Here is a 57,671-nt window from a genome sequence, read left to right as displayed (position 1 = left end):
ACCGGGCTGCCCCGGAACTGCAGGGTCACGGAAGCGGGCCGCAGGACGGTTCCCATGTTCCCGTCGTGCCCGCCGCCGGGCGCATTCGCGTCCGGTGCGGCCTTTCCGTCGAGGACGCGCAGCACGGGCCAGTAGTGCGTCGACTTGTCCCCGTTGGTGCAGGTCGTGCCCGCGGCGGCGAGGCTCGCGTCGGTGGAAAAGGCGTCGGTGGATTTGTTGCCCACGTAATCATGCATGTGGTGCGCGCCGTTGCGCACCCCGGGCGTCACGATGACGTTGTCGGGGTTGAAGTGGCCATTTTCATTGCGCCCGCAAACAGTGGTGAACGTGCCGGTCGAGCCGGCCCGGCCGGTGGCGGGGGTGCGCTTCGCGGCGGGGGCGTTCCGGATGTCGGCGAAGTCGGCACGGGACGGGCCGCCCGGCATGCCGCGGTCGCCGAGCCGGGAGCTGAGCGGCCGGGACGAGTCGTCGGCCGCGGCCGTGCTGACCTTGCTCGTGGTGCACCGGCTCAGTCCGGTGAGCCCGTCCGGGCCGGAGCCGGCCGGGCGGTTCCCCGCGGCGCGCACGGAGTCGGAGATGCGGCCTATGGTCTCGGTGCGCTGCTGCTGGAGGTCGCCGAGCACCGCGCCGGCACCCGTGTCCGCCCCGTCGTGTCCTTCGGCGTCGTGTCCGCCGCTGTCGTCGCTGCCGCTGTCGTGGCCGGCGCCCGTCAGCCGCCCGTACGCCTGGGCGACCTGGGCGTCGAGCTGGGACAGCCCCCGGGAGACGGCCGGCTGCGCGGCGGCGGGCACGTCCCGCAGCCGGTCGCCGACGTCGGGGCAGGAGATGGTCATGGCCGCCGGCTCGGCGTTCTGCCGCGCGCTCGTGCCGGCGTCCCGGGCGGCCCCGGCCGAGGCGTGGTCGGCGATGATCGCCGTACCGCCTCCACCGAGCAGCAGCGCCGCGGCCGCGACCACCGCCCGGGTTTTCAGCTTCGAGCGTTTGTGGGCCTGTCGCATCATGTGGGGTCACTTCTTTTCGTTGTCGCCGGGGTGGGGGAAGTCGACGAGTCCGGTGTTCTCGAGGACGGTGATGTGGTCGAGGACGACGGTGTTGGCGCGCGTCGCCAGGGCCCGTACCAGCGCGTTGGAGGTGCGGTCGCGCACGAGGGCCACCAGGCCGAAGACCTTGCCGTGGGCGGCGCGCACGAGGTTCGCGAAGAGCCGGTCGAAGTCCGCTCCCCGGGAGCCCCGCAACTGGCCGAGCCACCCCTGCTGCTCGGCGCTCGGCCGCTCCGGCAGGCTCACGCCCAGGGAGCGGGCCGTGTCCGCGGACCGCTGGTCGAGCTCGGTGTGCCCGTCCACGAGGTGCTCGCCCGCCATCCGCACGGCGTCCGTGGTGCCGCGCTCCAGGGCGAGCTTGCCCGCGGGCTTCTCCCAGAGCCCGGCGAGGCGGACCCGCCGGACGAAGTCCCGGTCCAGCGCCGTCAGCGGCCCCGACGGCGTCCGCCGGGTGCCCTCGCCGTCGTCGGTCCACGCGGTGGGCGCACTGGCCGCCGCGGTCCCGGCACCGCCGAAGAGGTACACGGGGATCAGCAGCGCCAGCAGGGTCGCGGCGAGCGAGAGGACGACGAGGCCGGTGCCGAGGGTCCGCTGGGACGCGGGCGACAGCGCCCGCAGGGAGGACACGGATCGCAGGGAGGACACGGACCGCAAAGGGCGTGCGGATCGCAGGGGACGTACCGGTCGCATGGCACCTTCTTCGCTCGACTCGGCTGCCGGAACGCCCACGGACGCTAACCGCCGGCCGGACGCGGCGGACGAGGATTCGCGCCCGGTGACAAACCCCCGTCCCCGGCCCCCGCGCGCTGCTACCGTTCCGCGCGCGCAGGGTCCGCCCGCGTGGTCCGTCCGCGTGGCCTGTCCGCCTGCCGCTCCGCGGCCGGGAGCCGGTGCTACGCGGTCACAGCTCGACGAGCGCCTGCACCGGGAGGTGGTCGCTCGGGAAACGCCCGTCGAGGGAGTACGTGTTGACGGCGGCCCGCAGCGTACGGACCGACGGGGTCGCCAGGATCCAGTCGATGCGGTCCCCGTCCGGGACCAGCGGCCGGTAGCCGTGGAACGTCGCGTACTGCGGGCCGCGCTCGGCGGCGGTGTCCCAGGTGTCGGCCAGGGCGCCGCCGCCGAGCAGCGCGTCGTAGACGGGGTTGGCGTGGGCCGGGACGTTGAAGTCGCCCGTGACGATGCGGGGGAGCGCCGGGTCCAGGGCCCGCAGCCGCTCGCCGATCAGCTCCGCGCTGCGCTCCCGCGCGTACTGGTGGGCGTGGTCGAGGTGGGTGTTGAGGAGGTAGAAGTCCGCGCCGGTGTGCCGGTCCGTGAAGCGGATCCAGCTCGCCATGCGGACGATCGTGTTTCCCCAGGTGGCCGAGCCGATGAGGGAGGGGGTGCCGGACAGCCAGAAGTGGTCGAACTCCTCCGGCGCGAGCCGCAGCGTGTCGTAGAAGACGGCCCCGAACTCGTCGTGGCTGCCGCCGTGCCGGCCCAGTCCGAGCCAGGCGTAGCGGGGGCCGAGGTCCTCGGCGATGTCGCGCAGCTGCCGGTGCAGGCCCTCCTGGGTCCCCAGCACGTGGGGCCTCTCGTGGCGCAGCAGCCGCCGCATCACGGGCCGGCGCCGCGACCACGGATGGGGGTCGTTCTCCGAGGCGTACCGCAGGTTGAACGTCATCACGCGCAGTCCCCACCGGCTGGCGTGCGGAACAGGGGCGGGCATGGTGCCTCCTGGTCGGGAGGGTCCGGAACGTCCCGGAGGATCCTCCCGGCGCGCGGCCGAGGGGGCAAGGAGCGCGGCGGGCCCGGCGCCCGGATCCTGCCGCCGCCCGCTCGCCCGGCGCGCTCCCGTGACGCCGGTCACTGCGGGTTCCGGCGCCGGTGGTGCTTACTGTGACCGACCGTCACCAGCACGAAAGCGCCGGAGGGTTGCGCCCATGCCGTACGCCGGGACCGCGGACGGGATCCGCATCGCCTATCAGGCCGACGGGGACGGCTCCCCGCTCGTGCTGCTGGCGGGCCAGGCCAACAACCACCACTGGTGGGACGGCGTCCGCGACGACTTCCGGGCCGCCCACCGCACCGTCACCCTCGACTACCGCGGCACCGGCGCGAGCGACAAGCCCGACGAGCCGTACAGCACCGAGGGGTTCGCGCGGGACGTGATCGCGGTCCTCGACGCCCTCGGCGTCGAGCGTGCCCACGTCTACGGCACCTCCATGGGCGGGCGCGTCGCCCAGCAGCTCGCCGTCCGGCACCCGGAGCGGGTCCGCGCCCTGGTCCTCGGCTGCACGTCGCCGGGCGGCCGGCACGCGGTCGAGCGCAGCGACGACGTCCGCAGGTCGCTGGCCCGGCCCGGGCCCGCGGCGGGGCAGGCGCTGCGGGCCCTGATGTACACCCCGGCCTGGCCCGCCGCACGCGGAGGCCCCTCCGGCGTGCTGGGCGATCCGGCCATGCCGGCGTACGCCCGGCGCCGGCACCTCGCGGCCAGCAACGGGCACGACGCGTGGGACGCGCTGCCCGGCGTCTCGGCGCCCACGCTGGTGGTGCACGGCGACGACGACCTCCTCAACCCCGCCGTGAACGCGCGCCTCCTCGCGGACCGCATCCCGGGTGCCCGGCTGCACCTGATCCCCGGCGCGCGGCACGCCTACTTCGAGGAGTTCCGGGCGGTGGCGAGCCCGCTGGTGCTGGACTTCCTCGCGGAGTGCGAGCGCGGCACGTGAAGCGGAAGACGTTCTGCCGGGGGCGGCGCCCCGCCTAGTCCCGGGGGCGGCGGCCGAAGTGCACCGTCTTCGCAACCAGCAGGAACAGGTCCGGGCGGTGGTCGACCCCCGCGGGATCGGCCGGATCGAGCAGCCGGTCCAGCGTCGCCGTGTCCTCCGCGTCCAGCACGTCGGCGCTGATCCGGCGCTGCCGCTCCAGCGTCTGCCGCACGAACTTCCGCGTCCCCTCGTCCAGGGGCGCCGGCCGGTCCACGAGGAAGGTCCTGCTCCGCACCTCGGTCAGGCCGGCCGCCCGCAGCATCGCGGACCAGTCCTCGGTCACCGCCACGGACCCGGGCAGCTCCTCGCGCATCCGGGTGAAGCGGCCCGCCATCGCCGCGTCCAGCCGGCTGTGCAGGTCCGGCCGCCCGAAGCCCGGGTCACGCGGCAGGCACCGGGCCGGCAGGCCGCCCTCGACGACGGCCAGCACGCCGCCGGGTGCGAGCAGCCCGGCGAGCCGGTCCAGCGCGCCCTGCTGGTCGCCGACGTGGTGCACGACCTGCCCGGACCACACCAGGTCCGCGGTCCCCAGGCCGGCGAGCCCCTCCGGGAACTCCGCCGCCCGCGTCCCCAGCCGGACGCCGAGCCGCGCGGCCCGCTGCTCCGCGAGGGCCAGCAGCTCCGGCGCGCCGTCGACCGCGACGACCTCGGCCCGCGGGAACACCGACGCGAGCCGGCAGGCCGCGACCCCCGGGCCGCTGCCGACGTCCAGGATCCGCCCCGGCGCCGGAACCAGCCGCTCCAGCTCCTCGAACGCCTGCTGCACGTAGGGGCTGTGGGCCTCGCCCTCGAGCTCCAGCATGCCCGCCAGCGCGGCCCAGTCGAAGTCGTGCGTCCCGTCCGCCATCTCATCCGCTCCCTGGTTCGTACTCGTATTCGTACTCGTGCTTCCGGCGCAGACTGTGCGGCCTGACCGGACTCCTTGACAAACCTTGTTGCTGTTTCTGCAATAGAGGGATGGAAGAAGTGCTCGCCGCCGTCGGACCGCGGCTCAAGCGCATCCGCCAGCAGCGCCAGTGCACCCTCGCCGCGCTCTCGGAGGCCACCGGGATCTCCGTCAGCACGCTGTCCCGGCTGGAGACCGGGCAGCGCAAGCCGAGCCTGGAACTGCTGCTGCCGATCGCGCACGCCCACCAGGTGCCCCTCGACGAGCTGGTCGGCGCACCCCCGGTCGGCGACCCGCGGGTGCGCCTGAAACCGGTCCGGCGCGGGGACTCGACCGTGGTGCCGCTGACCCAGCAGCCGGGCGGGCCGCAGGCCTTCAAGATGGTCATCGGCCCCACCCGCAGCACGCCCGAGCCGCGCACCCACGAGGGCTACGAGTGGCTGTACGTGCTCAGCGGCCGGCTGCGGATGGTGCTCGCCGACCACGACCTCGTGCTCCAGGCGGGAGAGGTCGCCGAGTTCGACACCCGGCTGCCGCACTGGTTCGGCTCCACCGGTGACGCCCCGGTGGAGATCATCAGCCTGTTCGGCCCCCAGGGCGAGCGCATGCACGTCCGCGCCCGGCCGACGGAAGGGACCTGACACTCGTTCGAAAATCCTGTTGCCGCAGGCGGATCTCCGTGGCGATGTTGTGGGCTGCCGCTCTTGTGCCCATCCCCGGAGACCTCCCGTGCCCGAAGCTCCTCCCGCCGCCCGGCCCGCGCAGCGCACCCGCTACCTCGCCGACATCACCCCTCTGCGCCGCTCCGCGGACTTCCGCCGCCTGTGGGCCGGGAACACCGTGTCCTGGGTGGGCCAGCAGATGACCGCCCTCGCGGTCTCCCTGCAGGTCTACGCGATCACCGGCTCCACGTTCTCCGTGGGCCTGGTCGGCCTGTGCTCCCTCGTCCCGCTCATAGCCGCCGGCCTGTACGGCGGAGCCGTCGCCGACACCGTCGACCGCCGGACCCTCGGCCTGGCCAGCGCCTCCGGCGCCACGCTGCTGTCCGTCGTGCTGGCCGCCGCCGCGCTGCTCGACCTGCGGCAGGTGTGGCTGCTCTACACGGTCGTCGCCCTGCAGTCGGTCTGCTTCGCCATGAACAGCCCGGCCCGCAGCGCGATGATCCCCAAGCTCCTGCCCCCGGAGCAGCTTCCCGCGGCGAACGCCCTGACCTCCCTGACCACGAACCTCGGGCTCATGGGCGGCCCCATGCTCGGCGGCGCCGTCGTCGGCCTCTGGGGCTTCCAGGCCGCCTACCTCATCGACGTGGTCTCGTTCGCCTTCGCCCTGTACGCGATGTGGCGCCTGCCCTCCATGCGCCCCGAGAAGAGCGGCGGCGGGCCGGGGCAGGGGCGCGCCTCCGTCCGGGGCGGCCTGCGCTTCCTCGTCACCCGTCCCAACCTGCGCATCACCTTCCTCGCCGACCTGGCCGCCATGGTCCTGGCCCAGCCCAGGGCGCTCTTCCCGGCCATAGCCGGGCTCTGGTACGGCGGGGACACCAAGACCGTCGGCCTGCTGGTCGCCGCACCCGCCGTCGGGGCGGTGCTGGGCGGGCTGTTCTCCGGCTGGCTCGGCCGCATCCACCGGCACGGGCTCGCCGTGCTGCTCTCCGTCGGCGGCTGGGGCGCCGCCGTCACCGTCTTCGGGCTGAGCCGCAACCTCTGGCTCGGCCTGCTCTTCCTCGGCCTCGCCGGCTGTGCCGACAGCATCTCGGCGGTCTTCCGCACCACCATGCTCCAGGCGGCCACCCCCGACGACATGCGGGGCCGGCTCCAGGGCGTCTTCATCGTCGTGGTCGCGGGCGGGCCGCGGCTCGGCGACTTCCTCGCGGGATCCGCCGCGGACCTCGCCTCCCCGTCCTGGGCGGTCGTCGGCGGCGGGCTCGCCTGCCTGGCGGCGATCGCGCTCATCGCCGTCCAGTGGCGCGGCTTCGCGCGCTACGACGCGCGCTCGCCGCAGCCGTAGGAGAAGAGGGTCGCCCCGGCGCCCGGCCGGGCGGGGACGGCCGCGCCGTCGCCGGTCACTCGCCCGCCCGGCAGCGGCCGGCGGTGCCCGCCCCGCAGCGCGTACGGCCCGTCCTGGCAAGCGGCTCTTCCGCCGTTCCGCTGCTGACCGTCCGCTCCCGGCGCTCCCGCGCCGGCGTCAGCCGTGTCCTCGCCCCCGCAGGAGCAGGCTTCCCAGGTCCGTTCGCCGGTGCAGCACCGCCCGTCCCGCGCGCGCCGAGGTGACCAGACCCGCGCCGCGCAGCGCGGCGGCGTGGGCGGAGGCGGTGGCGTTGCTGACGCCGAGCCGCCGGGCCAGGCCGCTCGTGGTGTGCTCCTGCCCGAGCACGGTCAGCACGTCGACGCGGGTCCGCCCGAGCACCTCGGCCAGGGCCCCGTCCGCGCCGTCCGCCCCCTCCGGGGAGAGCGGCAGCCCCGGGCCGGCCGCGTAGCTCAGGACGAGGGGCCGGCCGGGCAGGTCGGCGACGAGCGGATGGCCGGTCCACTGGAACGCGGGCAGGAGCAGGACGCCCCGGCCGCCGAGCGCGAGGTCCCGCTCGCCGGGCGCCGGGAGTTCCCAGACGTCCCCGCGCAGCCGGCTGCCCGGCACGAGCGCGGCGAGGGCCGCGCCGACGCCGTGCTCGGCCACGGCCAGGGCGTGGCGGGTGAACTCCGCCCGGTGCAGGTCCTGCACGAGGGGCCACACCGGCCGCACGGCCGTCTCGAAGGCCGCGTGCTGGGCGCGCCGCAGGAGCTGCCAGGCACCGGCGTCGCCCCGGTGCAGGTCGCGGACCCACGGTGGGGGCGGCGCCGGGTGGCCGGCGTACACGCGCTCCAGCTCGGCGCGGACCAGGCCCGGGGGAGCGGCCCGTACGGCGTCCGGGCCGTCCTCCGGCGCGTCGCCGGACCCGTCGCCGAGCTCGTCGAGGAAGAGCGGGGCTCCGGCCGCGGTGACCAGATCCCCCAGGGGCTCCGCGGCGGCCGGCAGGTTGCGCAGCAGCCGCTGCCGCCAGCGCCCGTAGAGCAGGTGGTCGTCGCCGCGGAACAGCATCATGAAGGCCGTGTTGAGCGCCTGCAGCGGCACGGGCCGCGGCGCGAACCGCACGCGCGCGAAGTCGGCGGCCGAGAACTGGATCCGTATCACTGCACTCCCGCCGGCACCGCGCCATCGTTTCGGGCAGGGCCTGAACCTTCGCCCGGGGCCCCCGCCGGGCACCAGCATGCAGGTCGTGCCCACGGCATTCACCCAAACGGCCGCCGGGTGGCACAAGGACCTACATCACCGCAGGTAAGGGGAGCGCCATGCGCCATCATCACATCGGCCGACGGGCCGTCACCACGTCGGCCCTGGCGGCCACCGCGGGGGTGCTGCTCGCGGGCGGCGCCGGCACTCCGGCCGCCGCGCGGGCGCGGGGGACCGCGGACGGCATCACCCTGCGGCTGCCGGCGCCGACGGGCCCGTACCGGACCGGGATCACCACCCTCTACCTCGTCGACCGCTCCCGGCGCGATCCGCTGGAGCCGGAGATCCCCGTCCGCGAGGTGATGGCGTCCGTGTTCTACCCGGCCCGCACCGTGCGCGGCTGCCGTCGTGCCCCGCAGATGACCGCGGCCGCCGCGGCGGACTTCGGCGCGGACGGCCGCAGAAGCCACCCGGAGCTGCCCGCCGCGGGCGTGAACTGGGCGGCGATCACGACCCATTCGTCCACGGGCGCCCCCGCGGAGGCGGCTCGCCCGCGGCCCGTCCTGCTCTACAGCCCGGGAGGCGGTGACGCGCGCACCATGGGCACCGGCCTCGCGGAGGAACTGGCGAGCCACGGCTGGGTCGTGGTGACCGTCGACCACCCGGGCGACGCCTGCGAGGTGGAGTTCCCGGTCGCCATGGCCGGCCGGGAGCTCGTCCGCTCCACCGTGCTGCGCTACGACCCGAGGACGGACCCCGGACTCTTCCGCACCCTCATCGACACACGGATCGCGGACATCAGGTTCGTCCTGGACCAGCTGGAAGTCCTGGCCGCCGGGCGGAACCCGGACGCGGCGGGCCGCCCCCTGCCGGAGCACCTCGGCCGGGCGCTGGACCTGCGGAGGACGGGCGCCTACGGGCACTCGGCGGGCGGGACGGCCGTCACGCAGGCGATGTACGACGACCGGCGCATCGACGCGGCGGCCGACCTGGAGGGCTACCTGGACCGCGCGCCGGAGACGCCCGGCGGGGAAGGCGAGTTGTACCCGGTCGCCCGGTGCGGGACGGACCGGCCGCTGCTCCTGCTGGGATCGGACGGATTCCAGGACCGCAAGGGGCTGGAGCACTCCTGGCCCGCGGTCCTCACCCGCTCGGGGGGACGCGCCTGCCGCCGGCAGCTCGACCACGCCGCGCACTGGGTGTTCACCGACTACGCGGCCCTGGTGCCGCAGTTGCAGACCGCCGGGCTGGTGACGGCCGCCGACCGCGCGAGGATGGTCGGGACGGCGGACCCGTCCGCAGCCGTGCCGGCGGTGCGCCACCACCTGCGCTCGTTCTTCGCCCGGCATCTGCCGGCGCACTGAGCGGGCCCGGACGCTCACGGCTGATGAGCCGTCAGCGCATGGACCAGCTCCACGCGGGAGCGGATCCCGAGCGCGGCGAAGACGTTGCGCAGGTGGTGGTCGACGGTCCGGTGGCTGACGGCGAGGAGGGCGGCGACCTCGCGGTTCGTGCGGCCCTCGGCGACGTGCCGCGCCACCCGCAACTGCTGCGGGGTGAGCGAGGCCGCGGGGCGGGGCCGGCCACCCGGTTCGGCCTGCCCGGCGGCGCGCATCTCCTCGCGGGCCCGCTCCGCCCACACGCCGGCCCCGCACGCCTCGAACAGCAGCATCGCGCCCCGCAGGTGCGCGCGGGCGTCCCCGGGCCGGCGCAGCCGCCGCAGCGCCATGCCGAAGGCCAGCTTCGTACGGGCCTGGGCGAACTCGGAGCCCACGCGCTCCACCAGCGCCAGGGCCCGGCCGAAGCACGGGTCCGCGCAGGCGGGCGCCGCGGTGGCGGCCAGCACGGCCCGGCAGTGCAGGACCGTGGCCCGGGCGCGCTGGTCGCCGGTCACCTCCGCCCACTCCTCCAGGGTCCGCAGGATCAGCCGGGCCTGACGGCAGGCCCGCTTCCGCGCCGGGGCCGGCAGCCCGGCGACGGCGAGGGCGACGGCCTCCACGAAGGAGGGGATCACCCGCACGCGCCACGCGAAGTGGTGGACCCCGGACTCCCCGAGGACCAGGGGGCGCAGCAGCTCGACGGCCGCCCGCGGCCGCTGCTGCGCGAGGTCCAGCAGGCCCAGGCTCCAGGTGGCCAGCAGGGCGGGGACCATCAGCCCGTGGGCCTGCGCCGTGCCGAGCGCCCGCCGGGCGTGGTCGCGGCAGGCGGCGGCGTCCCCCCGTACCGCCGCGGCCATGGCGAGCGTGCCGCGCAGCTGGGCCGCGGTGTTGTGGCGGCCGGCGGCGACGGCGGCCCGGAGGCCCCGCTCGGCGTGGGCTCCGGCGCGCGCGTGGTTGTCGGCGACGAGCTCGACGAGCGCGAGCAGGCCGAGGAGCTCCGGCACCGTCCGCTGTTGTCCGGCCGCGCGGGCCAGGGCCCGGCCGGCGAGGTCCCGCGCCCGCGACACGTCGCCCAGCATCAGGGCGGCGCGGCAGGCCAGGACGGGGACGGCCGGGTGGCCGTCGTCGGTGGCCGCGCCGCGGAGGGTCGCCGCGCGGAGCGCGGGGACGGACCGGGCGTGATCGCAGCGCAGGGCGGCCGCGATGCCCCGGAAGTAGTCGCGCACCGCCTCGGGCGCCGCGCCGTGACCGCCGATGCGCAGGGCCGCCCCCGCGTATCCGGGGCCGTCGCCGGCCGTCCAGCTCGCCTCCGCGGCGTGCAGGAGGGCGGTGAGCTCGTCGTCCGGGCGGTCCGCGTGCCGGTACAGCGCGGCGGCGAGGTGCAGCGCCTCCCGTGCGTTGATCACCTCGCCCGCGCGCAAGGACTGCAGGCCGCGGGTCAGCTCGGTCTGCCCGCGGGCGGCGGAGACGGCCTTCCGGCGGAGGGAGAGGGCGCGCAACGCCGTGGCGCGCCGGGGGAGTCCGGCCCGCCGGGCGTGGTCCGCGGCCGCGGCCAGGCGCCGGGCGCGGGCACCGTCGTCCTCCGTGCGCTCGGCGGCACGGGCGAGCGCGGACGAGCACCGGACGTGCAGGCGCCGGGTGCGCTCCGCCGCGCGGGTGCGGCGGGAGCCGGGCTGGGGGCCTGCGGCCTGAGGATCGCACACGGTGGCTCCTCCTCGTTCCGGGGCCGGGGGAGGGGCGCCGGAGACTGGGCGAAGGATGGGGGGTCCCGGGCAAGTGCGGGATGTTGCCTGCAAGTTACTCGTAAGTAAAACCGTTGGGTAGGCCGCTGGAAGGGCCGGTCGCCGCGAACGCCCCGAGCACCCCGGTGATTTCACCGATTCGCATTCCCGGGCGGCGCTGCATGCTCTCCGCATCCGTTGCGCATCCCACTCACCGGGAGGATCGTATGCGAAGGATCATCAGTGCCCTGGCGCTGGCGGGGGCCGTGGCCGCCACCGTGACGGCGGGTCCGGCCGCCTCCGCCGAAGCCGCCCCCGCACCCGCCGGAGCCGTCCGCGCCTCCGCCGGAGCCGCGTCCGCCCGCACGCCCGTGGTGTTCGTGCACGGCTATCTCAGCGGCGGCGTGACGTGGGACCCGGCGATCGCGGCGTTCCTGGGCGCCGGGTACCGGCCCGGCGACCTCTTCACCTACTCCTACGACTTCTTCGGCTCGAACAAGGCCAGTGCCCAGGGGCTCGCCGCCTTCGTCGCGAAGGTGAAGGCCGACACCGGTGCGGACAAGGTCGACATCGTCAACCACTCCATGGGCGGCCTGGTCTCGCTCTGGTACGCGAAGGAGCTGGGCGGCGCCGCGAACATCAAGCACATGGCCTCGCTGGCGGCACCCCACCACGGCACGTACATCGCCGGGCTCTGCACCGTGCTGTCCGTCTCCTGCCAGGAGATGTCGCCCGGCTCCGACTTCCTGAAGAGACTCGCGTCGGGCGACGAGACGCCCGGCGCCGTCGACTACCGCACCTGGTACTCGCCGTGCGACGGGGTGATCAACCCCTTCACGAGCACGCCGCTGCAGGGGGCGGTCAACACCCTGGTGCCCTGCGAGACGCACCTCGGGTTCCTGACCGACATCGGACTGCTGGCCCGGGTGGCGTCCGCCCTCAAGGCCTGAGCCGCCCCCCCCCGGGGGGGGGGGGGGGGGGGGGGGGGCGCCCCGGCGCGCGGCGCGCCCCCCCGGGGCCCCCCGCCCGGCCCCCCCGCGGGCCGGGGCGCCGCGGACCGGCCAGGAGCAGGACTGCCGGTTACGCCGCGCTCTGCGCCGCGGGCGCACCCTCCGCCGCCTCCGCCGCCCGTGCCGCGGCCTGGGCCGCCGCCGACCGCGCCCGGCCGCGCTTGCCCATCACGGTCGTCCAGGCGACCAGCGCCGCCACCACCGCGAGCGGGAACACGTTGTTCACCAGCACCATGGCCTTCGTCGGCAGCACGTACGTGAGGACCACGCGGATCGCCGCCTCCAGCAGGAAGCCGGCGCCCCACACCGACGTCAGCAGGTACTGCACGCGGCGGAAGCCCGGGAACTCCCACAGGCCGTTCCAGCGGGCGATGCCCTCGGGGGTGCCGTCCGTGCCGAACTTGCGGCCCAGGTAGAACATCGCCGGTCGGCGCATCGCCAGGCTGCCCAGGAACGTCAGCCCCAGCAGGCCCGTGATGGCCGATTCCTTGATGAACATCAGCTCGGTGCTGTTGTACGCCACCGCGCTCAGCGCGCCGAGCAGCATCAGGGCCAGCATCATCATGCCGAACTCGTCGACCCGGCGCCTGATCGCCAGGTGCAGCAGCGTCTCGACGGCGGGCCACAGCGTGATCAGCAGCAGCGCCTTCACCTGGCTCACGCCGTGGTCGGTGAGCATCCCGTACGTGACGAACGGCAGGATCACGCCGAACAGGATCGCCGGCCCCCAGTTCATCAGCGCCTTGCCCCCGCCGCTTCTCTTGCCGTTCTCACCGGCGTCGTGCGCGTTCGTCATCCCCGCCCCGTTCATCTTTCTTGGTACGCACATGCATTTCTGATCTGTATCGCATATGCTCACGATCGTGAGCGATAGTGCAACAGGTCGCCAGAGCCTAACAGGTCGTCAGAGCAGCGCGGGCGTCTCGCGCGGAGCCAACGTCGCCCTGGTGCCGTTCCTCTACGGAGTGGCCGGCCGCGAGGAGCTGCCCGGCGTCGCGCTGGTGCGGCTGCTCACGGACGTGGGCCTCACCCCCGCCGCCGCCCGCTCCCTCATCGCCCGCATGCGCCGGGACGGCCTTATCGCCGCGGTCCCCCGCGGCCGCGGCGCCGACTACCACCTCGCCGGCACCTTCCTGGAGTCCTTCCGCCAGGTCCGCCACGGCCGCCCCGAACCCCCGCCCTGGGACGGCTTCTTCCACGCCGTCTTCTACACCGTCCCCGAAGCGCGGCGCGCCTACCGCGACCGGCTGCGCCGCGCCGCCTCCCTGGCCCGCTACGGCCTCATGCAGCCCGGCGTCCTCATCTCGCCGGCCGACCGCCGCGACCACCTGCTCGCCGAACTCGGCGGCCCCCCCGAGGAGGGGACCGTCTACTTCGGGCGCGTCGAACTCTCCACCGCCGACGCCGCCGAGGTCGCCCACCGCGCCTGGGAGCTCGCCGAGCTGGACGGCCGCTACCGCGAGCACACCGCGCGCCTCCTGGCCGCCGTCGCCGAGCACCCGGTGCCGCCCGGGCCGGGCGCCGCGGCCCTCGCGGCCTACGCGCGGCTCTTCGGCGGCAGCCTGACCGACACCCTCCGGACCCCGCCCGGCCTGCCACCCGAACTCCTCCCGGACGACTGGCCGCTGCCCGCGCTCCTGGCCGCCGTCGGCCGGACGTACGCGCACTTCGGGCCGCCCGTCGTCGCGTACGTGGAAGGGGTGATCTCCGAGAGCGGCGCGTGACGCGGCCCGCGGGCCGGACCCCTCCTTGGCCGGAAAACCCCGGGGCGTGCGGCCGTGGCCGGATCGCTCCCTGCCGTTCCTCCGGACGGGGCTGCAAAGGTATGCCCTTTCGCCGTCGAGCCGAGAGGAACGACCCGACATGCGCGACGAACCCACCCCGCTCCCCCAGGAAGTCCCGAGGGAGCTGCACGTCTGCATGGGCCTCAACTCGTGCGCCGGCCTGGACGCTTCCGGGAAGGCGGAGATGGCCGGGACCGGGACCTGCGCCACCGTCTTCCACGTCTGTCACGGCGAGGGGTCCTGCCGCGGCCAGGGCGGCTGCGGCTACGCGGGCACGGACTACGAGCAGTTCCACCCCGGCGAGCAGGACTGCCGGTACAACGGCAGCTGCGCCAGCCCGATCAACGAGAGCAGGGTCTTCTCGGCCGGGCCCCTCAAGGGCAAGAGCGTCTGGAAGCAGGCCCGCCGCCTCTTCGAGGCCCGCATGTACGCCGCGGGCAAGGCGTTCGGCCCGGCCCCGGGGCAAGGCATCCCGGACGACCGGATGCCGCACTACGACTACATGCAGCAGCCGCAGGAGGGGCAGGAGCACGGCCGGAGCGCCAGGGACGACCGTGAGTGAGCCGCGGCTCGGCACGCCCCGCCTGGGATTCGGTGCCGGCCTGCGGACCCCGCATCTCCCGTACATCCGCGAACACCGGCCGCCCGTCGGCTTCTTCGAGATCATCTCCGAGAACTTCCTCGACTGCCACGGAGGCCGGCGGCAGGCGCTCGAGGAGATCACGGACCACTACCCCGTGGTCCTGCACGGCGTGTCGCTGTCCATCGGCAGCACCGACCCGCTCGACGCCGGCTACCTGCGCCGCCTGAAGCGGCTCGCCGACGACGTGGACGCGCCGTGGGTGTCGGACCACGTCTGCTGGACGGGCGTGCTCGGCATCAACACCCACGACCTGCTGCCACTGCCCTTCACCGAGGAGACGCTCGCCCACGTCACGGGCCGGGCCCGGATCGTCCAGGACGTGCTGGAACGGCCGCTGATCCTGGAGAACCCCAGCAGTTACGTGGAGTTCCGTGCCTCCACCCTCACCGAGTGGGAGTTCCTGGCCCGGCTGGCCGAAGAGGCGGACTGCGGGATCCTCCTCGACGTCAACAACGTCCACGTCTCGGCGTACAACCACGACTTCGACCCCGAGACGTACCTGCGGGCGCTGCCGCACGAGCGCGTCGTCCAGATGCACCTGGCCGGCCACACCGACCACGGCACGCACATCATCGACACGCACGACGCCCCCGTGGCCGAACCCGTGTGGGAGCTGTACCGCACGGCCGTGGAGCTCACCGGGGGAGGAGCCGCCACCCTCCTCGAACGGGACGACAAACTCCCGCCGTTCCCCGAGCTGATGGCCGAGCTGGACCGGGCGCGAGCCGTCGCCGGGCCCGTGGCGGCCGCCACGGCCGGGAGCGCGCATGGCTGACGGCACCCCCGGGCCGGGCCTCGCCGCCACCCAGCGCTGGTTGCAGGCCGCCATCCTCGACCCGGCCGCGACGGGCCGGTACGCGGTCGGCGACGTGGTGACGGCCTCCCGCCGCCTGTCCGCGCGCGAGCGCCTGCGCATCCACCAGCAGGGCTACCGGCTGCGCCTCGCGGAGTGCATGCGCAGCCTGCACCCGGGCTCGGCGCACCTGCTCGGCCGGGAGATCTTCGACGGGTTCGCGCTGGCCTACCTGGAAGCGCACCCGTCCCGCTCGCCGACCCTGGCGGGCCTGAGCGACGGATTCGCCGGCCACCTCGCCCGCACCCGGCCGGACTCCGCGCCCGGCGCGCAGCGGGAGCCGTGGATCGACCTGCTCATCGACCTGGTCCGCTTCGAGCGGGTCTTCACCGAGGTCCTGGACGCGCCCGGCACACGGCCCCTCCGGCTGTTTTGGGCCTGCGCGCCCGTGCACGCCTACCTCACCGAGGTCCGCCGCGGCCGGGACCCCGAGCCGCCCGCCCCGCACCCGGTCCGCCTCGCCGTCACCCGGCGCGACCACACCGTCGTCACCCGGGAGCTGAGCCGGGCGGCGTACGACCGACTGCTGCACGCACACCCGGAGGACGCATCATGATCGACATCCAGGCTCTGGGCGCGGACCCGGAGCAGGACATCGCCACGATCCAGGACCTGGCCGACCACCTGAAGGCCGCGGCCCACGTCGAGCTGTCCACGATCCCGCTCTACCTCTACGCCACGTACTCGATCAAGACGCGCGGCTACTCGCAGTGGGCGGCCGGGGCGTCGGCCCAGCGCCTCATGACCGGCATCGCCATCGAGGAGATGCTCCACCTGACGAACGTGCGGAACCTGCTGGTGGCGATCGGCAAGGGTGAGGAGTTCCGCTGCTACAACGAGCAGTTCGTCCCGAAGTACCCGGAACCGATGCAAGGACGCGTCCCCGAGCTCATGCTCCGCCTGCGCCGCCTGTCCACGGACCAGCTCGACACCTTCCGGGGGATCGAGGAGCCGGAGGGCGTCCGCCCCCCGAAGCCCGAGGCCGTCCGCCCCTACCTGTCCCTCGGCGAGTTCTACCGGCGCATCGAGAAAGGCATCCGGTTCCTCAGCAGCGAGGACGCGAAGGAACAACGCATCGACTGGGACCAGGCCGGGGAGACGCTGTGGCGGTACCAGTACCACCGGGGGTACTGGAACCAGAACGGAGGGTCCGACGGCCCCCGCCTCATCGTCAGCGAGGACACCGCCCTGCAGGCCATGGAGGTCATCGTCGACCAGGGCGAGGGCGCGTGGGACGACCACGGCTACCTGCCCGACCCCATCGTCCGCGACCCGGGGAGCGCGTACCCCCCGCCGGAGATCGGGAAGCAGCAGGCGTCCCACTACACCAAGTTCACCGACATCAAGAGGGGCCTCAACGGCATCGGCGTCGTCGTCGACGACAACGGCGTGCAGAAGTTCACGATCGACAGCAAGGAGGTCATCTGGCCGGTGCTGGACGACCCGGACACCGGCCTGCTCAAGGACACGAGCCCGGTCCGGGACCTGATGGTGCTCTCCAACGCCGTCTACTGCTACGTGCTGGCGCTGCTCGACGCCATCTACGACGCGCCGATGGCGGTCGCCGCGCCCACGGACAAGGAACCGTTCACCAAGGACGCCCGGTACGGGCTGGAACGGGCCTTCATCGCGGTGATGCAGGGGGTGCTGTACCCGGTCGCGGACCTCCTGGTGCGCACACAGCTGACGGCGGACGACCTCAAGGCACCGCCGAAGGAGCTCGTCCATGCCGGTCCGCCGTTCCAGTACCACCACTTCACGAAGGAGCCGAAGGCCGAGCTCGTGGAGCGGTGCAACGCCCTGCTCGCGCACTTCCCGGAACTGGGCGGCGAGGACGGGGTGCAGCGGCAGATCGGCCTGCTGCCCGCGTTGCCGCATCTGCCCCGTTGAACCACCAGGGCAGCGCGTTGCGGCGCCCCTCCCTCACGGGCGGGGCGCCGCTTCACCACGTCACTTCTTCGTGGCGATCCGCCCGTTGACGAAGACGGGGGCGCCGTCGTCGGCGGTCTCGATCGTGTTGTTCGGCACGGTGAAGCCGACCTTGCCCGGCTCGAAGACCAGGGCCATGCTCGATCCGCCGTAGCTGAAGTAGCCGAGCTCGTCGCCGCGGGTGACCCGGTCGCCCACGGCGACGCTGAAGCGGACCGACGAGATCTCGGTGATGCCGACGGGAATCACGCACACCAGGCCGATGTCGGGGACGGTGCTCTCGATGACCACCAGCCCGCGGGTGTTGACGTTCGCCTGGTAGCCCTGCGAGAGCGTGCCGGCGGACGTGTCCACGTCCTTCATCGGCAGCTCGCTGAACGTCAGCCCGGGGATCCTCTCGACGTGCCGCACGATCCCGTCGACCGGGGCGTGCCAGCGGTGGTAGTTCGCCCCGGAGAGGAAGGACTGGAAGACGTCGCCCCCGACGAACTTGTCCGTGTGCTCGTAGCCGCCGAGCATCTGGCGGAGCGAGTACGGCTGGCCCTTGAGCGTGATGTCGGCGTCCTCCGGGACGTCCGGCACGAACCGCACCACCGACCCGTCGTTGGGGGAGACGACGGCCTGCGGGTCGTCCTTGGCGCCGTTGGGGCGGAACTCCGGCTTGATGTGCCGGTTGAAGAAGGCGTTGAAGGACGCGAATCCGCCGTAGAGGGCGCCGGGTTCGGGGATGACGAACTCGTAGAGCTTGTTCTGCTCGGAGGCGGCCTGGCACAGCCACCCGTCCGGGCCCTCGTTGAGGACGTAGCGGCTCTCCGGGCTGTCCAGGAACGAGCACCAGGCGGACAGGATGCCCAGGAGCCTGGCGTTGAACTGTTCGTTGCGGAAGGCGTCCCAGCCCGCCTGCGTCGCCATCATGTAGCAGAACAGGGCGGACATGGGGAAGAAGACCCGCTCGGTCGGGTCCAGGCGGTACTCGGGCGCCGTCACGGTGATCTCGTCGAGACAGTTCAGCATCTCGTCGATGTCCTTGACGTGCTTGGCCTTGTGCTGCGGATCGAGCTGCCGAGCCTGGTCGATCATCTGGGTCACGAGGTCCTTGAGGACCTTGTCGCTGTTGAGGAGTTCTTCCAGCTGCTTGACGGAATCGACGTGGTCCGCCGTCCGCTTCCGCGCCCTGGCGACGAACTCCGTCAGCCACGCGTCGACCGCCTTGCGGCTGCGCGGCAGATAGCCGGCCGCGCGGCCGAACGAGTTCTGGTAGCGGGCTTCGAGCGCTGCGGCCGGGCCGGGCTTGACCATGGTCGTCCCTTCGTCGATCGGACCTGGAACGGCGCCGCACCGGCGTACGGGAACCCCTGTCCCGTACGCCGGTCCTGCGTCGGACGTCCGACCGTAGTGGGCCGTTCCGTAAGGCCGCAGGAGCCCGAATCAGCCGCGGCCGGCCGGCACCGCCGGGGCCGCCTGGGCGGCCTGCTGCGGCCGGGACGCGGCCGGCTTCGCGGGGCGGCGGACGAGGGCCAGCGCAATCAGCCCGCCCAGGATCCCCAGCGAGCCGGAGACGAGGAACGTCTGGCGCAGCCCGGCCGCGAAGGCCTCGTGCACGAACTGCCCGAGCAGCTCCCGCTGTGCGGGGGCGGCGTGGGCGACGACCGCGCCGGCCTGGCCGCCCGCGAGCGCGTCGGCGGTCGCGGAGGGGTCGGCGACGGCACCCGCCCCCTGGTCGCGGAGCGCGCCCGCGAGCCCGGCGTGGAAGACCACGCCCAGGACGGCGATGCCCAGGGCGTTGCCGAGCTGGCGCGCGGTGTTGACGGCGCCGCTGGCCATTCCGCCGCGCTCCGGCGCGACGGAGGCCATCGCCGCGGACGCCAGCATGGGCGTGGCGATGCCGACGCCGATGCCGGTCACCGCGAGGCCGGGCGCGAGGGCGGTCCACGTCGAGCCCGCGTCCACCGTCGCCTGGAGGAAGGCGCCCGCACCGATCAGCAGCAGCCCGGCGCCGATGGTCCAGCGCGGCGAGACGTCGTGCAGGAAGCGCCCGGCCAGCGACGCGACGACGAACGCCGCGGCGCTCATGGGCAGGCACGCGAGGCCCGCCGCGACCGGCCCCATGCCGCGGACGGACTGCAGCCACAGCGAGGTGTAGGCGAGGTAGGAGAACGCGGCGACGGACAGCAGCACCGCGGCCGCCATGAGGCCCGAGAACGACGCCCCGCGGAACAGCGCCAGGTCCAGCAGCGGCTGCTCGCGGCGCGACTCGATCAGCAGGAAGGCGACCAGCGCGACCGCGGCGAGCCCGAAGAGCCCCAGCGTGGCGGCCGACGTCCAGCCGTAGTCGCTGCCCTTGATCAGCGCGTACGTCGCGGCGCCCGCCGCCACGGTGAACGCGGCCATGCCGGGCAGGTCCACGCCGCGGCCCCGGCGGGGCGGCGCCGCGGCGACGAACCGCAGCGTCATCGCGACGGCCAGCACGCTGATGGGCAGGTTCACGAAGAAGATCCAGCGCCAGTCCAGGTGCTCGGTCAGCAGCCCGCCCATGATGGGCCCGGCCGCCGAGGCGGCCCCGCTGACCGCGCCCCACGCGCCGAACGCCACGCCGCGGTCCCTGCCGTGGTAGATGCTGCTGATCAGGGCCGTCGTCGTCGCGAGCATCGCGGCGCCGCCGATGCCCTGGACGCCGCGGAAGACGATCAGCGCCTGCGGGCCGGTCGCCAGCCCGCAGGCCAGCGAGGCGAGGGCGAAGAGCGCCAGGCCCGCCACGTACACCTGGCGGTGGCCGATCCGGTCCGCGAGGGAGCCGACGCCCAGCAGCAGCGCGGCGAGCGCGAGCGCGTAGATGTCCATCACCCACTGCAGGTCCGCGAACGAGGTGCGCAGGCTCTCGGCCATGTCGGGGAGTGCCACGACGACGATCGTCACGTCCACGAGCAGCATGAACGTCCCCAGGCACACCGCGACGAGCGGCAGCCACTTCCGCATTTCCCAACCTCCGGAGGGTCTTGTACGAGGTGGTCGAAGGTCGCATCCGATGGCTTTTTCTCAGAACCCACGGCCCCATGGCTGACGGAATCCCATGCTGTAGTGCTGTGAAATGATGGAAAACATGACTGACCCTGAGCAGGTGTTCGATCTACTCGACCAGCGGCTGGTGCAGGCGCTGATGATCGACGGCCGGGCCGCGTTCAGCCGGATCGCCGCCGTCCTCGGCACCACGGACCAGACGGTGATCCGCCGCTACCGCCGGCTGCGCGGCGCGGGCCTGCTGCGGGTGCTCGGCCTGCCCGAGGGCGAGCGCGTCGGCCTCTACGAGTCCAGGCTGCGCATCCAGTGCGTCCCGGGAGCGGCCGTCGCCATCGCGGAGGCCCTGGCCCGCCGCCCGGACACGGGCTGGGTCAAGATCTTCTCGGGTGGTACGGAGGTGGGCTGCCTCGTCAGCTCGCGCACGCGGGAGGACCACGAGGCGCTCCTGCTCCGCAAGCTGCCGCGCACCCAGCAGGTCACGGGCGTCACGGCGCAGACCATGCTGCACGAGTACACCGGAGGCGCGAACCGCCGGTTCGGGCGGGACCGGCTGACGCCGGAGGAGATCGCCGCGCTGGAGCCGGGGCCGGTGGACGGGGAGGGCGAGGACATCGTCCGGCTCGACGACGCCGACCACGCGATGCTGGCCGTCCTCGCCCGGGACGGCAGGGCGGGCTATCCGGAGCTCGCGAAGGCGGCGGGCCGGTCGGAGTCCACGGTCCGGCGGCGCATCGAGTACCTGCGGGGGACCGGCGCGATCTCCTTCGACGTCGAGGTCCACTCCGTCCACTTCGGCTTCGGGATCGAGGCGGGGATCTCCGCCAGGGTCGCGCCGAGCGAACTGGCGGCGGTGGGGCGGGCGCTCGCAGAGCACCCCCAGGTGCCGTTCGCCGCGGCCGTGACCGGTGCGGCGAACCTCGCCGCCACGGTGCTCTGCCGTGACCAGCGCGACCTGTACCGCTACATGACCGAGGGCATCGGCGCGCTGACGGCCGTGCGCCGGCTGGAGGTCCTTCCGGTGCTGCGGCAGGTGAAGCGGGCGGGGCTGCTGAGCGACGGCAGCAGGCTCTACGACGCCCCGTGACGCCGTATGCCGCACGCCGCACGCCGCGAAGAGTGTTGCCGGCGGTCCCGGCCCAGGGGTAGGCCGGGGCCGCCGGGGGTGTCCGAGGGGAGCGGAGCACCCGAACGGAACGCGCAGGGCCGATGAGGAGGGTCTCGTCCCTGGTGTTCGCCACTGGCGCCCCGGGTGCTCGCCGTCGCGAGCGCTGCAGGCCCGGGTGCCACACGCAGTAAATATATTTACTGCCCAGTAAGCAAGGGAATGAAAATTTTCATTCGCGACGGAGACCGATCCGGAACTGAAAGTCCTGATATCGGATGCGGGGCCGTCCGCCGGCCGGCCGGCGGGATCAGTCGTCGAGGAAGAAGTCGTGCTGCTCCGCCGCCTGCTCGTACTTCTCCAGCCGCAGCTGGGTGCGCTCCGGATCGGCGTCGGCCATGGCCTGGAGGAGCGCCGCCGACAGGATCCCGGGCGCCGCGTACGAGTCGAAGACCAGGCGCGACCCCGTGCCGGCCGTGAGCGTCACGTCGGCCTCCCCGGCCAGGGGGCCCAGGCCCGCGTCCGTGATCAGCGCGACGCGCAGCCCCGTGCGGCGCGCGGCCCGCATCGCCGCCAGCATCTCCTTGGAGTGCCTCGGCATGGCGAACGCGAGCACCCACGTGCCGCCCGCCTCCCGGGACTGCAGCAGGGCGTCGTAGGCGACGCTGCCGCCGCGGGAGACCAGCCGGACGTCGGGGTGGATCCGCTTCGCCGCGTAGGCGAAGTACTCCGCCAGCGATACGGAGATCCGCAGGCCGAGGATCGTCAGCGGGACGGACCGGGCGAGCTCGCGGCCGATCTCCAGCACCTGGTCGGTGTCCGTGAAGGCGCGGCGCAGGCTCTCCAGGTTCTCGATCTCGGCGTCCACGGCCGCCTGCAGTTCGTTGCGGCGGTCCTCCTCGCGCGCGCCGGGCACGCTCGCGACCGCGCTCAGCGCGATGGGCTGCAGGGCTTCCCGCAGGGCGGGATATCCGCTGAAGCCCACGGAGGAGGCGAAGCGGGTGACCGAGGGCTGGCTCACGCCGACCCGCTCCGCGAGGTCCGTGATCGACAGGAACGCGGCCTCGGTGAGGTGGTCGGTGATGTACTGCGCGATGCGCCGCTGCCCGGGGGACAGCCGGTGACCGCCGAACAGGGCCCGGACCTTGTCCGCAGGGGCCGGCTCCGCCGTGGAGGGCCGTCCGCCGCCCGCCTTTCCCGGGCCGCCCGGCGTGATCGCGGACGCCTGCGCGCGTGCCTGCTGGGACGCCTGCGCGCGTGCCTGCTGCCCTGATGGCACCGGTGCGCCTCCTTCTCGTACCGCTTCCGCTCAACATAGCGGATGGGCACGCCGGCCCCCGTTCGTCAGTGCGAACCGAATTTCACGCTCGCGAAGGGGGCGTTCCGGGGCGCGTGGTGCCCCGGCGGGAGGCGGAGCGGCGTGCCCTTGCACTCCTTCTGCGGGTACACGGTCGCCGGAAGTGCCGTTCCGTTGTGCGCCCCCTGGGACTCCTGGCTCATGGTGAGGCACCGGCCGTCCGGCGGGTTCTCGATGAAGAAGGGCGCGCCCTTGGGTCCCACCCAGGCGAACCACCCCTTGGCGGTGCCCGCCTTTGCGGTGCCCGCGGCTCCCGCGGGCACGGCCAGGGCGAGGGTGCATCCGGCGACGGCGACGGCGACGAGTGCGGGACGGAAGAAACGCATCACTGATCCTTCGACTCGGTTGCGGGAGAAATCCCGGGAATGCCCGGAAAGTCTTCACACGGTGAACGACGCCGGGCGGGCATGGTCACCCCGGCCCGCCCCGGTCGCCCTCGCCGGCCGGTCGCGCTTCCGTGCCGCGCCCTTATGGCGTCGAGGAGTCGTCGGGCTTGACCACGCACAGCCCCCAGATGACGAAGGCGCACAGCGCGATGATCACGATCGACCACAGCGGGTAGTAGGGGATGGACAGGAAGTTGGAGAGCAGCACCAGGGCTGCGACGACCACGCCGAGGATTCTGGCCCACAGGCTCACCCGGAACAGGCCGACGCCCACCATGAGCGCCGCGATGCCGAGGAGCAGGTGGACCCAGCCCCAGCCGGCCAGGCTGAACTTGAACACGTAGTTCGGCGTGTTGACGAACACGTCGTCATGGACGATGGCCATGATTCCCCGGAAGAGGTCCACGACCCCCACGACCAGCATCATCACGGCCGCGAAGAGCGTCAGGCCACTGGCGGCGGCCAGGGACTTCTCGGAGCGGGGATTGAGGGTGGATGACATGGGACTACCTCCCTTGCCTGTACGACAGCCCGTACGAAAGGCGGACCCTCACCTCCATCGTTTCCCCTCCCGTCGCCCCTGTCCACGCGAGCCCCGCCCGCCTGAGGCCGGTCAGCACGCCCGCGGAAGTCATGTAATATTCATCTCGCGCGCCGCTAGCTCAGTTGGTTAGAGCAGCTGACTCTTAATCAGCGGGTCCGGGGTTCGAGTCCCTGGCGGCGCACAAGAGGAAGCCCCCGCCGATCCGTCGGCGGGGGCTTTTCTTCGGTTCGACACCGGACGGCGCCCACCGCACGATGGAGGGATGCCGTCACCAGCTGAAGGCGCACCCCTCCGCATCACCCTGCTCGGCGGGTTCCGCCTGACCGGAGCCGACGGCTCCGTGCGGATTCCCGCGGGCTCCGAGCGCCTGCTGGCCTACGTCGCCCTTCGTCCCGGACCGGTCGCGCGAAGTGACGTCGCGGAAAACCTGTGGCCCGGCGCGTCCGAGGCCCGCGCCCACGCGTCCCTGCGCTCGGCCCTCACCCGGCTGCGCGGCGCGGGCTGCTGCCGGGCCCTCGACACCGGCCCCGCCGAGCTCGCCCTCGCGGACGGCGTGGCGGTCGACCTGTGGGCGCTCCGCAGCCTCGCACGGGGTCTGCTGGACGCCACGGAAACGCGAACCCTCGGTACCGGGGAGATCGACGGCCTCTCGCAGGACCTCCTGCCGGGCTGGTGCGACGACTGGGCGCTCCGCGAGGCGGAGGAGTGGCGGCAGCTGCGGCTGCACGCCCTCGAAGCGCTCGCGGGCCACTTCGCCGGAGCGCGGCGCTACGCCCACGCGGTGTCGGCCGCCGGGGCGGCCGTGCGCGCCGAACCGCTGCGGGAGAGCGCCCACGCGGCCCTGATCAGGGCCCACCTCGCCGAAGGCAACCAGTCCGAGGCGCTCCGCGCCTTCCGGAGCTACCGGGCGCTCCTGCGCGAGGAGCTCGGCCTGAGCCCGACGCCGGGCCTGCTCGGCCTGGTGGCCGGCCTCCGCCCGGACGGATCCCGCGTCGACGGGCATCACGCGGCGGTCACGTCGCGGTGACGGTCGGGTGTCCATGATGGGGGAGCGACGGAACGCGTTCACTGAACACGGGTGACGTCCATGGGTTACGTGATCAAGCATCCCCGAGGCAAGGTCGCACCCCGGAAGGCTCCGCTCCTGGTCCGGCCTCGGCGGTTCGTGTCCCACGTCGCCGATGCCGTGGGACGCCGCATCCGTTCGCTGCGGGTGCGGCTGGCGGCCCGGAGCAAGGTCGCGCCGGCCCAGCGGTGGTGGACGAGGGGGTCACCCAAGCGGTACCTCCCCTACCTCGGCACGCTGATCCTCCTGTCCTATGTCGGCTTCGGCGTCTACGCACTCCTCGGAGGCCCGGCCACTCCGGTGGAGAAGTGGTGCAAGGCGACCGGCACCGGTTGCACCGTGGTCTACGGATTCCTCACCCCGTTCCTGAGCCTCGGCCTCGCCACGATCGTCTTCTTCTATGCGACTTACGGCACGGTACGCAGAACCCTCATCAGGGCGGCCAGGAAGGACCCGCGCGGCATGGTGCCGACGGCCGGACCGGCCATCGCGGACGTGGTCGGGCGCAAGGAGATGTGCCTGGTCATCGCCCGGGCGCTGCGGGACAAGCGGACCAGGCGCCCGTACCTGCTCGTGGGCGGTGTGGGAGCCGGGAAGACGTCGGTCCTCGTAGAGCTCACGCGGATGCTTGCCGAGAAGGGTGCCGTCCCCGTCCCGATAAGACTGCGGGACGTCGACATGGACGCGGCGCGGCTCGACTTCCGTGAAGTGGCCATGAAGCGCTTCAGCGAGATGGCGGACCGCAACGTGCTCTCCGACCGGCACAGCGAGAGAGTGTGGCGCCAGCTGAGCATGGATGACAAGGCCGTCGTCCTCGCCGACGGCCTGGAGGAGACCTTCGCCGACGGCAGGAAGCAGAAGGAACGGGACGTGCTCATCCGCCGGGCGATCGAGCGGGCGGAGCAGGAGAAGCTCCCCCTGGTCATCGCCTCCCGTCCCCACGCGCCGCTGGAGCACACCCGGGCCGCGGTCGTCGACCTGGAGCCGCTGAGCGAGGAGGCGGCGCTGGGGTATCTCCAGCTGGACCGCGGGGACCGGGACCGCCCCGGACTGGACCGTATCGTCGAGACGGCGGGGGCGGCCGAGTCCCCGCTGTACCTGCAGATCGCGCGTGAGCTGCGGGAGCACCCTCCGCGAGAGCACCTGGACTGTGCCGATCGATGGGCGGAACCGAACGCGCGCGACGGCGACCGGACGGCGTCGCAGCGGCGGCTGCTCGACGCGTGGCGGGAGGCGCTGGTCACCGGGCGCATCCATGGCGAAGTGGCGCTGACCGCGGGCGACCGTGACAAGGTCGTCGAACTCATCTCGGCACTGGCCGGGATCGGTCTCCTGCGCGATCAGCTGGAGGTCCGGATCGGCGAACTGAGGAGGCAGCCGGACATCCTGGACCGGCTCTTGCAACGGCTCGACGACGGATGCAGCAGCGACGGGATCGACAAGCAGCGGCAGCGCGAGCTCCTGGCGCTGTGCGCGACGCAGGGAGAGCAACTGGGCCTGATCGAGACCCGCGGAGAGAAGATCCGTTTCCAGCACAGCATCCTCCAGGCGTACCTCGGCTCCGCATACCTCGACGTCAGGGAGTGCGCGCTCCTGGCCGAGGCCCTGGGCAAGGAGGCGGGCCCCGGCCGCGAGCTCCTCATAGGGCTGGGCCTGAACTCCCGGTCGCAGCAACCCGGTCCGCAGGAGCCCGTCGTCGAGGAGCTCCTCGAAGCAGCCGGCGCCCGCAAGGACGCCAAGGCCCTTGACATATACGCCGTCGCACTCGACATCGACAGGTCCGCAGGAGCCGCCCACCACCGTCGCATCGCCGAGACGCTCCGCGAGCGGTGGCCGGAGATCACGGCCGGCGACCGCAGGACGATCGAAGAGGCCAAGGAACGCTTGGTGCACCGGTTCGGTGAGGTTCTGCGGGCGGTCGAGTGCCCAGCCTACGAGCAGTTCTTCACCATCGCCACCGTCGAGCCCTCGTACCAGATCAGGCTGGCCGTCGCACAGGAGATCGGCGCCGGCGGGGACCAGGCGTTCGATGTCCTGCGAGCCATGTTCCCCCTGCCCAGGGAGGACGAGCACGGCAGGGACGACCCCTGGCAGCAGTACGAGAAGGAACTCCGCGAACAGTCGAACGCCGAGCGCTGGTCCCGCGAGAATCTCGTCAGACGGGCCGACGTACTGGGCGACGCCTACGAGAAGCAGGCCAAGGAGGCCGCCGCGAGAGGGGAGGAGCAGCGGCTGCGGATCTGGCGGAAGTTCGTCATGCGGGCCTGGCTCGTGCCGATGATGGTCGGATCGGTGGGCAGGAAGCACAGGGAGCAGGCGAAGGAGAGGCTCGCGCTCTGGCTCCGTCATCTGCAGCCGGAGCACGCCCGCCGGCACGGGGCGGACCTGCCGATCTCACTGGAAGTCGCCCTGGCCCAGGGGTTCATCAGCGCGGCCAACCGGAGACGGCAGCACCCGCAGACCAATCAGGAGGCGCGGGAGTTCCTGATCGCCCAGGCGGAGATCATGCTGACCCACGCCCGCTACTGGTACTCGCAGATGACCCTCATTCAGGCCCTGTGCCTGTGGGAGCTCCCGGACCGCGCGGAGGGAGACCCTCACCGCGATTCCGTAACCGCCCGGCCGGTGCGGAAGACCGATCCGACGAAGGCGGTGAAGCGCTGGCTGGCCCTGGCGGGCAGCAAGCAGGACCCGCGTGCCGTGCACCCGGGGGACCGGACCCGTAAGGGCGATCGCGTGCACCCCTTCGTCGCCGAGGCCGCCAGTCTCGCCGTCTTCGCCCTGGAGAGCGGCCACCCCGAGCAGTTCGTCTGGATCGACGAGATCGGCGTCATGAACACGATCGGATCGTCCTCCGCCGATTCCCGGGTCCACCGCCGCCGGCACCGCCTCTGGATTCCGCCGTCGGTGGGCTGGAGCAACCTGCATCCGCGCGCCCAGCAGCTGCTCGCCGACGTCTTCCTGCTGCGCAACCTCACCGAACGGGACTCGCAGCAGCCGGACGAACTGGAGGCGTGCCTGGAGCGCGCGGACCGCACCGATCTGCCGCCGTGCCTCGTCACGTACCGGCGCACGCTCAGGCCCGGGCGCACGGTGGGCATGACCGACGACGCATCACCGGGAAGCGCTTGCCGCGAGGAAAGCGCCTGCCGTGACTGTCCCTTCGAGCTCTGCCCCTACCCGGCCATGGGCACGCAGCCGCGGGCCGAAGTGCGTGAGGTGTTCTGCCGGCAGCAGCAGGCACTCCTGCGCCGCTACCGGTGGAGGAGCTACCTCAACCCGTTGTCCTGGACGCGCAAGAAAGCGCCGTGGCAGGACATGACGGCACGTGACCTCCGCAAGTTCTGGGAGGCCATGGCGGACCGGTCACGGACCCCCTCGGGCTGACGCGGCGCCGGTCGGCGGCTCAACTCCGCTCCGGCGCCCGCAGCACCAGCAGCGCCAGATCGTCGTGCCCGTCGCTCGGCCGGGCCTCGGCGACGGCCCGGCCGAGGACGTCGAGCGGGGCCCCGGCGTGGGCCGCGGCGACCTCGGCGATCGTGCGCAGGCCTTCGTCCAGCCCGTGGCCGGGGTGCTCCACCAGGCCGTCGGTGAACATCAGGACGGTGGCCCCCGCGGGCAGCGTGTAGCGGTGGTCGTGGCGGGTGAACCGGGCGTCGACGCCGATCGGCACGTCGGGCTCCGCGTCGAGGAAGCGCGTCGTGCCGTCCGCGGTCACCACCAGGGGCGGGGGATGCCCCGCGCTGCTCCAGACCAGGGACCACGCGTCCTCCCGGGGCACGAGGCGGACCAGGCACGCGGTCGCCATGGTGGGCTCGGCGACCGCCTCCAGGGTGCGGTCCAGGCGGCTGAGCAGCTCGCTGGGGAGGGCGTCCGAGTCGTAGGCGAGGGCGCGCAGCATGTTGCGGATCTGGGCCATGGTGGCGGCGGCCCGCACGTCGTGGCCGAGGACGTCGCCGACGATCATCACGCGGGTGTCGTCGGGCAGCACCATCGCGTCGTACCAGTCGCCGCCGAGCAGCGCCGGGTCCGCGGCGGGCTGGTACACCGCCCAGGCGTCGAAGGGGGAGAGGTCGGGCAGGCTCGGCAGGAGCAGCCGCTGGAACTGCTCCGCGCCGGAGCGGACGCGGCCGTAGAGGCGGGCGTTCTCGATGGCGACACCGGCCGCGCCGGCCAGCGCGACCACCACGGACTCGTCGTCGGCGTCGAAGGAGGCGCCGTCCTTCCGGTCGGTGAGGTAGAGGTTGCCGTAGATCTTGCCCCGCACGGTGATGGCGACGCCGAGGAGCGAACGCATCGGCGGGTGCCCCGGCGGGAACTGCGCGGCCTGCGGATGGTCGGCGATGCTGTCCACGCGCAGCGGGCGCGGGTCGGTGATGAGCAGTCCGAGGAGGCCCTCGCCGTGGGGGAGCGCCACCCCGGTCAGCCGGTCCTCCTCCTCGCCCCGCAGGCCGACGGGGATGAACTCGGCGAGCTTGGTGCCCTCCTCGTCCAGCACGCCGAGGGCCCCGTAGCGCGCTCCCACGAGGTCCATGGCCGTCGCCACGATGCGGCGGAGCACCACGGGGAGCTCCAGCTCCCCGCTGATCGTGAGTATGGCCTCCAATAAGCCCCGCATCCGCTCCTGGGCGCGGGCGAAGTCGGCCAGCTGCTCCCCGAGCCGGTCGAGGTCCGCGTCCAGGCTCGGCCGCCTGCGGGCAGGGCTGTGCGGAGGACGGCCGTCATGATCTGTCTCGCTTGCTGCCACCGGGCACAGGCTAGTGACTCGGCGTCCGGAGCGTGGCCAATACTCGTATGTCTGTCCCGTGTCGGCCGCACCCGGCCGCCGTCCGGGTCACAGCCCCGCGACGGCCTCCTGGCGGGCGTAGCTGAAGCCCTCGTCGTCGAAGTAGAAGACGGTGACCTTCACCCGGTCGCCCTTCGCGAAGTGCGAGCCAGTGGCGGGGCGCAGGGCGACCCGGGCGGCGTGGCTGTTGTAGTCGCAGACGAGCTTGCCGACCTTGATCGTCCCGGCGGCGACGGCCTCGTCGTGGGCGCTCGTGCCCAGCTTGGCCGCGTTGGCCACCAGCTGGTGGTTCATGCCCGGGTCGCAGGAGTACGTGACGTCCACGTGCAGTCCGGGCTCGTCGAGCGCCACCTTGTCGATCGTCAGGAGGTTGGCCTTCGCGGCAGCGGACGGGGCGGTGGCGAGCGCGCCCGCGCCGATCACGAGTGCGGCGGCCGTGGCGCCGGCGAGGCGGCGTGCGAAGCGGGACGACGTCATCGAGGTTTCCTTCCCCCTGGACCGCCGCGGAGCCCGGCCGCGCCGAGCGCTGCGACAGCTGTTCGTGTGTCGTGCGAGTGTCGCGCGAGGCCACGGATGTTACGTGACGTTCCGCGTGAACAGCGGTGGTTTCAGGCCACGTCCGAGGAGGCCGCGCCCCCGCTCCGGTGCACTCGGCACGGGAGCGGGGGCGCGGCACATCGCTGGTCAGCCGGTCAGCCGCAGGTGCCCGCCGGCCGGGCGCGGGTGACCACGTCGCTGTAGCCGGTCGTCGAGTCGATCCACACGACCTGCCGGGCGCCGGTCGCGGTCGCGGAGAGCTGCTCACCGCGGTTGCACGAGACCCGGCCCTTCTGCTTGCCGTCCGCCGAGAACTGCCAGAGCTTCGTCAGCGTCGCGTTGTCGTACGTCCCGGGCCCGGTCACGGGCGTCGCCACGGCGACGGTCACCGCGTCCTCGGAGGCCGTGAGGTCGGCGGCGTCGATCGCGCCCGGGCCCGTGGCCGGGCTGATCTCCGTCAGCCCCGTACCGTCCAGGTTTGCGCGGCGCATCGCTGTCCGCTCCGCCGACGCGTCGTCCTTGGCCAGCCAGTAGACGCTGTTGCCGCTGATCCCGGTGGGTCCCAGGGCCGGGTACCCGCCGAGCTTCTGGACCACCGTCGTCCGGCCCGTGGCGAGGTCGAACACCTCCACCGTGGAGGTGCGTTCGCCCGTGCCCCACCCGCGGTCGGTCCTGGTGTAGGCGATCCGGCCGTGGCTGATCGACGGGGAGGCCGTCGTCACGCCGGCCTTGTCCACCAGCTGCACGGGGATCCGGTCGCTCAGCCGCACGTACTCCACGTACCGGGAGATCGTGCGCCCCTTGGTCTCCATGACCACCACGTCGCCTTCGACGCCCAGCGGGGCCATGCTGCGCCGCAGGGTCCGCAGGCTCTTGACCGGCCCTCCCGCCACCGGCCGCGCGAGAACCTCCACCGACCGCCTCCCGTACGCCTCCCACACCACGGTCCTGCCGTCGGTGACCGGGTTGACGTGGTAGCGGCCGTCGTTGGGGCTGATCAGCCTGGGCGCGCCGGTGCCGTCCGTGCGCCCGGCCCAGACCGAGTACGGTTCGGCGCCGGTCTCGTTCGACTTGGACGCGGCCCACCAGCCGCCGCCCGCGCCCACCCGCGAACCGTCCGTATTGACCCTGCCGAAGAGCTGGTCGGAGTCCACGCCCAGGGCGAGCTCCCAGCCGGGCACGACGCCATGCGCGGCGAACGACCGCTCGACCGCCCTGAGGTCCCGGTCCGTGACCTTCAGGTCCTTGGCCGCGGCGAGGACCGCGGCCCGGCCCTCGGTGAAGCCGTCCAGCGGGGTCATGTACTCGGTGAGCGCCTTGTGGACGATCCGGTCGGCGAGCGTCCGGTCGATGTCCTCCCGCAGGTCCCACAGCGCGCCGGAGAAGATCGTGGAGTTGAGGTGGACGCCGCCGTTGTCCGTGGCGAAGCCCACGCCCAGGAACGACTTGGAGGTGTTCCTCCCGTCGTTGAGGTCGCGCACGGCGCACTCGCGCGGGCCCTTCGTCCGGCACAGCGCGTCGCCCAGCAGGCCCGCGTCCGGGCTGTCCATGGCGATGCCGAGGACGTCGGTCTTGACGGCGTTGCCGAAGTAGTCGGCGAGGGCCTCGTTCAGGGCGCCGGACTGGCCCGCGTAGACGAGCTCGGCGCTGTTCTCGACGACCCCGTGCGTCATCTCGTGTCCGACGACGTCCAGCGCCGCGGAGAACGGCCGGTACTCGGCGTCGCCGATCCCGTACACCATCTTGGCGCCGTCCCAGAAGGCGTTCGCGTACGTGCCGCCGAACGCGGTGACGCCGACGAGGGAGTTGATGGCCATGCCGCGGCCGTCGAGGCTGTCGCGGCCGTGGACCTTCTTGTAGTAGTCGTAGACCTTGCCCGCGGCCCAGTGGGCGTCGACCGCGCCCGCGTCGGTCGCCTCCTTGCCGAAGGCGGGCGTCGGCGAGGCGAACTCCTTGACGCCCTCCGGCCAGGTGCCGGACGTCTCCCACACGCTCCTGCCGCGCGCGTCCCACGTGGCGAGCACGTTCTTGCTGCCGTCGCGCATGCGGGAGTGGTCGCGCATCACGTACGTGCCGCCCGCCGCGTCGCGGGCGAGCTCCAGGTCGACGGACCGGCCGCCCAGCGTGACGCCGGAACCCTTCACTCCGGGGTCGTCGGCGGCGGCGCGGGCGCCGCGCGCGGCCGCGGTGGGCGCGCCCGCCGTGCCGGTCGCCTGCCCGGCGGTCCGGAACGTCTTGATTCCGCTGTACTGGAGGACCGGGTAACCGGCCTGCGCGTCGACGTACACCTCCTGCAGCACCGGCGCACCGGTGGCCGGGTCCGTGCCCCGCACCGTGACGTGCCGGGTGAGCACGCCGGGGCCCTTCGGCAGCACGACCAGCCCGCGGGACGTGCCCGTCAGCGGCTGCACCGCCGCGCCCTTCCCGTCCTCTTCCGTGCCCTTGCCGGAGCCGGGGTGCCGCGCATGGAGCCGGTCCGCGGTCGCGTCCACCGCCCGCTCGACGGCCAGGGCCTCGTCGACCTCGGGCGTGGTGTCCGCCGTCAGGCCGGTGAAGTACTTGCCGGAGGTGCCGGTGACGACGCGCTTGCCGCCCTTGCTCTCCATCCGGACGACGTACTGCCCGCCGAGCACGTCGACGCCGCGGTGCTTCTGCTGCAGCCGCACGGTCTCCGTCCCGCCGGCCGCGGTGGTCCGTACGGGCTTCAGGTCGCGGGCGGGCTCGGCGATCCGGTAGCGGTCCTTCTTCTCCGCCAGGTGCCCGCGCGCCGCGTCGGCCGCGCTCCCCGCCGCGTCGGCCCCGTCCCGGATCCCCGTCACCAGCGCGGGGGTCTCCGTCCGCTGACCGGGGATCACCTCACCCGGGCCCGGGTGAGGCGGTGCCGCCGCGCCGGCTGGCGCCGCGGAGACGACGAGCGCGGCGGCGCCGATCAGCGCCGCCGCACCGGTGATGCCGCTCTGTGCTCTTCGTAAGGGTGCTCCGGATGCTCTCGGTCTTCCGGTACGGCCGCCGGGTCTGCGTATGCCGGGCAAGGTGTCCCCCCTCGCGACGAGCCCGGCACCGGGGCGTGCCGGGGCAGCGCCATGGAAGCGGGGACGGCGCCCCTTCATCAACGGTCCGCGCAGTCCCGTGGGCACCTTTCGGCCCCTCGGCAGACGATCGTCCGCTTTGTGCCCGTGACGTCCGCCGGGCTCCGTCGTTCTACACGGCGGGTGCACGTAATACCGTCGGGCCACCAGGGCGATGTCCGGGTGGCCCGCCGGTTTTCCGGCGTCCGCGGCGGCCGGGCGCAGGCGCGGTCAGGCGGTCAGAGCGCCAGCATCGCGGCGATCGCCGAACGCCAGTCCTCGCCCGGGCGCGCCACCAGCTCCTCGGCCAGGGCCTCGGCGCGGTAGCGGTGACGGTGCAGGAGACCGGGTGCCCGCCCGCCGGCGACGACGGTGCCGGCGCTGCCCAGCAGCCGGATCAGCTCGCCGGCGAGCTCCTCCCAGCCGACGTGCCCTCCCACGGCGTTGACCGTGCCCTGCGGAGGCCGCTCGGCGCACGTCACCAGGATCCGGGCCAGGGCCGCGGCGTGGATCCAGGGAACGCCGGACCACGGGTCGCCGGAGGCCGGGACCGCGCCCGCCGCGGGCAGGACCACCGGCTCCCCGGCGAGGGCCGCCTGGAAGAGGGCACCGGTCGCCCCCCAGCGCAGCTGGTCCCGCAGCCGGGGGTGCGGGCCCCACACGATCGGGGCGCGCACCACGGCGGCCCCGCCCCGGCCCGCCGTGCCCGCCGCCTCCCACAGCATCCGCTCGCAGTCGAGCTTCGCCCGCCCGTACGGCGTGAGCGGCTCCTCCGGTGCGGTGTCCTCGGCGACGTCGGTCACCGACGGCCGCCCGTACGCGTCCACGCTGCTCACGAAGACGAACGAGCCGCGCCGCCAGCCGTCCAGCAGGGCCCGCATCGCGGCGACGTCCACCTCCGGGGAGGTGAACGTGCAGGCCGCGTGGATGACCGCGGTCACGTCGTCCGACACGGCCGCGCGCAGACTGTCCGCGTCGGCCAGGTCGCCCTCGGCCACCTCCACCCCGTCGGCCGCCACCAGGTGCGCCGACTCGGGCCGCACGAGCGCCCGGACGGGCCGGCCGCGGGCCGCCAGCTCCTGCAGGACGAACGCCCCCACACCCCCGGTGCCGCCGGTGACGAGGACCGTGCCCGCCGCGGAGGGCCGGGCGGCGACGGAGGACGTACGGGCCGCCGGGCTGCGGCTCGCCCGCACCCGCGCCCGCTCGTCCAGCAGCGCCCCCAGCGCCCGCGGCGTGCGCCGCTCCAGGACGTCGAGCCCCGTCAGCGGCACCCGCAGCCGCTCCCGGAGCCGCTCGGCGACCCGGACCGCGAGCAGGGAGTGCCCGCCGAGGAGGAAGAAGTCCCCGTCGGGCCCGGGCCGCTCGCCGAGCAGCTCGGCGAAGACGGCCACCACCGCCGGGGCGGAGGCGGGGGGTTCCGCGCCGGCGGGGGTGCGGGAAGGCGAGCCGGGCCCGGAGAGCCGGCCGGGGGCGAGGTACCCGTCGAGCTCATGGGCTTCGCCGGGCCCGGGGACGCCGCCGGGTCCCCGGACCTCGCCCGGTCCGCGGGACGCGTCGTGCTCCGGGAGCCGCCCGCCCGCCGTGACCAGCGGCCGGACCTCGCCCGCCGACAGCGACGCCAGCACCTCCGCGAAGCCGTTCAGCAGACGGTGGGCCGGCTCTTCGCCGACGCGGCCGCGGTCGTACCGGATCAGGCAGCGCGGGCCGCTGCCGGCCGCGCCCTCCTCCAGGTAGAGGCCGAGGCCGAACTTGACGCCGTCCAGCTCGACGTCGACGGGCTCGCACTCCGCCCCCTCCAGCCGCAGGACGGGCGGCGGGGCCAGGACGTCCGCCGTGACGCCCACCAACGGGTTGCCGCCGGCATCGCGCGCGGCGGCGCCGAGCCGTTCGACCATGAGGTCGAACGGGACGTGACGGTGGCGCTGCGCCTCCAGGAGCGCGTCGCGCACCCGCGCCAGCAGCGTGCCGGTGTCCCCGGCCCCGGACAGGCCGGGCCGGACCGGGAGCGTGTTCACGCACAGGCCCACCAGGTCGCGCGCGCCCGCCGTGTCGCGGTGGCTGCTGGCGCAGCCGATGACGGGGTCCTCCTCGCCGGTCGCCTCCAGGAGCGCCGCGAACGCCGCGGCCAGCACGACCGTGAACAGCGTCGCCCGGTGCGCGCGGCCCGCGGCCCGCAGCCCCTCGACCGTGCCGGGCTCCAGCTCCAGGGACAGCACCCGCGCCTCGCCCCGGCGGGCGGGCTCCGCACCGTCCCCCGCCAGAGGTACGGGGCGGGCTCCCGCGAGCCGCTCCGTCCAGTACGCGAGGCCCTCGTCGAGCGCCTCCGAACCGGCCCGTTCCCGCCGGGCGAAGTCCGCGTACCGCGGCGCGGCGTGCTCCGGTTCCGCGTCGCGCCCCTCCAGCCCGGCGCGGTAGCGGTCGCCGAGCTCACGGGCGATCACGTCCAGGGAGCCGCCGTCCACCGCGATGTGATGGAACGTCAGCAAGAGGGTGTGGTCGTCCTCGGCGTGCCGGACGTGCAGGGCCCGCAGCACGGGGCCGGCCGCGAGGTCGAAGCCGCGGGCCGCCTCGTCGCCGAGCAGCTTCCGCGCGGCGCCCCCGGCGGCGGCGTCCACGGTACGGACCGGCACCCGGCGCGGTGCCGTCACCTCCTGGTACGGCTGGCCGTCCCGCCGTCCGTAGCGCGTCCGCAGCACCTCGTGGCGGCGTACCAGGCCGGTCAGGGCCCGGCCGAACGCCTCCGCGTCGAAGGGGCCGCGCACCCGGGTCGCGAACGGCACGTTGTAGACCGCGCCGCCCCGGCCCAGGCGCTCCATCAGCCACATCCGGTGCTGAGCGTGGGACAGCGGCGCGGTCCCGTCGTCCGCCGCGGGCGCCGGCCGCTCCGGCCGGCGGGCCCGGGCGTCCGCGCTGCGGCGGCGGGCGAGCCGCAGCAGCGCCTCCTGCCGCGCGACCTCCGAAGCCGTACCGCCGCTCACTGTCCCGCCCCGTTCCGCCCGGCGTCCGGCTCCGCGCCGAACGTCTCCGCCAGTGCCTCCTCGACGAGCGCCGCCTGCCCGGCCACCGTGGGCGCCGCGAAGAACGCGGCCAGCGTCAGCTCCACGCCGAGGTCCTCGCGCAGGTCGTCCACGACGCCCAGCGCGAGCAGCGAGTGCCCGCCCAGGGCCAGGAAATCCGCCTCCGGGTCGCCGACCTCGCACTCCAGCGCCCGGCCCCAGGCGTCCGCGACCGCCCGCTGAAGGGGCGTCAGCTCGCGGCGCACGGGCCCGGGCGCGTCCGGGGAGTGCGGCAGACCGGGCACCGGCCGCCCGGCGAGGGCCCGGCGGTCCACCTTGCCGTTGCCCGTCAGCGGCAGCGCGCCGACCACGGACCACGCGTTGGGCAGCAGGTGCGCGGGCAGCCGCCCGGCCAGGTGGTCGCGCAGCGCCGCCACGGCGGGCTGCCCGTCGCCGTCGGGCACGACGAACGCGACCAGGCGCGCGTCGTCCTCACCGGCCCGTACGACGGTGACGGCGGCGTCCGCCACGCGCGGGTGGTCGCGCAGGGCGTGCTCGATCTCGCCCGGCTCGATCCGGAAGCCGCGGACCTTGACCTGGTCGTCCACGCGGCCGTGGAAGTCCAGCGTCCCGTCCGGGCGCGCCGACACCACGTCGCCCGTGCGGTAGAGCCGCCCCGCCCGGGGGTGGTCCACGAAGCGCTCCGCCGTCAGGGCCTCCTGGCCGAGGTAGCCCGCCGCGAGGCGGGGGCCGCCGACCCACAGCTCGCCGCGGGTGCCGGCCGGCACCGCGGCGCCGTGCTCGTCCAGGACGTGCGCCGTCGCCCCGGCCAGCGGACGCCCGATGGGCGGCGGGGCGTCGCAGTCGGCGTCCCGTACGCGGTGGGCCGTGGCGAACGACGTGGTCTCGGTCGGCCCGTAGCCGTTCACCAGTTCCAGCCACGGGTGGGCGCGCAGGACGGCGCGCGCGTGCCGCGCCGACAGGGCCTCGCCGCCCACGATCACCGAGCGCAGCACGGAGAAGACCGGCGAGCGGCGCGCGGCCAGGTGGTGGAAGAGCGCCGTCGTCAGGAACGCCACGGTGGCACCCAGCCGCTCCACGTCCCGCGCGAGGCCCTCCAGCGACTGCCGTCCCGCGGCCGAGACGGCGACCGCCGCGCCGTTGGCCAGGGCCACCCACAGCTCGAACGGCGAGCCGTCGAAGGTCAGCGCCGAGTGGAACAGCACCCGGTCCCGCGCGGTGACCGTCAGGAAGTCCGGTCCGCCGGTCAGTTCCGCGATGCCGCGGTGGGTGATCGCCACGCCCTTCGGACGGCCGGTCGAACCGGAGGTGTACATCACGTACGCGGTCGCGCCGGGGTCGTAGGGGGCGGGCTCCGGCAGATCGCCCTCGGCGGCGTCGGGGCCGCATCCGGCGAGCCCGCCCGCGGTCAGGACGAGTGTCCGGACGGACGGTATGCCCGCCGCTTCGAGCAGGTCCTTCTCGCCGACGACGAGGGAGACGCCGGCGTCGGCGAGCATGGCCTCGGTGCGGGCGCGCGGGTACGCCGCGTCGAGCGGCACGTAGTGGCCGCCGGCCCACCAGACGGCGGCCTTCGCCACGACGGCGCCCACCGAATGCGGCAGCAGCAGCCCCACGGGCGTGCCCCGCCCGACACCACGGGCCTGCAGGGCCCCCGCCAGGCGGCGGGCGGCAGCGGTCAGCTCCCCGTAGGTGAGGGTGAGTTCGCCGTCCGTCACAGCGAGGGCCGACGGCTCCGCCGCGGCGTGGGCGAGCACGCGACCGAGCACGCCGCCGGGGCCTCGCCGGCCCGGGACGGTGTACGCGGCGGCCTGGGGCGCCGGGCGTTCCGCCGGACCCTCGCCGTCGTGGTCACCCGCCGCTGCGGCGGTGGGGATGGCGCGTTCCGGCGGGTTGGTGGTGCCTGCCGGGCCGGGGTCGTGGTGGGGTTCGGCTGGACGGGTCCTGGGGTGCTTGCCGTCGTGGTTGTCCGTGGTTGTGGCGGTGGGGGCGGCGTGCTCCGGCGGGTTGGTGGTGCCTGCCGGGCCGGGGTCCTGGTGGAGTTCGGCTGGACGGGTCCTCGGGTTCCTGCCGTCATGGTTGTCCGCGGTTGCGGCGGTGGGGACGGCCGACCCCTGCGGCTCGGCGGTGTCCGCCGGGCTGGGGGCGTGGTGGGGTTCGGCTGGACGGGTCCTGGGGTGCTTGCCGTCGTGGTCACCTGCTGTTGCGGTGGTGGGGACGGCGCGTTCCGATGGTTTGGCGGTGCCTGCCGGGCCGGGGTCCTGGTGGAGTTCCACCGGGCGGACCCTCGGGCCATCGCCGCCGCGGTTCTCCGCCATTGCGGCGAAGGGAACGCCCGCCCCCCGTGGCTCGGCCGCGCCTGCCGGGCTCTCGGCGGGCGCCGCCGCCGTGTGCTCCTGGCGCGAGTCCACCAGCGCCGCCACGCTGCGCAGGTCCGGCTGGCGCAGGAGCTGCGGTGCCCGGAGCCGGACGCCGAATCGTTCCTCCAGGGCGGTCAGCAGCCGGGCCGCGGTCAGGGAATCGCCGCCCGAGGCGAGGAAGTTGTCGCCGGGGCCCGTCTCCGGGCGGCCGAGGATGCCCCGGCACAGCTCGATCACGAGCCGCTCCGTATCCGTATCCGAGTACGAGTCCGTGTCCGTAACGGTGTCGTCCCCTGCCGCGGGAGCGGCACCGGCACCGGCACCGGCCAGCAGCGCCGCCCGGTCGACCTTGCCGTTGGCGTCGAGCGGGAACGCCTCCACGTACCGCAGCGCCGACGGCACCGCCTGCTCGGGCAGCCGGCCGCGTACCGCCTCCAGCAGCTCGGCCGCCGGCAGGGCGCCCGCGTCCGGCGCGAGCCGGACGAACGCGATCAGCCGGACGTCGCCGCCGGCGGCGGACTCCGCCGCGACGACGGCCCGCAGGACGCGCGGGTCGTCCTCGAACGCCGCCTCCGTCTCGGCCGGTTCGATGCGCGCGCCGCGCACCTTCACCTGGTCGTCCAGGCGGCCGAGGAACTCCAGGACGCCGTCCGGCCGCATCCGCACCCGGTCCCCGGTGCGGTAGACGCGACCGGTGCCGGTCACCTCCGGCGGCGGGGCGACGAAGCGGTGGGCGGTGAGGGTCTCGTCCAGGTACCCGCTCGCGAGGCCCGCGCCGCCGATCCGCAGTTCGCCCGCCTCGCCGCGCGGCACGACGTGCCCGCCGGGGCCGGTGACGCACACGACGGTCCCGTCGGCGGGCGTGCCGATCGGCGGGGGAGTGCCCGGGGCGTCGCCGGCGGAGGCGAGGTCGTGGGCGGTCGCCACGACGGCGGCCTCGGCCGGCCCGTACGCGTTGTCCACGCGCGCGGTGACGTCCGGCCCGGGCCGGCGGCGCAGCCGGTCGCCGCCGATGCTGAGGTGGCGCAGCGCGGGGAGGTCCGGCCAGGGGCGTTCGAGGACGATCTCGGCCAGGGGCGTGGGCAGGATGGCCACGGTCACGCCCGCCCGCCGCCACCACGCGGTGAGGACCTCGGGGTCCCAGCGGACGTCGTCCGGGGGCACGGCGAGGGCCGCGCCGGAGGTCAGGGCGGCCCACAGCTCGAGGACGTGCGGGTCGAAGGAGACGCCGACGAGCAGGCTGTGCCGGTCGCCGGGCCGGGCCGCGGTGCGCGCGGCGTACCAGCGCAGCCGGGCGGCGAGGGCGGTGCCCGGCACCGCGACGGCCTTGGGCACGCCGGTCGAGCCGGAGGTGAGGACCGCGTAGAAGGTGCCGTCCGGGACGGCGGGGCGCCCGGTGTCCGGGGTGGCGGCGGGGAACGCCGCGACGGCCCCGCCGTGCGCGTTGGCGCCCTCGGCGGGCAGCGGCAGGGACAGCCGCTCGGCGCCCGCGTACGCCTCGGGCAGCACCCCGGGCGCGCCGATCAGGCAGGCGACGCGCAGCCCGCCGGCCACCGCGGCCAGCCGGCGCTCGCCGGGGCGCGGCCCGAGCGGGAGGTAGACGGCGCCGAGCCGGGCCACGGCGACGGCCGTGGCGACCAGGGCGGCGGAGCGGTCCAGGCAGACGGCGACGAGGTCGCCGGGGCGCACCCGGTCGCGCAGCGCGTCGGCCGTCCGGCCGGCGAGGGCGTCCAGTTCGGCGTAGGTCCAGGTCAGTTCGCCGTCCTCGACGGCGGGGGCCTCCGGGGCCGCGGAGACGTGCTGCGCGTACCGGGCCAGGACGTCGTCCCAGCCCTCCGCGGTGGCGGTGCTTCCGTAGGCGATGGACAGGTCTGGAGCAGTGGCTGAAGAAGGAGCGGTAGCTGAAGAAGAAGTCATGGTTCCTCCGTGACGTCGTCGGCAGGGAAGGGATCGGGGGCGGTGGCGGGTGCGCTCAGCCCAGCCCCATGGCCCGGGCGACGATCACCTTCTGGATCTCGGAGGTCCCCTCGATGATCGTCATCATCCGGACGTACCGGTAGAGGAATTCCAGGGGATGGCCGCGCACCCACCCCGTCGCCCCGTGCACCTGCAGCGCCCGGTCCACGACGCGGACGGCGGTCTCGGAGGACGTCAGCTTGGCGAGCGCCGCGTTCTCCGGCGCCTCCACGCCGCCGTCCACCAGCCGCGCGCACGCCAGCGTCAGCAGCTTGGCCGCCTCCACCTCGGCCCGGCTGCCGACGAGGTGCTCCTGCACGTGCTGGTACGCGCCGATGCGCTCGCCGAACGCCTTCCGCTCGCGGGCGTAGGCGACCCCGAGGTCCAGGGCGTGCTCGGCGATGCCGTTGCACATCGCCGCCACCACGAGCCGGCCCCGCGAGAGGCTGTCGATGCCGTTGCCGAGCGCCGCGCCCACGCCCGCCTCGCCGCCGACGACGGCGTCGGCGGGCAGCCGCACCTCGTCCAGCACGAGCTCGTACAACTCCTCGCCGGACATGCCCTCGTAGCGCTGGCCGATCCGCAGCCGCGGTGTGTCCATGCCCGTGACGAACGCGGTCGGCCCGAGGTCCTTGCCGTCACTGTCACTGTCACTGTCACTGTCACTGTCACCGCTCACCGCGCCGTCGCCGTCCACTGCCCGGGCCACGACGATGACGAAGTCGGCGTGCCCGGCGTTGCTCACGAACGTCTTGCGCCCCGACAGCACCCAGCCGCCGTCCGCGTCCCGCCGGGCGGTCGTGGTGAGGTGGAAGGCGTCCGATCCGGCGTTCGGCTCGGTCAGCGCGAGGCAGCGCGTCGCCTCGCCCCGCACGAGCGGCTTCAGGTACTTCTCGATCTGCTGCTCCGTGCCCCGGCGCAGCAGCGGGCTCGGGCCGTCCGACCCGGCCAGCGCGTACGGGGCCAGCGGGCAGCCGCTGCGCCCGGCGGCGTGGTGGAGCATGACCACGGCGCCGAACGGCATTCCGGAGCCGCCGAGTTCCTCGGGGTGGTCGCCGGCGTAGAACCCCAGCTTCGCCGAGCGGCGGCGGACGTACGCGCGGAGCTCGGCCGGCGGCAGGCCCCCGTCCTCGGGGAGCTCGGCGGCCAGCGGCACCAGCTCCCGGCGGACGAACGCCGTGAACGCGTCGGCGAGTTCGCGGTGCTCGGTCTCCAGGACGGACGACGGAGTGGTGTTGCTCATGGGGCGGTTCATCGGGCGGTCTCCGTCAGGGCGCGGGCGGCGGTCTCCGTCAGGGCACGGGCCTGGTCGGCGAGGACGGGGTGCTGGAAGAGGACGCGCAGCGGCGGCCGCGTGCCCAGCCGGGGCTCCAGCCACGCGGCGAGGTGCGCCGCGAGCAGGGAGTGCCCGCCGACCTGGAAGAAGTGGGACGACGGCGAGAACCGGTCGTGCCCCAGCACCTCCTGCCAGCCCTCGGCCACCAGGGCGACGGCCGGGTCGGTGCTCTCCTCCTGCTCCGGGGCCGCCGGGTCGCCGGCCGCCGTCGCCTCGGCGGCGAGGCGGGCCAGCGCGGCGCGGTCCGGCTTGCCGCCGGGCAGCACCGGCATCGCCGCGGGCCGGAGCCAGCGCGCGGGGACGAGCGCGGCGGGCAGCCGCTCGGACAGCGCCCTGTGCAGCAGGGCCTGGTCCGGCTCCGCCCCGCCGTCGACGAAGCCGGTCAGGCAGGGGGCGCCGACCGCGTCGTGGCCGAGGACGACCGCGCACGAGCGGCCGCCGAGCACCTCGGAGGCCACCGCCTCGATCTCCTCCGGCTCGATGCGGTAGCCGCGCAGCTTGACCTGGTTGTCGCGGCGGCCGAGGAACCACAGCAGGCCGTCGCGGTCCCGGTACCCGAGGTCGCCGGTCAGGTAGGCGCGCGCCCCGCCGAGCGCGGGCACGGTGACGAACCGGGCCGCGGCCGCCGCGGCGGCCCCTCCGTCTTCGGCACCGCCGAGGTAGCCGTCGGCGAGCGCGGCGCCCGAGACGGCGAGTTCGCCGACCGCGCCCACGGGCAGCGGCCGCAGCCCCGCGTCCAGGACGTGCACCCCGATCCCCGGCAGCGGGGTCCCCAGCGGCACTTCGCCGCCCTCCCCGGCGCCGCCGGCACCCTCGCGGCTCACTTCGTGGACCGTGGAGGTGATGGTCGCCTCGGTCACCCCGTACGCGTTGAGGACCGTCGCGTCCGTCGCGGCGAGGACGTCCCGCAGGGCGGCGGCCGGCAGCCGCTCGCCGCCGGCGACCAGCAGCCGCGGCTCCCACATCCCGTCGCGGAGCGCCTCGCACAGCTCCTCCCGCACGGCCAGGAGGTAACTCGTCGGCAGGTTGGCGACGGTGACCCGGCGGGCCGCCAGGACGGCGATCAGCTCGGCCGCCGTCGGCACCTCCCGTTGCGGCACCACCAGGCACGCACCGGCCAGCAGGGACGGCAGCACTTCTTCCAGCGCCACGTCGAACGAGGGCTGGGCGAAGAGCAGCGCCCTGTCGTCGGAGCGCATTCCGAAGCGCCCGGCCACGGTCGTCATGTGGTGGGCGAGCGCGGCGCGGCCGACGGCCACGGCCTTGGGCAGACCCGTCGAACCGGACGTGTGGATGACGTACGCGGCACCGTCGAGGCACGCGGCCGGCGCCGCGGCGGGGAACGGCCCGTCGGCGCCGAGCAGCGCGACCGGCGCCGGCAGGCCCTCCGCGGGCAGGGCGAGGGCGCTCTCGCGGTCGGCCAGGACCAGGGCCGGGGACAGGCGCCGGACCAGCGTCTCCAGGCGGCTCGCCGGGTCGTTGGGCGACAGCGGGCAGTAGACCGCGCCCGTGCGCAGGCACGCGAGCAGCGTCACGACGGTGTCCACGCCGCGCGGCAGGACGGCCGCGACCGGCTGACCGGCGGCGACGCCGGACGTGCGCAGGCGCGCGGCCAGCTCGTCCACCAGCCGGTCGAGTTCGCCGTAGGTGACCTTCCGGGCGCCGCTGACGAGGGCGGGGAGGCCGGGGTCGTGACGGGCGGCGGGGTCGAGGACGGCATCGGGGTCCACGGGCTCCCCGGCCTGTGCCGGCAGGTGCTCCGGCTGTGCGCCGAGCGCCGCGAGGGGCGCTGCGGGCTCCTCCAGATAGGCCCGTACGAGACCGAGGAAGCGGTCGGCGAGCAGGCGGGCGGCGTCCTCGTCGAACAGGTCCCGGTCGTAGTCCCAGACCAGCGTCATGCCGGCCGGGCCGCGCCGCGGACCGACCGTGCGCCGGTCGTCCGGGAGCAGCACCAGGTCGAGGTCGAAGCGCGTGGTGCCGGTGTTGAAGCCCTCGAACAGCGACACCTCCAGGCCCGGCACCTCCACCTCCGGCAGCGCCGCGTCGTGAGCGCTGAACATGACGCTGAACAGCGGGTTGTCCGCGCCGGACGTGTGCAGGCCGAGCTCGCGGGTGAGCACCTGCACGGGGACGTCCTGGTGCGGCAGCGCGCGGATGAGGCTGTCGGTGACCTCGTCCACCGCCTCGTCCGCACCGGCCGCCGGGTCGAGGCGCAGCCGCAGCGGGATCGTGTTGACGAACATGCCGGTGGCCGACTCGAAGCCCTCGGGGCGGTTGCCGACCGCGGTGCCGACCACGAGGTCGGCGCGGCCGCTGTGGCGGCGCAGCAGCTCGGCGAAGAGCGCGAGGAGCGTGGAGAACGGGGTGTGGCCCTGGGCCAGGCTGTGGGCGCGCAGGCGCTCGGCGAGCTCCGCGTCCACGGCCTGGCGCAGCTGCCCGCCCGCGTGCCGGCGCCGCGCCCCGGGCCGGGCGAGACCGGGCAGCGGCAGGTCGAACGACGCGTCGCCCAGTTCGCGCCGCCAGTACGCCAGGCCCGCCGCGCGCCGGTCCGCCCGCTCGGGACTGCCGGCGGCCTCCAGGTGGTCGGTGTACGAGCGGGCGGGCGGCAGGACCACCTGCTCGCCGAGCACGCGCGCCCGGTAGACGGTGAACACGTCGTGCAGCAGGATCGCGAACGAGTGACCGTCGTGGACGAGGTGGTGCTCGACGTGGACGAGCCGGTGGTGGTCCGGGCCGAGCCGGACGAGGCACCAGCGCAGCAGCGGCGCCTCGTACACGTCCAAGGGCGTCTCGGCCTCGGTGCGCAGCAGGGCGGCGAACGCCGCCTCCGGGTCCGCCTCGCCGCCGAGGTCGGCCGTCCGCAGCCGGGGCGCGCACTGCTCCCGCACGCGCTGGCCGGGCAGACCACCGGGGGAGTCGACGAGTTCGAGGCGCAGACCGGGGTGACGGCCGAGCGCGGCCGCCAGCCCCTCGCGGAGCGCGCCCTCGTCGAGGGCGCCCCGCAGGTCCACGGTGGCGGTGAAGTTGTAGGCGCGACTGCCGGGCAGGATCTGCTCGTGCAGCCAGACGATCTCCTGGGATGTGGAGAGTCCGAACATGATCAGCCTTTCGGGGTCTGGTCCGGGAGTTCACGGGCCGGGCGGGCCGGGTGGGCCGGCGCGGCCGTGGAGGGCGCCCCGGGCGCCGCGCGCCGGTCGGGCGGCGCGGCACGGGGCCGGTGAGCGAGAGGGTCAGGGCGTGGGCACGGGCACGGGCTGAGCGGTCCGCGTGCCCAGCGCCTCGGTCAGGGAGGCGAAGGCCGCCTCCGCACGGTGGTCCGGCACGGCCGACCGGTCCCAGGCCATGCGGACGAGCAGGTCGGAGCCGTACGAGACGGAGACGGCGAACGGCGCTCGGACGGGCCGGGCGTCGAGGTGGATCTCGCGGCCCGTGGCGTCGCCGAGCCGCAGCGGCGGCCGGCGGCCGAGGTCCTCGAAGGTGAGGAGGCCGTCGAGCCGCCCGGACCAGGGCGCCCCGGCCCGCCGGGCCGCGTGGACGACCTCGTCGAACGGGGTGTCGGCGCGGTCGAGGTCGTCCCACCAGGCGGTGGTCCGCCCCGCCGGGTCGAGCTCGTCCGCCGGGTGGGCGACCGTGTTGAGGAAGCAGCCGAGGACCGGGGCCGCGGCCGGAGGCCGGCCGCCCCAGGGGTAGCCCAGCACCGGCACGGAACCAGGGCCGTGGAGCGCACGGGCGGCCGTCGCGCAGGCGTCGAGGAGGACGGGGAAGGCCGCGGCCCGCCCGCCGTCCGCGCCGAGGGGCAGCCGGCGCAGGGCGGTGCCCGTACCGAGGGCTGACGGGGCGTCGATGCTGATAGGGGTGGGGCTGCTGCCGCGTGTGCCGGCCAGGCGCCGTGCCCAGTACGCGAGGGCGTCCGGGTGCGACGCCTTCTCCTCGGCGGCGAGCTGCAGGTGCACGGCGTCGCGGTACGCGGCGAGGCCGTCGGCCGCCGCGTCCGCCGGCACGTCCCGGGGGCCGAGCCCGTCGCGGTAGGCGTCGGTGAGGCCGGCGGTGATCAGGCCCAGCGACTGCTCGTCGCAGGCGGCGTGGTCCAGGACCAGCGCGAGGACGTCCCGGTCGCCGTCGGCGGCGAGGAAGAACCGCAGCGGCGGCCCGTCGGCGGCCCACTCGCCCAGGGCCCGCAGCAGGGCGTCGCGGACGGACTCCCCGGGGCGCGGCCGGACGCGCTCGACGTGCCCGGAGGGCGCGCCCGGCACCTGCAGCGGCACCCCGCGCCGCACCAGCTGCCGCGCCCGCAACGCCGGGTGCAGGGCGGCCAGACGGCCCGCGGCCGCCCGCAGCCGCGCCGGGTCGACCGCCCCCGCGGGGAACGCGAAGAACAACGGCACGAGCGTGGCCCGCCCCGCGGGGTCGAGCCGCCGGGCGAGCAGGAACCGGCGCTGCGCACCCGTGACGGGCAGGGCGCCTTCGGGGGCGCCGGCAGCGTCGGTGAGGCGCTGGTAGTGGGCGAGGTAGGACGAGGTGATGGTGCCGGATTGCACGGTGACCTCCCATGCGCCGAGGGGCGCGAGGACTCGTGGGACGAGAGACATAGGGGATGGGGTCGGGTGGGGGCGTACGGCGCGGTGGCGATGGATGGGTGTCGGGTGCGGGGTGGCGTACGGCGCGGGAGCGATGTCCCGGGACCTGGTCCCGGACCCGAGCCGGACAGCGCGGGGCGGGTGGCCGCAGCGGCGGGGCGTTCGGTGCCGGGGTGGCCGGGCAGCCGGGGCAGTTGGAGTGGCCGGAGTGGCCGGGGCCGGTCGGCGGCCTGGCCGGCGGATGCGCCCTGATCATCCGGGGCCCATCCGACTCCGGGCGTCTTGCTGACCCCGTCACCCCGTCGCCCCGTCGCCCCGTCGCCCCGGCGACCCACCCCCGCCGCGACGGCGAGTGACCACCGTGGCGGAGCCGGCGGTGCCCGCCCTCGGGCACCGGTCCGGAGCCGACTGCTCCGCCGGCAGGCGAGGCGAGCCGGTCAGCCCGTAACGACCGCCTACGCCGCCGGCAGGGCCTCCGTGGCCGGCAGGTCGCGCATGCCCCGCAGGGGCGACGCCAGGAGCGGCACCGGCATCAGCAGGACCCCCGCCGCGGCCACCCACACCGCCGTACGGGCCCCGGCCGCCTCCGCGACCGCGCCGCCGGCGATCGCGCCGAGCGGCATCGTGCCCCACACCATGAAGCGCAGCGTGGCGTTCATGCGGCCCAGCAGCTCGTCCGGGCAGAGCAGCTGCCGGAAGCTGACCTGGGCGACGTTGTAGACGACGGCGCCGAAGAAGACGGCCGCGGACGCGAGGGCGAACCAGGCGGCGGACGCGCCCCGGCCGGCCAGCGGCCACAGCAGGGCGAACGGACCGGTGACCACGGGCGACAGCCAGATCACTCTCGCCTGGCCGACCGCGCGCGCGAGCGCTCCCGCGCACAGCGCGCCGGCCAGGCCTCCGATCGCCGAGGCGGACATCATCAATCCCATGACGCCGGGCGGCAGTTCCAGCACGCGCACCAGGAACACCGTCTGGACCGCCACGAGCATCGCGGTGAAGAAGTTGGCGAGCGCCGTGGCGCAGGCGATCATGCGCAGGACGGGGTGCCGGAAGACGAAGGCGAGCCCTTCCGCGACCTGGGCGCGCAGGGGCACGCCCGGCGCGGGGGCGGGCTGCGGCTCGCGGGCCCGTATGCCGCGCAGGAAGAGGGCGGACAGCAGGTAGCCGAGCGCGTCGGCGAGCAGGGCGAAGGGCGCTCCGAGGAGCTGGACCAGGGCACCGCCCAGCCCGGGGCCCGCGACCTGCGCGGACGAACGGGCCGTCTCCAGGGCGCCGTTGCCCGCGACCAGCTGATCACGGGGGAGCAGGGACGGCAGGTAGCTCTGGTGCGCGATGTCGAAGAAGACGGTGGCCACGCCGGTGACCAGGGCGACGACGTACAGCTGCGCCATGGTGAGCGCTCCGGCCCAGGCGGCGAGCGGCAGGGTCGCCATCGCCACCGCCCGGACGACGTCGGCGCGGACGAGGACCGGCAGCCGCCGCATCCGGTCCAGCCACGCCCCGGCCGGCAGGCCGACCAGCAGGAACGCCGCGGTCTCGGCGGCGGTCAGCAGCCCGGCCTCCAGGGGGGAGGCGTCGAGCGCGACCACGGCGACCAGCGGCAGCGCCACCACGGTCACCTGGGCGCCGATCTGGCTCACCGCGGCACCGGCCAGAAGGAGACGGAAGTCCCCATTCCGTAAGATGCCTCGGCCATGAGTCTTCATTGACAACATTTGGCAGACATTTGGGCATGACGTGGCCATCAGTCAAAAATGACGGACATTTTCGGTCATTACCATTCTCGATATGGATAACTTCCGTCGTCCGCCAGGTGAACCGGCGATGCCTGTCACCTGAACAGCACTCGCTGTGACCTGCGGCGGTCCGGCCGGACGTCCCATGGCCGCGGTCCGCGGGGCCCTTGGATGAATGTCCGGTATTCGGTGCCCGCACACCGCAGAACGGCCGCCTCCGGATCCCTGGCATCATCGAGGGATGTCTGAACAGATCATCGCCGCCTGTGACGGGGCATCGAAGGGCAACCCGGGGCCCGCGGCCTGGGCCTGGGTCGTGGCCGACGCGACGGGAGCCCCCGAGCGCTGGGAGGCCGGCCCGCTGGGCAGGGCGACCAACAACATCGCGGAGCTGACCGCCCTGGAGCAGCTCTTGGAAGCCACCGACCCGGCCGTGCCGATGCAGGTGCGGATGGACTCGCAGTACGCGATGAACGCCGTGACCAAGTGGCTGCCCGGCTGGAAGCGCAACGGGTGGAAGACCTCGTCCGGCTCGCCGGTGGCCAACCGGGAGCTCGTCATCCGCATCGACGCCCTCCTGGCGGGCCGCACCGTCGAGTTCCGGTACGTGCCGGCCCACCAGGAGAACGGCGACCCCCTGAACGCGATCGCCGACCAGGCGGCGAGCGACGCGGCGGTCCAGCAGCAGGCGGCCGGCACCGCGCACGGCGCCGAGGGCCTGCCCGTGCCGGCCCCGCGCGAGCCCTCGGCGCCCCGGCGCACCGGCCCGCCGAAGAGCCGCAAGCCGCGCTCCTCCGGGACGGCGACGATCAAGGCCAAGTTCGCGGGCCGCTGCCCGTGCGGCCAGTCGTACGCGGCCGGCGAGAAGATCTCCAAGGGCGAGCGCGGGTGGGGCCACCCGGCCTGCGCCGCCACCGCGTAATCCCCTCGCGCCCCGCGCGGCCGGCCGCCCAGGGCCGGCGCATGCCGGACACCGACACCGAACCGCGTGAGGCGGAGACCGCGGACCTGGAGGCGATCCACGGCTCCCTCGCCCGGAGCCGGCGCGGCTTCCTGCCGGACGCCGGCGAGGACGTCGTGCGGCAGCTGGACGAGCGCCGCGCGGCCCGGCGCCGCGGCGCCGCCGTGCACATCGTCGGCTCGCGCGCCGAGGACGGCGAGGTCGCGTCCCGGGCCGACCTGTACCTGGACCCGGCGTCCGGCGTGGCGCAGGTGGAGGACCTGGTCACGGCGGCGGACCGGCTCGGGCGCGGCCACGCCGACGCGGTGCTCTCCACCGCCCTGCGCCTGGCCTCCGACGCCGGCTGCCGCACGCGCTTCCTGACCGCCGACGCCGCGGGCCGGCCGCGCCACTGGTGCGGCGCGCCGCGGCTTCGCGGAGATCGGCCGCATGCACGTCTTCGACCGGGTCTGAAGGCGCTCCTGGGACTCCTGAGGTGACCGGCCGGTCCGCCGGGACGGCTCAACCTGACCTGTACACGTCCCTTCCTCGGTGGTGCCATGGGCCGCGCGCACAGCGTCCCCCGCGCAGGGAAGGAAAGGGGAATCCCATGTTCAGACCGGTGTTGACCGCCGGCGCGGCCGTGGCCCTGGTGGCCGCCGCGTCCTTCGCACCGTCGTCCGCGTCGTCGGAGGGGGTGCCTCCGCCGGACAGGGTCGTCATCGACGTCGTCGCCGTCAACGGCTCGGGCTGCCCCGCGGGAACGGCGGCCGTGGCCGTCGCCCCCGACAACACCGCCTTCACGGTGACCTACAGCAAGTACCTCGCCCAGGTCGGCGTCGGCGCCAGGCCCACCGACTTCCGCAAGAACTGCCAGCTCGGCCTGAACGTCCACGTCCCGCAGGGCTTCACGTACGCCGTCGCCAAGGCGGACTACCGCGGCTTCGCGCACCTGGAGAGCGGGGCCTCGGGCATGGAGCGGGCCAGCTACTACTTCCAGGGCATGTCCCAGACCACCTCCGTGAGCCACCGCTTCACGGGCCCGTTCAGCGACGACTGGGAGACGACGGACGTCACCGGCGCCGCCGAAGTCGTCTACGCCCCCTGCGGCGCGCAGCGGATCCTCAACGTCAACACCGAACTCCGGGTCGGCGCCGGCACCTCGGACCCGTCGACGACCACCAGCTTCATGGCCATGGACTCGACCGACGGCAGCGTCAGCACGATCTACCACTTCGCGTGGAAGGAGTGCCCCTGACCGCTGACCGGCGGCCCCCGGCCGCACGCGTCCGTCCATGGAACCCGAAGCAGCAGGAGGTACCCCCATGTTGGGACCGGTGGCGATCGGCTGTGCCGCCGTGGCCATGCTCGCCGCTCCGGTGGCACCGTCGTCGGCCGCTCCCCATGGGGAGCCTCCGCCCGACCGGATCGTGATCGACGTCGTGTCGGTCAACGGCTCGGGCTGTCCCGCCGGGACGGCGAACGTGTCCGTCGCTCCGGACAACCAGGCGTTCACCGTGACGTACAGCAGTTACACCGCGCAGGTCGGCGTCGGTGCCAAGCCGACCGACTTCCGCAAGAACTGCCAGCTCAGCCTGAACGTCCACGTTCCGCAGGGCTTCACGTACGCGGTCGCCAGGGCCGACTACCGGGGCTTCGCCCACCTGGAGAAGGGTGCCAGCGGCCTGGAGCGGGCCACCTACTACTTCCAGGGCATGCAGCAGACCACGTACGTGAACCACCACTTCACCGGCCCGGTGCACGACAACTGGCAGGCGTCCGACACCACCGACATCGACGCGGTGGTCTACGCCCCCTGCGGGGCGATCCGCTACCTCAACATCAACACGGAGCTGCGCGTGGACGCCGGCACCTCGGACCCCACGCGCACCACCAGCCTCCTGGCGATGGACTCGACGGACGGCAGCATCAACACGCTCTACCACTTCGCCTGGAAGCCCTGTCCCCGCGCCTGAGCGGCCCCCGGCCCCTCAGCGGCCCGCCGCCGGCCGGACCGGCCCCGTCTCGTACGCGAGGACCGCGGCCCGCGTCCAGCCGGCCGAGGGCGGGCTGCGGGGCGTGCCGCACCCCGCACCGATCGCCACCGCGATGACGAAGGCCGTGGAGCCCCGGCTGATGACCTGGTTGTGCTCCTGTGTCGCCAGGGCCGTCTCGGCCATGCCCGGCAGCACGGCGATGCCCAGCGCCACGGCCGCGCTCTGAGGGCGGACGCGCAGCACGAGAGGAGCAGGACGAGGGTGTGCAGGCTGATTCCGGCCACGCTCCAGGGCGGCCGTGCTCGAACCGGCGGAACAGCGCCCAGCACCCGAGAAGCGCCGCGCCGAAGACCGGCAGCCACGCGAGGCGCGCGAGTCCGGAACACCCGGGAGACGGGGGCGAGTTGCGGTACGTGGGCGAGCGGGCTCGCGCCGTGGAGGGCGCCGTCTCGGGGGACCAGGGCGGTCAGCGGTCGGCGGCGGGCCCTTCGAACCGCAGGGCCAAGCCGTCGAGCATGGACGTGAGGCCGAGCTCGAAGACCTCGTCGAGGCGCAGGTCGTAGCCGTTGTCGCCGTCGAAGGAGCCGGTCACCCTGGCGAAGACGGGGTAGCGGCCGGAGGTGGTGAGGGCGTCGAACGCCGCGGCGTGGGCGTCCATCCACTGCTCGCCGGAGATCCCGGTGTCGCCCGCGGCCTGCTTCTCCCGCTCCAAGTGGACCGCGGTGCCCTGGACGTAGCTGTAGAGCAGCACGTTCACGTCGAGCATCGTCGCCGGGGAGAGGCCGAGGCCGTCGAGGGCGGTGAGCATCCACTCGGAGTACGCGATGAGGTGCGGCAGGGCCAGCGGGCGGGTGAGGGGGCCGATGTGCGCGAGCCAGGGGTGCGCGCGGTGGACCGCCCACAGCGCGCGGGCCCCGAGTTCGAGGCGCCGCCGCCAGTCCCCGGGGGCCGCCTCGGGGTAGGACAGCTCCGCGAAGGCGGCGTCGGCCATGAGGCAGACCAGGTCGTCCTTGCTGTTCACGTAGCGGTAGGGCGACATGGCCGCGACGCCGAGCCGGCCGGCGATCCCGCGCATGGACAGGGCGGACAGCCCCTCGGCGTCGGCGACGGCGACGGCGGCGCGGACGATGCGGTCGCGGGTCAGCTCGTGGTCGGTCGTCCCGGCCGCGGTGACCGCGGGCGCGGCGGCGGTCACCGCGGCCGGCTCCGGCGCCGCTGCCGGCTGCCGGTCCGGGCCCGCGACGACGGTCCCCACGCGCGGCTGGGCCCGGACGAGCCCCTCCTGGCGCAACGTCGTCAGCACCTTGGTCGCCGTGGCGAGCGCGACGTTCCACTCCTGGGCGATCTGCCGGGTGGAGGGGACGCGGTCGCCGGGTGCGAGCTCCCCGCCGGTGATGCGGCGGCGCAGCTCGGCGGCGATGCGCAGGTACGGCGGGACCAATTTTCCGGCCACGGGACGGCCTCCTCATTCTGTACTAGTACACAGGCTAGCAGGGGAAGTGTCGGGAAACCGCCGGTGGAGGCGCTGTCTGTACTAGTCCAGGGGGCTTGAAAGAGGGCTTGGCAGCTGTGTGCGTACGGCGTACATTCAGTGGCGTACGGCGTACAGAACAGCCCGCACGGGCCCGCCCGTGCAGGCCGTACAGCACATCCACTGCTCCAGCGAAGGTGATTCCCATGCAGACCGTCCTCGTCTCCGGTGCCGGCGTCGCCGGCCTCTCGCTCGCCTACTGGCTCCGCCGCAACGGCTTCGCCGCGACCGTGGTCGAGCGGGCCCCCGCCGTCCGCCCGGGCGGCCAGGCGATCGACGTGCGCGGCGTCGCCCTCGACGTCCTCGACCGGACCGGGATCCTGGAGGAGGCCCGCGCCGTCCGCACCCGCCTGCGCGGCATGACCATGCTCGACGGCCAGGGCAACGAGACGGGGCGCTCCACCGAGATGACCCTGAGCGGCGGCCGGCTCGACAGCCCGGACGTCGAGCTGCTCCGCGAGGACCTGACGGAACTGCTGCACCGTCAGGCGCTCGACGCAGGAGTGGAGTTCGTCCACTCCGACTCCATCGCCGCGCTCGACGACCGCGCGGACGGCGTGCGGGTGAGCTTCGAGTCGAGCCCGGAGCGCGCGTTCGACCTCGTCGTGGGCGCCGACGGTCTGCACTCGAAGGTGCGGGCGCTGGCCTTCGGGCCGGAGCAGGAGTACGTCCAGCACCTCGGCGCCTACCTGACGGTCTTCAGCGCGCCCAACTTCCTCGGCCTCGACAACTGGGAGATATGGCTCAACGACGAGTCGGCCGGAGCCCGCACCGCGACCTGCTGCGTCTACCCCGTGCGCGACAACAGCGAGATCAGGGCCACCCTCGGCTTCGTGTCGGACCCGATCGCCTACGACTACCGCGACACCGAGCGGCAGAAGGCCCTCATGGCCGAGCGGCTGGCGCACGTGGGCTGGGAGACGCCGCGGCTGCTGCAGGCCATGCACGAGGCCCCCGACTTCTACTTCGACCAGATGGCCCAGATCCGCATGGACCGCTGGACCGCCGGCCGGACGGCCCTCGTCGGGGACGCGGGCTACTGCCCCTCGCCGCTCTCCGGGCAGGGCACGAGCCTTGCGCTCGTCGGCGCCTACGTGCTGGCCACCGAGCTCGGCAAGCGGGACGGCGGCGGGCACGCCGCAGCGTTCGCCCGCTACGAGGACCGCATGCGCCCGTTCGTCGCCCTCAACCAGGCCCTCGCGCTCGCACACGCGGCCGGCGACCACTCGGAGGAGGCGCTGGAGAAGGCGAAGAACGGCATCGCGCTCGACGGCTGACCGCCGGGCCCGGCGTCCTCCTCCTCCGCCCCGCCCGGCATGATGGGCCCATGGGAACCCGACCTGTGCTCGTCTACGACGGCGACTGCGGCTTCTGCACCACCTCCGTGCGGTTCGCCGAGAAGTACGTCCGGCCCCGCTGCACCGTCGTGGCCTGGCAGTTCGCCGCACTGGACGAGCTGGGCGTCACCCGGGAACGGGCCGAGCACGAGCTGCTGTGGATCGCCCCCGGCGGCACCGTGTACGGAGGCGCCCAGGCCGTCGCCAAGCTCCTCCTCAGCGCCCCCGGCGCGTGGGCCGTCCCGGGCGCGGTGCTCACCCTGCCCCCGGCGCGCTGGGCCGGCCACGGCCTGTACCGCCTGATCGCGGACAACCGGCACCGGCTCCCCGGCGGAACGGCCGCCTGCGCGCTGCCCGCGGACCGCCGCCCCGGGGCCCGGTAGCCACCGGCTCGCCGCCGGGCACCCGCACACGGCCCGTCCAGGGGCTCAACGGCGCGGGTAACGTGGGGAAATGACTCGCCCTCGCCCCGGCCGCCCGGGCCCCCGCCTGATAGCCACCGACCTCGACGGCACCCTCCTCCGCAACGACGGCACCCTCTCCCCGCGCACCCTGCGCGCGCTCCGCACCGCCACCGGGGCCGGCGCCGAGGTCGTCTTCGTCACCGCCCGCCCGCCCCGCTTCGCCGACCGCCTCGCCGCCGCGACCGGCCTCACCGGCACCGCGGTCTGCAGCAACGGCGCCCTCGTCTACGACCTCGCGTCCCGCACCGTCACCGCCTCCCGCGCCCTGCCCGTCGCCGTCGCCCGCAAGGTCGTGACCGTCCTGTCGGCCGCCCTGCCCGACGTGGGCTACGCCGTCGAGACCGGCCACCGGGTCCTCTACGAGCCGGCGTACCGGCTGCGCCTCCCCGAGGACGCCGGGGCGGAGTCGCCCGTGGCGTCCCTCGCCGACCTGTGGACCGCCGACGTCCCCATCGCCAAGCTCCTCGCCTGGTCGGATCGGCTCGACGCGGACCACCTGCTCGCCGCCGCCCAGGAAGCCGCGGGCGCCGAGGCCCAGTTCACCCACTCCGGCGGGCGCGGGCTCCTGGAGGTCAGCGCGCCCGGCGTCACCAAGGCCGGCACGCTCTCCGGACTGTGCGCCGGCCGCGGCATCACCGCCGCCGACGTCGTCGCCTTCGGCGACATGCCCAACGACCTCACCATCCTGACCTGGGCGGGCACCGGCTACGCCATGGGCAACGCCCACCCGGCGGTCCTCGCCTCCGTGCGGCGGCACACCGCCACCAACGAGGAGGACGGCGTCGCCGCCGTACTGGAGCAGCTCTTCGGCACGGCCTGAGGAGGGCCTCCGCACGGCCCTCCCGCGGCACGCCTTGCGCCGTCCGGGGGAGCGCGTGCCACCTGTGCGCGCCACCCCCGGCCCGGCGGCCGGCAAGCGCCGACGCCCCGCACGCATCACTGTGGAAGCAGGAGACGGCAGCCGCGGCGCGTCCGGCGGAAGGAGGCCCTGTGTGACGGACGAACCCATGACGCGCTTCCACGAGAGCCCCGAGGACCCCTTCTCGGTCGGCAACTCGGTCTCGGCCGTCCTGGACCACCGGGGCACCGTCGTGGGCTGGGGCGACCGCGCCGAGGCCCTCCTCGGCCACCGCGACGCGGACGTGATCGGCCGGCCCGCGCTCGACGTGCTGGTGGACCCCGCCGACCGGGAGCGGGTCGTGGCCGCGGCGGCCGCGTGCTCGCAGGCGTCCGGCTGGTTCGGCGTCGTCCCCGTACGCCACCGCGACGGCCGGCGCATCCCCATGGGCGTCCGGGCCCGCTGCGTCACCCGCGGCAGCCCCGACTGCGAGTGGTTCCTGGTCGGCGCGCCCGCGCAGGACGTGATCCAGTGGGAGACGGACCGGTCGGTCCTCGACGGGCTGTTCCGGCGTGCGCCCATCGGCCTGGCCGTCCACGCCCCCGACCTCAGCATCCTGCGGGTCAACCGGGCCGTCGCCCGGATCGGCGGCATCACCGCCGAGCAGGCGCGCGGCCGCAGGACGGGCGACTTCGTCGTGGCGGCCGACACGGAGACCGTGGAGCGCGGACTGCGGCACGTCCTGGACACCGGACAGCCGATGATCTTCACCGATCAGCCGTGCCGGCTGCGCAGCGACCCCTCCCGCGTCCGCTACGTCTCCGTCTCCGCGTTCCGTATGGAGGATTCCGCCGGGGAGATCCTCGGCGTCACCCAATTGGTCGAAGACGTCACCGAACGGGAGCGGGCCAGGCTCCGGCTGGACCTGCTCAACGAGGCGGGCGCCCGCATCGGCACCACCCTGGACGTCGTCACCACCGCTCATGAGCTGGCCGACGTCCTCGTCCCCGAACTCGCCGACTGCGTCACCGTCGACCTCCTCGACCCCGTCAGCCGCGGCGAGGAGCCCTCGCAGGACGGCTTCGGGCCCGTACGGCGGACGGCCATCAGGACCGACACCCCCGGCGCCGAGGAGGCCCTCAACCCGCTGGGCAGCCTCATCCGCTTCGCCCCGGAGACCCCCCAGGGGCGGTGCCTCGCCGAGCAGACCCCCGTCCTCGTGCCCGAGGTCCGCACGATCGAGGACTACGCGGCCGTCGCGCAGGAACGCGCCGATGCGGCCCGCGCCCTGGGCACCCACTCCGTCATGATGCTGCCGCTGGCCGCCCGCGGTCTCGTCCTCGGGCTCGTCAGCCTCTGGCGCTCCGGCTCCCCCGAGCCGTTCGAGGAGGACGACCTCACCCTCGCGGGAGAGTTCGCCGCCCGCGCCGCCGTCTGCATCGACAACGCCCGCCGCTACACCCGCCAGCACCAGGCGGCCCTCACCCTGCAGGTCCGCCTGCTCCCCGGCGAGCTGCCCGAGCTGCCCGCCGCCGAGGTCGCCCACCAGTACATCCCCGCGGGCGCGGTGGAAGGCGTCGGCGGGGACTGGTTCGACGTCATCCCGCTGTCCGGGGCGCGCGTCGCCCTCGTCGTCGGCGACGTGATCGGGCACGGCATCGACGCCGCGGCCACCATGGGCCGTCTGCGCACCGCCGTCCACACGCTGGCCGAACTCGACCTCGACCCCGACGAGGTCCTCTCCCACCTCGACGACCTCGTGCACGGCCTCGCCGCCGAACAGGAGCACAACAGCCGCGACTTCCCCCTCGACCAGGTCACCGGCGCCAGCTGCCTCTACGCGGTCTACGACCCGGTCTCCCGCTGCTGCTCCCTCGCGCGCGCCGGCCACCCGCCCCCGGCCGTCGTGACCCCCGACGGGAAGGTGAGCTTCCCCGACCTCCCCGCCGGGCCGCCGCTCGGCCTCGGCGGACTGCCCTTCGAGGCGACCGAGCTCGAACTGCCCGAAGGCAGCCTTTTGGCCCTCTTCACCAACGGCCTCATCCAGATCCCCGCCCTCGACGTCGACGAAGCGCTCGACCGCCTCTCGCGGGAACTCGCCCGCCCCGGCTGCCGGGTGGACGAGACGGCCAAGGCCGTCGTGGACGCCCTCCTGCCCGCCGAACCGGGCGACGACGTCGCCCTCCTCCTCGCCCGCACCCGCGTGCTGCCCGAGCACTGCGTGGCCACCTGGACGCTGCCGGCGGACCCGCGAGCCGCCGGGCGGGCCCGCACGCTGATGGCCGGGCAGCTCAGCGCCTGGGGGCTCGACGAGCTGGCCTTCACCACCGAGCTCATCGTCAGCGAACTCGTCACCAACGCCTACCGCTACGCCGGCGGGCCCGTCACCCTGCGGCTCATCCGCGGCCCCCGCCTCATCTGCGAGGTCTCCGACACCAGCAGCACCGCCCCCCACCTGCGCCGGGCCCGCACGACCGACGAGGGAGGCCGCGGGCTCTTCCTCGTCGCCCAGC

Annotated in this window: 44 protein-coding genes and 1 tRNA gene (2 of these 45 cut by a window edge); 22 read left to right on the top strand and 23 right to left on the bottom strand. The window is 74.5% G+C overall.

Annotated features, from left to right (window positions below; all coding sequences use genetic code 11):
* The 3 genes from ACOTKD_RS10265 to ACOTKD_RS10255 form a co-directional block, all read right to left on the bottom strand.
* On the bottom strand, positions 1–1,001 hold the 5' portion of the coding sequence (locus tag ACOTKD_RS10265) for a DUF1996 domain-containing protein (protein ID WP_424888569.1). The gene continues 460 nt to the left of window position 1, outside the view; only the first 1,001 of its 1,461 coding nucleotides appear in the window; its start codon is at positions 999–1,001; its stop codon lies off the left edge, out of view.
* 6 nt (positions 1,002–1,007) lie between these two features.
* On the bottom strand, positions 1,008–1,685 hold the full coding sequence (locus ACOTKD_RS10260; protein ID WP_424888568.1) for a DUF4142 domain-containing protein: 678 nt from the start codon (positions 1,683–1,685) through the stop codon (positions 1,008–1,010).
* A gap of 256 nt (positions 1,686–1,941) precedes the next feature.
* Positions 1,942–2,748: an endonuclease/exonuclease/phosphatase family protein gene (locus ACOTKD_RS10255; protein ID WP_424888567.1), complete on the bottom strand. Its 807-nt coding sequence runs from the start codon at positions 2,746–2,748 to the stop codon at positions 1,942–1,944.
* Between the two features lie 214 nt (positions 2,749–2,962).
* Here ACOTKD_RS10255 and ACOTKD_RS10250 point away from each other — a divergent pair, with 214 nt between their 5' ends.
* Positions 2,963–3,751, top strand: coding sequence for an alpha/beta fold hydrolase (locus ACOTKD_RS10250; RefSeq protein WP_424888566.1), 789 nt, complete (start codon positions 2,963–2,965; stop codon positions 3,749–3,751).
* Positions 3,752–3,785: 34 nt separating this feature from the next.
* Here the strand turns inward: ACOTKD_RS10250 and ACOTKD_RS10245 are convergent, their stop codons facing one another.
* The gene (locus tag ACOTKD_RS10245; RefSeq protein ID WP_424888565.1) at positions 3,786–4,637 is read right to left on the bottom strand and encodes a methyltransferase domain-containing protein; all 852 of its coding nucleotides are present in this window, start codon (positions 4,635–4,637) and stop codon (positions 3,786–3,788) included.
* A gap of 110 nt (positions 4,638–4,747) precedes the next feature.
* Between ACOTKD_RS10245 and ACOTKD_RS10240 the strand changes: the two genes are divergently transcribed.
* Positions 4,748–5,317 (top strand): helix-turn-helix domain-containing protein, encoded by a 570-nt coding sequence (locus ACOTKD_RS10240; RefSeq protein WP_424888564.1) that lies wholly within the window; start codon positions 4,748–4,750, stop codon positions 5,315–5,317.
* Between the two features lie 88 nt (positions 5,318–5,405).
* Positions 5,406–6,680 carry an MFS transporter gene (locus ACOTKD_RS10235; protein WP_424888563.1) on the top strand — a complete coding sequence of 425 codons (1,275 nt, stop codon included), beginning with the start codon at positions 5,406–5,408 and terminating at the stop codon, positions 6,678–6,680.
* 177 nt (positions 6,681–6,857) lie between these two features.
* Here ACOTKD_RS10235 and ACOTKD_RS10230 read toward each other — a convergent pair whose 3' ends face one another.
* Complete coding sequence (locus tag ACOTKD_RS10230) at positions 6,858–7,841, bottom strand: helix-turn-helix domain-containing protein (protein ID WP_424888562.1); 984 nt, start codon at positions 7,839–7,841, stop codon at positions 6,858–6,860.
* Between the two features lie 158 nt (positions 7,842–7,999).
* Here ACOTKD_RS10230 and ACOTKD_RS10225 point away from each other — a divergent pair, with 158 nt between their 5' ends.
* Entirely contained in the window at positions 8,000–9,244 is a 1,245-nt protein-coding gene (locus ACOTKD_RS10225; protein WP_424888561.1) for an alpha/beta hydrolase, read from the top strand.
* 14 nt (positions 9,245–9,258) lie between these two features.
* Here the strand turns inward: ACOTKD_RS10225 and ACOTKD_RS10220 are convergent, their stop codons facing one another.
* Positions 9,259–10,962 carry a LuxR C-terminal-related transcriptional regulator gene (locus tag ACOTKD_RS10220; RefSeq protein ID WP_424888560.1) on the bottom strand — a complete coding sequence of 568 codons (1,704 nt, stop codon included), beginning with the start codon at positions 10,960–10,962 and terminating at the stop codon, positions 9,259–9,261.
* A gap of 245 nt (positions 10,963–11,207) precedes the next feature.
* On the opposite strand from ACOTKD_RS10220, the gene ACOTKD_RS10215 reads away from it, so the two are divergent.
* A complete protein-coding gene (locus ACOTKD_RS10215; protein ID WP_424888559.1) occupies positions 11,208–11,930 on the top strand; it encodes an esterase/lipase family protein in 723 nt (240 codons plus the stop codon).
* A gap of 130 nt (positions 11,931–12,060) precedes the next feature.
* Here ACOTKD_RS10215 and ACOTKD_RS10210 read toward each other — a convergent pair whose 3' ends face one another.
* Complete coding sequence (locus ACOTKD_RS10210; protein ID WP_424888558.1) at positions 12,061–12,786, bottom strand: VC0807 family protein; 726 nt, start codon at positions 12,784–12,786, stop codon at positions 12,061–12,063.
* A gap of 67 nt (positions 12,787–12,853) precedes the next feature.
* Here ACOTKD_RS10210 and ACOTKD_RS10205 point away from each other — a divergent pair, with 67 nt between their 5' ends.
* The 5 genes from ACOTKD_RS10205 to ACOTKD_RS10185 all read left to right on the top strand — a co-directional run bounded on the left by ACOTKD_RS10205 (position 12,854) and on the right by ACOTKD_RS10185 (position 17,160).
* Positions 12,854–13,714, top strand: a complete 861-nt coding sequence (locus ACOTKD_RS10205; protein ID WP_424888557.1) for a hypothetical protein — start codon at positions 12,854–12,856, stop codon at positions 13,712–13,714.
* A 139-nt stretch (positions 13,715–13,853) separates the two neighbouring features.
* The gene (locus tag ACOTKD_RS10200; protein ID WP_424888556.1) at positions 13,854–14,336 is read left to right on the top strand and encodes a hypothetical protein; all 483 of its coding nucleotides are present in this window, start codon (positions 13,854–13,856) and stop codon (positions 14,334–14,336) included.
* Entirely contained in the window at positions 14,329–15,192 is an 864-nt protein-coding gene (locus ACOTKD_RS10195; RefSeq protein ID WP_424888555.1) for a DUF692 domain-containing protein, read from the top strand. Before ACOTKD_RS10200 ends, ACOTKD_RS10195 begins: the two co-directional genes overlap by 8 nt.
* Entirely contained in the window at positions 15,185–15,826 is a 642-nt protein-coding gene (locus tag ACOTKD_RS10190) for a DNA-binding domain-containing protein (protein WP_424888554.1), read from the top strand. The genes ACOTKD_RS10195 and ACOTKD_RS10190 overlap by 8 nt, the downstream gene beginning before the upstream one ends.
* Positions 15,823–17,160 (top strand): ferritin-like domain-containing protein, encoded by a 1,338-nt coding sequence (locus ACOTKD_RS10185; RefSeq protein ID WP_424888553.1) that lies wholly within the window; start codon positions 15,823–15,825, stop codon positions 17,158–17,160. Before ACOTKD_RS10190 ends, ACOTKD_RS10185 begins: the two co-directional genes overlap by 4 nt.
* A 60-nt stretch (positions 17,161–17,220) precedes the next feature.
* Here ACOTKD_RS10185 and ACOTKD_RS10180 read toward each other — a convergent pair whose 3' ends face one another.
* On the bottom strand, positions 17,221–18,498 hold the full coding sequence (locus ACOTKD_RS10180; RefSeq protein ID WP_424888552.1) for a phosphatidylserine decarboxylase family protein: 1,278 nt from the start codon (positions 18,496–18,498) through the stop codon (positions 17,221–17,223).
* Between the two features lie 129 nt (positions 18,499–18,627).
* Positions 18,628–20,175 carry an MFS transporter gene (locus ACOTKD_RS10175; RefSeq protein WP_424888551.1) on the bottom strand — a complete coding sequence of 516 codons (1,548 nt, stop codon included), beginning with the start codon at positions 20,173–20,175 and terminating at the stop codon, positions 18,628–18,630.
* Between the two features lie 124 nt (positions 20,176–20,299).
* On the opposite strand from ACOTKD_RS10175, the gene ACOTKD_RS10170 reads away from it, so the two are divergent.
* Positions 20,300–21,301 (top strand): Lrp/AsnC family transcriptional regulator, encoded by a 1,002-nt coding sequence (locus tag ACOTKD_RS10170; RefSeq protein WP_424888550.1) that lies wholly within the window; start codon positions 20,300–20,302, stop codon positions 21,299–21,301.
* 328 nt (positions 21,302–21,629) lie between these two features.
* Here ACOTKD_RS10170 and ACOTKD_RS10165 read toward each other — a convergent pair whose 3' ends face one another.
* The 3 genes from ACOTKD_RS10165 to ACOTKD_RS10155 all read right to left on the bottom strand — a co-directional run bounded on the left by ACOTKD_RS10165 (position 21,630) and on the right by ACOTKD_RS10155 (position 23,564).
* Positions 21,630–22,598 carry a MurR/RpiR family transcriptional regulator gene (locus tag ACOTKD_RS10165; protein WP_424888549.1) on the bottom strand — a complete coding sequence of 323 codons (969 nt, stop codon included), beginning with the start codon at positions 22,596–22,598 and terminating at the stop codon, positions 21,630–21,632.
* 65 nt (positions 22,599–22,663) lie between these two features.
* Positions 22,664–23,002 carry a hypothetical protein gene (locus tag ACOTKD_RS10160; protein ID WP_424888548.1) on the bottom strand — a complete coding sequence of 113 codons (339 nt, stop codon included), beginning with the start codon at positions 23,000–23,002 and terminating at the stop codon, positions 22,664–22,666.
* A 142-nt stretch (positions 23,003–23,144) separates the two neighbouring features.
* Positions 23,145–23,564, bottom strand: a complete 420-nt coding sequence (locus ACOTKD_RS10155; RefSeq protein ID WP_424888547.1) for a DUF7144 family membrane protein — start codon at positions 23,562–23,564, stop codon at positions 23,145–23,147.
* A 149-nt stretch (positions 23,565–23,713) separates the two neighbouring features.
* Here ACOTKD_RS10155 and ACOTKD_RS10150 point away from each other — a divergent pair.
* The 3 genes from ACOTKD_RS10150 (at position 23,714) to ACOTKD_RS10140 (ending at position 28,059) form a co-directional block, all read left to right on the top strand.
* Positions 23,714–23,787 (top strand) — tRNA-Lys (locus ACOTKD_RS10150).
* Between the two features lie 81 nt (positions 23,788–23,868).
* Positions 23,869–24,633, top strand: coding sequence for an AfsR/SARP family transcriptional regulator (locus tag ACOTKD_RS10145; protein WP_424888546.1), 765 nt, complete (start codon positions 23,869–23,871; stop codon positions 24,631–24,633).
* 69 nt (positions 24,634–24,702) lie between these two features.
* On the top strand, positions 24,703–28,059 hold the full coding sequence (locus tag ACOTKD_RS10140) for an ATP-binding protein (protein ID WP_424888545.1): 3,357 nt from the start codon (positions 24,703–24,705) through the stop codon (positions 28,057–28,059).
* Between the two features lie 19 nt (positions 28,060–28,078).
* Here the strand turns inward: ACOTKD_RS10140 and ACOTKD_RS10135 are convergent, their stop codons facing one another.
* From ACOTKD_RS10135 to ACOTKD_RS10095, 9 genes are all read right to left on the bottom strand, one after another.
* Positions 28,079–29,419: a PP2C family protein-serine/threonine phosphatase gene (locus tag ACOTKD_RS10135; protein WP_424888544.1), complete on the bottom strand. Its 1,341-nt coding sequence runs from the start codon at positions 29,417–29,419 to the stop codon at positions 28,079–28,081.
* A gap of 87 nt (positions 29,420–29,506) precedes the next feature.
* A complete protein-coding gene (locus ACOTKD_RS10130; protein ID WP_424888543.1) occupies positions 29,507–29,935 on the bottom strand; it encodes a hypothetical protein in 429 nt (142 codons plus the stop codon).
* A gap of 215 nt (positions 29,936–30,150) precedes the next feature.
* Positions 30,151–32,850 carry a M4 family metallopeptidase gene (locus tag ACOTKD_RS10125; RefSeq protein WP_424888542.1) on the bottom strand — a complete coding sequence of 900 codons (2,700 nt, stop codon included), beginning with the start codon at positions 32,848–32,850 and terminating at the stop codon, positions 30,151–30,153.
* A 452-nt stretch (positions 32,851–33,302) separates the two neighbouring features.
* Entirely contained in the window at positions 33,303–36,044 is a 2,742-nt protein-coding gene (locus tag ACOTKD_RS10120) for a condensation domain-containing protein (protein WP_424888541.1), read from the bottom strand.
* Entirely contained in the window at positions 36,041–40,360 is a 4,320-nt protein-coding gene (locus ACOTKD_RS10115) for an amino acid adenylation domain-containing protein (RefSeq protein ID WP_424888540.1), read from the bottom strand. The genes ACOTKD_RS10120 and ACOTKD_RS10115 overlap by 4 nt, the downstream gene beginning before the upstream one ends.
* A 55-nt stretch (positions 40,361–40,415) precedes the next feature.
* Positions 40,416–41,642 (bottom strand): acyl-CoA dehydrogenase family protein, encoded by a 1,227-nt coding sequence (locus ACOTKD_RS10110; RefSeq protein WP_424888539.1) that lies wholly within the window; start codon positions 41,640–41,642, stop codon positions 40,416–40,418.
* Positions 41,643–41,650: 8 nt separating this feature from the next.
* The gene (locus tag ACOTKD_RS10105; protein WP_424888538.1) at positions 41,651–44,833 is read right to left on the bottom strand and encodes a non-ribosomal peptide synthetase; all 3,183 of its coding nucleotides are present in this window, start codon (positions 44,831–44,833) and stop codon (positions 41,651–41,653) included.
* Between the two features lie 132 nt (positions 44,834–44,965).
* Positions 44,966–46,273 (bottom strand): non-ribosomal peptide synthetase, encoded by a 1,308-nt coding sequence (locus tag ACOTKD_RS10100; protein WP_424888537.1) that lies wholly within the window; start codon positions 46,271–46,273, stop codon positions 44,966–44,968.
* A 494-nt stretch (positions 46,274–46,767) separates the two neighbouring features.
* The gene (locus ACOTKD_RS10095; RefSeq protein WP_424888536.1) at positions 46,768–48,021 is read right to left on the bottom strand and encodes an MFS transporter; all 1,254 of its coding nucleotides are present in this window, start codon (positions 48,019–48,021) and stop codon (positions 46,768–46,770) included.
* 271 nt (positions 48,022–48,292) lie between these two features.
* Here ACOTKD_RS10095 and ACOTKD_RS10090 point away from each other — a divergent pair, with 271 nt between their 5' ends.
* The 4 genes from ACOTKD_RS10090 to ACOTKD_RS10075 all read left to right on the top strand — a co-directional run bounded on the left by ACOTKD_RS10090 (position 48,293) and on the right by ACOTKD_RS10075 (position 50,967).
* Positions 48,293–48,973 carry a ribonuclease H family protein gene (locus ACOTKD_RS10090; protein WP_424888535.1) on the top strand — a complete coding sequence of 227 codons (681 nt, stop codon included), beginning with the start codon at positions 48,293–48,295 and terminating at the stop codon, positions 48,971–48,973.
* Positions 48,974–49,014: 41 nt separating this feature from the next.
* Complete coding sequence (locus tag ACOTKD_RS10085; RefSeq protein ID WP_424888534.1) at positions 49,015–49,491, top strand: GNAT family N-acetyltransferase; 477 nt, start codon at positions 49,015–49,017, stop codon at positions 49,489–49,491.
* Between the two features lie 110 nt (positions 49,492–49,601).
* On the top strand, positions 49,602–50,249 hold the full coding sequence (locus ACOTKD_RS10080; protein WP_424888533.1) for a DUF4360 domain-containing protein: 648 nt from the start codon (positions 49,602–49,604) through the stop codon (positions 50,247–50,249).
* A gap of 67 nt (positions 50,250–50,316) precedes the next feature.
* Complete coding sequence (locus ACOTKD_RS10075; RefSeq protein WP_424888532.1) at positions 50,317–50,967, top strand: DUF4360 domain-containing protein; 651 nt, start codon at positions 50,317–50,319, stop codon at positions 50,965–50,967.
* A gap of 15 nt (positions 50,968–50,982) precedes the next feature.
* On the opposite strand, the gene ACOTKD_RS10070 is transcribed toward ACOTKD_RS10075, so the two are convergent.
* Together ACOTKD_RS10070 and ACOTKD_RS10065 are read right to left on the bottom strand one after the other, a co-directional pair.
* Complete coding sequence (locus ACOTKD_RS10070; protein ID WP_424888531.1) at positions 50,983–51,231, bottom strand: hypothetical protein; 249 nt, start codon at positions 51,229–51,231, stop codon at positions 50,983–50,985.
* A gap of 223 nt (positions 51,232–51,454) precedes the next feature.
* The gene (locus ACOTKD_RS10065; RefSeq protein WP_424888530.1) at positions 51,455–52,441 is read right to left on the bottom strand and encodes a TetR/AcrR family transcriptional regulator C-terminal domain-containing protein; all 987 of its coding nucleotides are present in this window, start codon (positions 52,439–52,441) and stop codon (positions 51,455–51,457) included.
* A gap of 224 nt (positions 52,442–52,665) precedes the next feature.
* Between ACOTKD_RS10065 and ACOTKD_RS10060 the strand changes: the two genes are divergently transcribed.
* The 4 genes from ACOTKD_RS10060 to ACOTKD_RS10045 form a co-directional block, all read left to right on the top strand.
* The gene (locus ACOTKD_RS10060; protein WP_424888529.1) at positions 52,666–53,796 is read left to right on the top strand and encodes an FAD-dependent monooxygenase; all 1,131 of its coding nucleotides are present in this window, start codon (positions 52,666–52,668) and stop codon (positions 53,794–53,796) included.
* 50 nt (positions 53,797–53,846) lie between these two features.
* Positions 53,847–54,239 carry a thiol-disulfide oxidoreductase DCC family protein gene (locus tag ACOTKD_RS10055; protein WP_424888528.1) on the top strand — a complete coding sequence of 131 codons (393 nt, stop codon included), beginning with the start codon at positions 53,847–53,849 and terminating at the stop codon, positions 54,237–54,239.
* Positions 54,240–54,309: 70 nt separating this feature from the next.
* Entirely contained in the window at positions 54,310–55,140 is an 831-nt protein-coding gene (locus ACOTKD_RS10050) for an HAD hydrolase family protein (RefSeq protein WP_424888527.1), read from the top strand.
* 187 nt (positions 55,141–55,327) lie between these two features.
* A protein-coding gene (locus ACOTKD_RS10045) for a SpoIIE family protein phosphatase (protein ID WP_424888803.1) crosses the window boundary here: on the top strand, positions 55,328–57,671 show its 5' portion. 71 nt of this gene lie beyond the right edge of the window; the window shows 2,344 of its 2,415 coding nt (coding positions 1–2,344); the start codon lies at positions 55,328–55,330; its stop codon lies beyond the right edge, outside the window.

The organism is Streptomyces sp. XH2 (genome assembly GCF_049725035.1).
Lineage (GTDB): Bacteria > Actinomycetota > Actinomycetes > Streptomycetales > Streptomycetaceae > Streptomyces > Streptomyces roseoverticillatus.
Note: the sequence above shows the minus strand (reverse complement) of the source record. Positions and strands in the feature narration are given on the sequence as shown.

Bases quoted from the DNA above. Each gene is read 5' to 3' on its own strand.
- ACOTKD_RS10080 (WP_424888533.1), top strand. From the start codon at position 49,602: ATGTTCAGACCGGTGTTGACCGCCGGCGCGGCCGTGGCCCTGGTGGCC.
- ACOTKD_RS10245 (WP_424888565.1), bottom strand. From the start codon at position 4,637: ATGGCGGACGGGACGCACGACTTCGACTGGGCCGCGCTGGCGGGCATG.
- ACOTKD_RS10055 (WP_424888528.1), top strand. From the start codon at position 53,847: ATGGGAACCCGACCTGTGCTCGTCTACGACGGCGACTGCGGCTTCTGC.
- ACOTKD_RS10075 (WP_424888532.1), top strand. From the start codon at position 50,317: ATGTTGGGACCGGTGGCGATCGGCTGTGCCGCCGTGGCCATGCTCGCC.
- ACOTKD_RS10200 (WP_424888556.1), top strand. From the start codon at position 13,854: ATGCGCGACGAACCCACCCCGCTCCCCCAGGAAGTCCCGAGGGAGCTG.
- ACOTKD_RS10255 (WP_424888567.1), bottom strand. From the start codon at position 2,748: ATGCCCGCCCCTGTTCCGCACGCCAGCCGGTGGGGACTGCGCGTGATG.
- ACOTKD_RS10130 (WP_424888543.1), bottom strand. From the start codon at position 29,935: ATGACGTCGTCCCGCTTCGCACGCCGCCTCGCCGGCGCCACGGCCGCC.
- ACOTKD_RS10050 (WP_424888527.1), top strand. From the start codon at position 54,310: ATGACTCGCCCTCGCCCCGGCCGCCCGGGCCCCCGCCTGATAGCCACC.
- ACOTKD_RS10115 (WP_424888540.1), bottom strand. From the start codon at position 40,360: ATGACTTCTTCTTCAGCTACCGCTCCTTCTTCAGCCACTGCTCCAGAC.
- ACOTKD_RS10160 (WP_424888548.1), bottom strand. From the start codon at position 23,002: ATGCGTTTCTTCCGTCCCGCACTCGTCGCCGTCGCCGTCGCCGGATGC.
- ACOTKD_RS10240 (WP_424888564.1), top strand. From the start codon at position 4,748: ATGGAAGAAGTGCTCGCCGCCGTCGGACCGCGGCTCAAGCGCATCCGC.
- ACOTKD_RS10170 (WP_424888550.1), top strand. From the start codon at position 20,300: ATGACTGACCCTGAGCAGGTGTTCGATCTACTCGACCAGCGGCTGGTG.
- ACOTKD_RS10250 (WP_424888566.1), top strand. From the start codon at position 2,963: ATGCCGTACGCCGGGACCGCGGACGGGATCCGCATCGCCTATCAGGCC.
- ACOTKD_RS10185 (WP_424888553.1), top strand. From the start codon at position 15,823: ATGATCGACATCCAGGCTCTGGGCGCGGACCCGGAGCAGGACATCGCC.
- ACOTKD_RS10085 (WP_424888534.1), top strand. From the start codon at position 49,015: ATGCCGGACACCGACACCGAACCGCGTGAGGCGGAGACCGCGGACCTG.
- ACOTKD_RS10180 (WP_424888552.1), bottom strand. From the start codon at position 18,498: ATGGTCAAGCCCGGCCCGGCCGCAGCGCTCGAAGCCCGCTACCAGAAC.
- ACOTKD_RS10190 (WP_424888554.1), top strand. From the start codon at position 15,185: ATGGCTGACGGCACCCCCGGGCCGGGCCTCGCCGCCACCCAGCGCTGG.
- ACOTKD_RS10110 (WP_424888539.1), bottom strand. From the start codon at position 41,642: ATGAGCAACACCACTCCGTCGTCCGTCCTGGAGACCGAGCACCGCGAA.
- ACOTKD_RS10060 (WP_424888529.1), top strand. From the start codon at position 52,666: ATGCAGACCGTCCTCGTCTCCGGTGCCGGCGTCGCCGGCCTCTCGCTC.
- ACOTKD_RS10095 (WP_424888536.1), bottom strand. From the start codon at position 48,021: ATGAAGACTCATGGCCGAGGCATCTTACGGAATGGGGACTTCCGTCTC.
- ACOTKD_RS10175 (WP_424888551.1), bottom strand. From the start codon at position 20,175: ATGCGGAAGTGGCTGCCGCTCGTCGCGGTGTGCCTGGGGACGTTCATG.
- ACOTKD_RS10210 (WP_424888558.1), bottom strand. From the start codon at position 12,786: ATGACGAACGCGCACGACGCCGGTGAGAACGGCAAGAGAAGCGGCGGG.
- ACOTKD_RS10105 (WP_424888538.1), bottom strand. From the start codon at position 44,833: ATGTTCGGACTCTCCACATCCCAGGAGATCGTCTGGCTGCACGAGCAG.
- ACOTKD_RS10145 (WP_424888546.1), top strand. From the start codon at position 23,869: ATGCCGTCACCAGCTGAAGGCGCACCCCTCCGCATCACCCTGCTCGGC.
- ACOTKD_RS10090 (WP_424888535.1), top strand. From the start codon at position 48,293: ATGTCTGAACAGATCATCGCCGCCTGTGACGGGGCATCGAAGGGCAAC.
- ACOTKD_RS10225 (WP_424888561.1), top strand. From the start codon at position 8,000: ATGCGCCATCATCACATCGGCCGACGGGCCGTCACCACGTCGGCCCTG.
- ACOTKD_RS10215 (WP_424888559.1), top strand. From the start codon at position 11,208: ATGCGAAGGATCATCAGTGCCCTGGCGCTGGCGGGGGCCGTGGCCGCC.
- ACOTKD_RS10155 (WP_424888547.1), bottom strand. From the start codon at position 23,564: ATGTCATCCACCCTCAATCCCCGCTCCGAGAAGTCCCTGGCCGCCGCC.